Origin of the sequence: Lentilactobacillus sunkii DSM 19904 (assembly GCF_001435575.1) — a bacterium.
Classification (GTDB): Bacteria; Bacillota; Bacilli; order Lactobacillales; family Lactobacillaceae; genus Lentilactobacillus; species Lentilactobacillus sunkii.
In genome coordinates this window covers 57,672-115,342 of sequence record NZ_AZEA01000002.1, presented here as the reverse complement: position 1 = coordinate 115,342, position 57,671 = coordinate 57,672, and the positions used below count along the sequence as shown (strand labels likewise).

Here is a 57,671-nt window from a genome sequence, read left to right as displayed (position 1 = left end):
GGGATCAATTACGTTGCCAAAGCATTGGCGGAAGGATTGAAATTACCCGTCTGGCTGGGATCTTTGGGAACATTTCTCGCCAGCATGTTGGCAGGACCAGTTGCCGGAGCTATCAGTGGTTTCATCAATAACGTCATTTATGGCTTGACCTTATCACCAATTTCCACTGTCTACGCGATTACAAGTATTGGAATAGGTATCGCAGTCGGAATTCTTCACGCAAGAGGCTGGTTCTCATCAGCTAAGAAAGTATTTGTTTCAGCAATTATTATCGCCATTGTTTCAGCAGTTATTTCAACACCGCTCAACGTTATTTTCTGGGGTGGTCAGACCGGGATTGCCTGGGGAGATTCACTCTTTGCCGTCATGGTCGCAAATCATTTGCCTGTCTGGTTGGCTTCATTTACTGATGAATTTGTATTGGATATTTTGGACAAAGTCTGTGTCGCTTACTTGGCGTTCTTCATTTACCGTCAATTACCGCAACGGATGGTCCGATTTTTTAGGGATGATAAATAATGACTGATCAAAGCATGCTCTCGGACGAGTCCGCGGGCAAATCAAAATGGTATAACGCAGTTGATCCAATTACCAAGCTGCTGTTCATCTTGGATATGGCATTGCTGAGCTTTGCTGGCACCAATTTGATAATGGAAGCCGGACTGATTACGGCGGCATTTTTGTTGCTGGTATTTTCAAAAATCAGTTCGACAACCGTCAAGGCGCTCGGCTTCAGCCTGTTCTTGATTTTCACCATGTTGGTTATTCAAGGGTTGTTCTACAGTAAAAATCAGACAGTTCTGTTCTCCGTCCTTGGGATCAATTTCTACAAGGAAGGTCTGATGTACGCCACGACGCTTGGTTCACGGGTTTTGGTGATTATCTTAGCCAGTGGCTTCTTTATGGTGACCACAACGATCTCGGAGAATGCCAAATATTTGGAACAGTCTGGTCTTTCGTATAAGACGGTGTATGTTTTGATGTCAGTATGTTATATCCTGCCAGAAATCATGGGCAACATGCGTAAAATTCAGCAGGCTCAACGGGTGAGGGGCGTTAATCCACAACGGACAATTCTCCAAAAATTAAAATCGGTATTGCCGGTATTAATTCCGTTGGTTATCAAGACGCTCGACCAATCGATGACGCGCTCAATTTCTCTGCAGCTGCGGGGATTTGACAATCCTAAACGAAAAGCGCTGAAAGCTGATACGCATTACCGGTTGGCTGGTATGTGGCACATAGGTTTGACGATGATCGCGGTTGTTTTAATCGGGTGGAAATTATGGACGAAGATAAACGGATTGTTTTAGAGAATCTCAATGTCCGATATTCCGGCATGGAGACGTCTCAACTTAAAAATATTAATATCAACACGCCAATTGGCCAGATCATTGGCATTGTTGGCAACAGCCATTCAGGCAAATCAACGTTGTGCCGAGTCCTGGCGGGAATCATTCCCAAAATTATTTCGGCAACAATCAGCGGCACATACACCATTGCCGGCCGATCACCAATGGACGATTGGACTGCCTTTAATACGTCAACTGGCGTGGTGCTTCAAAATCCAGCTGGTCAACTGAGTGGCCTAGCCGATACAGTTGCCGACGAGCTGGCGTTTGATCTGATTAATCAAGGGACCTCAGCTGACGTTATCAGCAAGCGGGTGGCAAATGTTGCTGCTCAAATGGGATTAACCGACCAACTGCGACAAAAGCCTGAAAGCTTGTCTGGCGGCCAAATGCAGCGGCTGGCCATTGCAACGGCCATCATTACGCAGCCTCAAATTTTGATCATGGATGATCCCACCAGTGAAATGGACCCGGTTGGCCGCCAGCAGTTCTTTCATTGGCTAACGACCGTCAAAGATACCACTGTGTTCATTGTCAGCAGTGAGATTGACGATTTGTGCGAGGTTGCGGATTCAATTTGGATCATGAGTGAAGGTGAACTGGTGTCTCAAGGAAGCCCCCAGGATGTCTTTAATCACTTGTCACCTGAGTGGCAGATACCTACACCAACGGTCTATCAGATGGCCGAAAAGATGAATTGGCGGTTAACAGGAGATGTCTTTCCCGTTGCTGCCGAGGAATTGAAGGAGGCTTTTGATGCCACAAATTGAGCTTCATAACTTACAGTTTGCCTATCCGGAAAAATCGTTTAATTTAAACGTTGAACAACACTTGTTTTCGGACTCGATGACCGCTATCGTTGGCCAGAATGGTGCTGGGAAGTCGACAATCTTTAAACTGTTGACTGGACTTTTGAAGCAGGATGCCGGTAGGATCACGATTGACGGTGTTGTCTTGAATGATTTCAAACCCAGTGAACGGTTGAAAAAGATTGGCATTACCTTTCAAAATCCTGATGATCAGTTGTTCAATGCGACGGTCAAACGAGAAGTCGAATGGAGTCTCTCTCAGGTCAATTCAGATAAGGATCAGAATGCGGCACGTGCCGTCGAAGTTCTTAAAAAGGTTGGGTTGGCGGATAAATCTGATGAGAATCCATATGACTTGTCCCTATCGGAACGAAAGTTGTTGACGATTGCGACCGTCTTGGCAGTCGATCCGGAAATTTACTTGTTCGATGAGCCAATGATGTCATTAGATTGGCCAAGTAAACGGATGGTCACGGATATTTTCCGTGAGCTGTCAGCGACTGGCCATCAAGTGATCACCATTACCCATGATATGGATTGGGTGGCTGAAGAATTCCACTCAGTGACAGTAATGGAACACGGTGAGATCAAATTCAGCGGAACACCAAGGGACTTGTTTGGTGACCGGGAACTACTCCAGCGAGTGGGACTATTGCCACCGAAAATAATGGAATTAGCCGAGATGTTGGGTGATTCCAAGACATATTTATCGCCACAAGATTACCAAAATCAAAATATAGTTCAGTGAAAAGCTGTCAGAACTGGCGGCTTTTTTATCTGGGAGCGAAAAATCCTATTTCCGATAGGATTATTTAGCGGTACACTTAAAAGCATGACTAAACGTTGAAAAGAGATGGTGTCATGCTCACAGAATTTTTGATTGTGTGTCCGTTGGTGTTTCTGGCCGGGTTTGTGGATGCGATTGGCGGTGGTGGCGGGTTGATTTCCCTGCCGGCATATTTGATGGCGGGAATCCCACCCCATTTCGCAGTTGGAACAAACAAACTGTCCTCAGCCATGGGGACGACCATTGCGACTTTGGAGTTTGCTCGGAGTGGATATATTCGGATTAAATTAGCATTTTTTAGCGTTATTGCAGCAATTATCGGCTCGTCTCTGGGGGCCAACTTGGCATTACATATTTCAGAGTATTATTTTCGAATTATCTTGTTGGTCGTACTGCCGCTGACTGCATTGTACTTATTGTTGAATCGGCATGCTTTGAACCCCAAGATGGCGGAATCAAATCAGTTAAGTGCTTCGCAGGTTATTGCCACTTTACTGATTTCCGTGTCTCTTGGTGTCTGGGATGGTTTTTATGGCCCCGGAACCGGGACTTTTCTGATTTTGACATTGGTTGGGATTGCCCATCTGCCACTGAATTTGGCCGCCGGCAACACAAAAGTGATCAACCTGACCACCAACGTGACCGCTTTGGTTGTCTTTTTGATGAATGACAAAGTGATGATTCTATTGGGCTTGACCGCCGGCATCTTCAGTATTATTGGCAATTTCCTGGGTGCATCGTATTATAAGAAGTTTGGCAGTGCAATTGCCCGGCCGATCATTATTGTCGTGTTGGTGATCTTCTTTGCCAAAACGGTTTGGGAATTTCTGGATTGATTTGGATTTGTCATTAAAATTGCGGTATCATTAGATTACCTTGGCAGGGGCACAGAACCACTTATGCTCAAAAGGCCGACAGCTGCGTTTTGCAGTTGTCGGCCTTTTACTTTTGTATTAATCGTCATCATCCATAATAACGGTGTCGTTCAGCTCTTTAGCCTGATAGAAATCAGGGAAGACGTGAGCCGTCTTGATTCCCCAATAATAAAAGACGAGGGAAGCCAGTGAAATCACAACAAAGTCCCATGGGTAATGAATCCAGTTGATACCGTTGAACTGCTCGCTACCCAGGTATGACATGGCGGAAATGAAGATTAGGTACACAATCATCCACATACTTGAGTAGAACGCCTTTCTGGTATTCACAAATTCTGCTTTATATTCGTAATAGAAATAAAATGGTAGTCCGATCAAGATCACGAGGATGACCTCGATCGTTGTTGGCCACATTGCCCAATAAATCGCCAGTGAGGCCAGTACAAAGGATAGGGGTGCCATCCAACCAAGATTCTTTAATCGTACAGGACGCTTGAAATTAGGCGCCATTTTGCGAAAGGCAACTGCTGTGACTGGCCCAGTTAAGTAGGCAATCAAGGTTGAGGTGGAAATAACAGTTGCCAAGGTTGACCATGACCGGAATATGGAGACCATCAGCATGCTCAATACCAAGTTGACGATCATGGCAACCCGTGGAATCCCATACTTTTGGTTGATTTTACCAATAAAGCTGGGGATGTGTTGATTGCTTTCCATGGCGTAAAGGGCCCGTCCGGTTGAAGCGGCGAAGGAAACCCCGGTTCCAACAGGTGAGACAAAAGCGTCCATGTATAACAGAACAGAAAGCCAGCGAATCCCGAGCATGATTGCCAAATCAGCAAAAGGTGAATTGAAATCAAAACCGCTCCAACCGGTTGATGCCAGGGTTGAAGGCTTCATTGCAGTGATGTAGGTACTCTGAAGGAGAATGTAGATAACACCACTAATCAGCAGGGAAATAAAAATTCCCCGACCAATATTTTTTCGTGACTTCTTAATTTCACTCCCCATGTTGATAACGGTCTGGAATGCGTTAAAAGAGAAAATAATTCCGGCAGCCGAAGTGGCAGCGAAAATAGGTGCAGATCCATATGGCATAAACTCATGAATCGAGTGGCCATAGTTTTGTGGGTAGAATCCGGAAATTGTCAGCATGATAATCGTCAATGCTGGAACGCCGATTTTTAAAATTGAAATAAGACTCGTAAAGCTGGTTAGCAGTTTGACTGACCAGAAGTTTAACAGTGTGAACACTAAGATGAACAGAAACACGACCATCAAACCCGAGGTGGTGATGGTACCACCCTTTAAAAACGAGTGGGTCCAATTGGCCCAAGACCACGGCCAGGAACTCATGTATTGAACGGCTGCGACAGCTTCAATTGGGATCAGTGTGATCAGTGAAATCCAGTTGGCCCAAGAAGCAATAAAGCCTAGTAACGGTCCGTGGGAGTATTGCGCATAGCGGCTCATCCCACCAGCTTCAGGGAACATCGCACCGATTTCGACATAATCATAAGCAATTGCAGCAATCACAATACCACCAATAACCCAGGAAATAATTGCTGCAGGGCCGGCAATCTTAGTTGCTTCCCAAGAACCAAAAAGCCACCCGGAACCAATTAATGATCCCAGTGTCAGCATGACGAGTTGAAAAAGTCCAATCTTTGTTGTGTTTTTTGAATCCATGTATACCTCCTGTTAGCAATGACAACTAGTTTAACAAAGATATAAATGATTGCAAATTAATGAAAGCCTGATTTAGCTTCGTATATGTATCGTAACAGGGGGTTGGGGGAATTTGATTGATTTTGAATATGGACTTGGGGGAAAGAAAAAAGACATCCACAGGGGATGTCTGGTGTAATTGTTTAGATTGTTAATTTTATCTGGGTTTATTATCCCCAGTGATAAGGGTTGCTAGTTGATGGTGAAACAGGTGTAGCGGTCGAGGCGTTGCTATCCCATTGAGATGATTTGCCAACAGCGGGGGCCGTTGAAGAAGCGGGAGTTGAAGGAATCACAGGTGTAGAAGGTGTTGGATTGCCGGTGGGAGTAACAACACTTTTTGCTGCTTGAGAGCCGTCCCAACGATAAGGATTGCCACTAGTAGATACAGTTTCTTTAGATCCCGTGGCACCACCCCAATTATATGGATTAGCACCTGTAAATGGTGTGCTAGGATCCGTAACGCCAGCTTGGGGGCTAACAGTAGCAGGAGCACTAGTAGGGGCAACTGGGCTTTGATTAGTAGCTTTAGGAGTTGTATTAGTAGCTGTATTAGTCACAGGAGAATTTGTTGATTTTTTTGATGCATCAGTGTCAGTTGGATTTTGGAATTGAACTTCAGAACGTTGTACATATCCATAAACTGTTCCCTTTGGAGTTTCAGCCTTGATTAGAAGCGTTTTTCGGTTGCTATGTGGAGTATTCAAAGCAACAGTTACTTTTGTACCTTTTGGAAGTCCGTCTGATAAACGTTGGTTAACAATTTTTTTACCAAAATACTTTTGATGGTATACGTAAGTATGATCTTTCAATGTACCTTCTGCGTAAGTGCTAAACGGATTGTTATGATCGACTGGCAATTTGAAACCGTTGTTAGTAGTTACTGTTCCGTTGTCAGTTGAACTAGAAGAGTTAGTAACAGTGCCAGCTGAACCTTGAACCGCTGTACCTTGTGCAGTTGAACCATTAGTACTTGATTGACTACTCTTGTTTGCGTTAGCAGTTGAGCCTTGTTGAGTTGATGGAGTGGTAGTCTTTGGTACTTGTGGAGCAGGTGTAGTACGAGTTGGTTCCGTTACAGTTTTGGTTGATGTAGCCTTAACCAACTTAATGCTCTTCTTGTTGATCCAACCAGTAACCTTGCCAGCTTTGACGAAGTAATAAATAGTGCCGTTCTTAACTTTCATGTGACGAATGGTTGTTAAGACAAGACCCTTTTTGTGTGAAATTCGGTACATAATCTTGGCATTTTTAGCAGTTTTAAATGGTTTGTTCCAAATAATACCCTTACCGTTTTTCAACGTGACTTTCTTATGTGCCATTGGTTTGTTCCAAAGAACCTTGTTGTAGTGACTGTGGTGACTTGCAGAAGCGTTCAAGCTTGCTCCTCCAAGCACACCAAAGGAAATGAGTGATGCAAGTGCGATACGTGAAATTTTCATAAAATATGTCCCTCCAAAAAATATGTTTGCAATTTTTATGCAACAAAGTAGAGTTTATGGAACAATTATTATAATTTGGGGTGAAAACGATTATAATTAGATTAAAAAGGGATAATATTATTATAATTAAATACCGCATATAGAAAAATCTTACCAAAAATCATTCCTTCATGGTAAAATAAAAAAGCAGGACGAATCCTACTTTCTACTTGGATGATTTCGTATCATCATTGTCTTCAGTTATCTTATTCGACATCCGCTCAACTTGATTGACAATCGTAATGAATGAACTGACTTTCTTATTGTATTCCGAGTCAATACTTGCCAGATGTTCCTGGTAATCATTTCTCAACTTCTTCAACCGATCAAAGTCTGCGTTCAACTGATTCAAACGATTCCGCAGCATTGTCAAATTAGCAACAGATGGTGCCAGGTAGTCCGGATTATCACCCTTCGAATTCAGATAGTCTACATAGTCAAACGTATTTAAATCCAAATCCGGTTCGGAAATGACCGTTGTTCCACCATCAAGTAAAGCTTTGTTACCACTTAAGTTTGTCAGAACAAGCGATTTCCCCGTATCCATGTTCACAACTTTAACGTAGCCATACGAACTTTCATTCACGTCAGGACTCACTGTATACCCAAGATTGAATATTAGATGAAGGGCATCATTTTGAGGTGTCGTAAATTGATTTTTCATGAAATTCTGTTGATAGATTTTCAATACTTTCTTAATTGCTGCATTTGGTCTTAATTTTCGCGGCATATCATCACACTCCCGTCTTCACTCTATATTATACTTTGAAGTTCAATAAAAAGGGGATTAAATGAACATTTTGTCCAAAAAATCTCCCTTTTTCATCGAATATATTGTTATTCTTCAATCATCGTTGCGTTAATTCCTTTTCCAGCCAAGACCCTAGTCGCATTATAGGGACCAAGGCCCTTTCGGAAGGTAATATATACTTTTTTGTCCTTTGGAACTTCATCAATCCGATCACGCAATTCTGATAACGGAATACTCAAAGTTGGCTTAATCGATCCGGTGGCAGGCTTACCCGCTTCACGAATATCCAGGAACACTGCGGCCTTTAAATCTTCTGCTGGGATCTTGTCGACTTTGATGGTTGCCGACTTGTTGGTTAATTGATTGATTGCCACATACCCAGCAATGTTCAGGACATCCCGAGTTGATGAGTATGGCGGTGAATAAGGAATCTCCAGGGATGGCAGGTCAAATGCGGTCAGGTTTCCGGTAATTGCGACGGACAGCTCCGCAATTCGCTTATCAATTCCGTTACGCCCCACTGCCTGGCCACCGAGAATTTTCCCGGTCTTATCTTCGTAGATTAGTTTGAAATTAACCCGGTCGGCATTTGGATAAAAGTATGCCCGATCAAATGGGGTGATAAAGACGGTTCGATAATTGGTGATCCCCATCTGCTGAAGGATTTGTTCTGTGAATCCAACAAAGCTGGCTGTCAGGTCGAAGAATTTCGATACCCCGGCACTGATAAAGCCTTTGTATTCAAGCGGACTGCCATTTAAAATATCGGCTAATAAATGTCCTTGCCGATTTGCTGCACTCGAAAGCAGGCTTGGGATTGGCTTGCCGGTGATGAGGCTGGTTGTTTCAATGACATCGCCAATTGCGTAAATATCCGGGAGATTTGTCTCCAACTGTTTGCCAACAATAATATGGTGATCATCAGACAGTTTGATTCCGGCTGCTTCAGCAATTTCGCTGTTTGGCTTAACGCCGGTTCCCAGAAACAGCATGTCAGTCTTATGAACTGAACCATCATCCAAGATCAAAGTATGACCGTTGTCCTGAATTTCTTTGACGCTTTCGTTGAGGATAATGTGAACGCCCTGTTTTTTGAGCTCTTCAGCAACAATATCGGTTATCTCCGGGTCAAATGGTGAGGCAACGTGGCCCGACTGTTCGACAATTGTGACGTCCATATTGTTATCGACAAAGGCTTCCGAAACTTCAATCCCAATGGAACCGGCACCCAATACGGTTACGTGTTTTGGATGCTTTTCTTCCATAAAGGTCTTGATTTTGTCAGCATCTGTAACGGCTCTTAAGACAAATGCGTTGTCAGCATCGTGAATCCCCGGAATTTCAGGAACTGTTGGACTTGCGCCGGTTGCAATGATCAATTTATCATAGCTTTCAGTGTAGGTGTCGTCAGTTTGTAAATTGTGGACATCAACAGTTTTAGTTTCTGGATTAATTTTAGTGACTTCATTGAAGAGCCGGACATCAATATTATTTTTCTGTTTTAAGATTTCTGGTGTTCGTTCAATAACGGCGGAACGATCTTTAATCAATCCCCCAAGATAATAGGGCAGTGCACAGCTTGCGACTGAGATGGCTGCACCACGTTCAAAGATGATAATCTCTGCATCTTCGTTAATCCGTCGTAGTCGGGTTGCAAAGGAAGGACCGCCGGCAATACCACCAATAACAAGTACTTTCATAGTCGAATCTCCTCTCAAAATACAGCGCTTACATATACTGATTTAATCATACCTTGTTGAGAGACCACGTCAATCAAAGGGGCTTCTGTATAACGAGATTAAGCTGAACAAAAAGGATTCCGGATTTGAAATGAAATCCCATAGCAAACAATATGCTATGATTGAAGCAACAATGATAGGGGGAATTCTCGATGCAAGCTAAATGGTTAAAAATTATTTTTTGTGCTTTAGTGTTTGGCACATTGGGTGCATCGCCAAACGTAAGTGCATCAAACAAACTTCAAAAAGAAACCACAACAACAGTTAATTTTCTTAGTAAAGTCAATGCAACCACGTTTTATCGTGTCAACAAACCTACAAAGATTAAAGTAAGGTTCAGTGGTAAGAGTGGGGAGCAACAAGTTGTTCGACGCATTACCCTGAAAAAAGGAACGGTCATTACTCAAGGTAATTCGTTTGATGACACTCGAAGAAATACATCACCTGATCTGAGTTATCAAGCTAAACGAAAAGCCTACACCAAAGGGGCATATGGTCCTGGATATCTACCCACCAATTTTTGGAATGTTAATCCAAAATACATGACCCGAATTAAGCGACCGGCATACTTGTTACCAAATCAGGGCAATTGTTTATTGTCTGGCGGTCTTAAAGCATTTGGTAATAGTGATTACCATAGTAATCAAGTCAAAATCACTTCAGATGGGTACGTTGAGTTTTATCGGTATCATCCTGTTTCGTTTACGGAAGGGAAGAAAACAGTTACCCTGAACTATCAGCAAAAGCCAACCGCATATGCAAAAATTACCAAGACGATTAAATCCACCAACAAAACATATTTATACTTCAAACACAATTTGAAAGGTGTTAATGACAAGCACGTGCATAAAACGGGGAATGCCCGTTATCGATTAGCGCTAAACAATCTTCATACGCCGTATTCCAAATATGATTCGGAGATTGGATATCGACTATACGCTAGTTTGTATACGCTTGGCGGTTCATCATACTATGCAATTTCAGCCACAAACTGATCAGGTTTGACAGGAAAAAAGGAGATTCAAATGAAAAAGCAATTAATCACATTACTCACACTTGGGTTGTTTGCCGGAATCCTAGGATTTGGTGGTATTGAAGCTCAGGCGGAAACAAAGACGTCACCGGTTGGATCTGATTTCTTCAAAGATAATCCCGGCTTATTCTCCAACCACTATTATCGATTAAACAAAAAGACGAAAGTCAATCTTTTATATCGAGCTAAAACGGATTCGCGAGTGATTATTAAATCCACTTATTTACCCAAGGGAACAGTCATTGCCGCTGAGGGCTTTTACAAAAAGCAGGCTTTTGCTCAAGGTTATGCGACGGCCGATATTAGTTATCATCTTAAAAGAAAAACAGTCAGTTCGAAAATATTTGGGAGCGGTGATCTTCATTTTAAGTTTAAATTACCCACTTCCAGATTGACGAGGATTAAGCGGCCAACTTATGCGCTGCCTTATGGAAGCGGGGTTCTGCAATCTGGTGGTTTAACGTCAATCCATGCATTACCCACATTCAACAGTGATGCACTGAAAATCACCTCTGACGGATGGTTGGAGTACTACCGCTATAATTTACAACAATATCCCGATACGGATACCGGCTTGCCCGGCAACCACACAACGACAGTTTATTATGCGACAAAGCCTAACAGTGCGGTAAAGATTAATCGCTCTTTGAAAAAAGGAGCCAATGTTTATCTTTATACAAGTAAAAGGCTGGCCGGGGTTACGCAGAAGAAGGTCCGACATTCTGGAGCGTACAAGTATCGATTAACTGTCCATAATAATCACAAACCGGTTTATTATGAAGATAGTGCCTATGGTGATGATCAAGCTGCCTCGAGTATTTATACGGTTGGCGGAAAACAGTATTATACGGTCATTGCCCAAGGTGTTAATTAACAGCTACTCGGCAATTGAATTGCTAATCTTATGAAAGAAACCTTCAAAGTTATTTTTACTTTGAAGGTTTCTTTCGTTTTAAACAAAAAAAGCATCCATCTCTGAATGCTCGAATTAATTAGTCTTTAGGAAATGGGACATATGGTTTGTTTTCAGTATTGGTACGGATAACCATCACGTCACACTTAGCGTTTCGGTTAACAAATGATGAAACCGATCCTTCAAGAACCCGTTGGAGACGGCTCATCCCGGTTGCACCAATAATGATCAAATCGGATTTGTGGTCTCGTGGGAATTCCATTGAAATAACGGTCTTCGGATTACCAAAACGAATATGGATTGAAATATCTTCAAGTCCAGATTCCTTCTTAATCTTATCAACCAGTTTGTTGAGGTAGTCAGTGGTATCTTCAACGAGATTGTTGATCACATCTCCATCCACCATTCCACCATAATTGTAACCGTATTGTTGCGTGCTCAAAACATGAAGAACATCAAGATGAGCATCGTTATTTTTTGCAAATTGTGCACCTTTAGCTAATGCATCCTCTGATTGATTGGATCCATCCACTGGTACTAAGATGGTTTTATAATTGGATTCCATGAAGAAACCTCCCACAAATTAATTTAAGTTCATTATATCACTAATTATTCCACGAAATAACGCTTAAAAACTGAAAATCAAAAATCACTTTCAGAAAAATTAGGGCTTACTTGGAATAACGAACTCTGCAGTTGCAAGAATGTGTCCACGCATTGCATCTTGGAGTTCATTTAACCAGAAACCATCTTTCAATGGTAATTTGGTGTCCAGTGCAAAAATGGACAGGTGATAATTATGAACTTTATCAGGTGGATTTGGCCCATTGTAGTGCCAGGCCGTTGTTTGATCATTGTTGCCGATCAAGCCACCGGCAGTACTATTTCGGCCTTGAATCATTGGAATCTTCAGTTGCTGACTGTTGTTTTCAGGAATTTCAGTGATATCTGGTGCGATATTTGCTGCAGTCCAGTGAATCCATGGAAAGCCGCTGACTGGAACGGCATCCCAGTCTAACAGGGTTAATGCCAAAGATTTGGCATCTTTTGGAACATCGTTTAATTTAATAGGAAATGAAACAATTGGCTCACCGCCAAGCATGTCGGCTTTTCCAGCATACTTGCTGTATTTATCTGCTAAAAGTCCTTTTTTCAATGGTACTTGAACGTCCATACTCATCCCTCCTCGTCTCAATGATATGTCTTTTTGCCTGATAATTATATTAATATGAATTTGATTACTTAACAAAGCGCAAAACGTAGTAGCCCTGGCCGTTTGATGTAATCGTATAATTGACGTAACCGGCCTTTAACCATTGCTGCTTGGTCGCATTCGCCCAATTCTTTGCATCTTGAATTGAAGCAAATGTGTGGGTACTTGAAAATTGGTCTGGCGTTTTTTGCGGCTTGGCTGGTTTATCGCTCTTCACGCCGTTGAGCAGATTTTGCTCTTGGGATCGAACAGTTTCATTCTGTTCTTGGTTGATCTGTTGCTGGAACTGTTGGCGTTCCTTAGGATTCAATCCGCTTTCTTGAGCGTCTTTCAATTTGTTACTGAAAGCATTCACCCGATGTTTTTCAACTTCACTGGTTAGCGCACCTTTTTTGGAACTGCCGGCAAATTTGCTTTCGGACTTCTTGATGGTTTTGCTGATCGAACTGGTGGTGTTATTGGATTTATGGTTATTGGAACTCATCACCCAGTTAACCGAAAGGGCCAGGGCAATTCCAATGATCAAAATCAGCAGCGCAAGCCACCAGCCGCTGTATTGTTTCCGGTGTTGCTGGCGCCTGGTTTCTGTGGAATTGAAGTCATACTTCTTGTATTGTGGTTCATCGTCATGCCTATTCAAATTAATACCTCATTTAGATTCTTTTATTGCATGTTGATCTAGTTGAATATATTATAACAGATAGCAGAAAACTTGTATTTCTAATCACTATAAGGATGGCAGATATGGACAAAATTGAAGTCAAACAGTTTTCCGAGGTGACAACCAAGGAGCTTTTTCAAATATATAAATTACGGGTGGCAGTTTTTGTGGTTGAACAAAGGTGCTATTACCAGGAGGTCGATGATGACGATTTGACCGCTTACCACCTGATGATTACTAATGCTCATCATGACCTGACCGCATATGCACGGATTATTCCCGAGGAAAATGCAACGGTTGCCCGGATTGGCCGAGTGGTCGTTGATCCTGCTAATCGGGGTGATGGTCGTGGGCGAAAGCTGGTTCAAGAAGCCCTTGATCAAATTCCTAAATTAATGCCGCAAACAACCAAGATAGTGTTGGCTGGGCAGGAATACTTGAACGGATTTTACAAATCATTTGGCTTCAAGAACGTCAGCGATGTCTATCTGGAAGACGGTATTCCCCATATTGATATGGAGATGCCCATTAAAGAATAGATTGACAACCTATCGCGGTATATTATAATTATGACAATGAATGAATCTTTAACTCCGGTCCCGTGAGGCTGGTAAGAGGACGATATTAAACGAGCGGTGCTCGAATTGGTGTCTACCTCACTTGACGGGGTAGACATTTTTTTGCCTTTTGGAGTTCAAAGATTTAAATACTATTGAGGTGGCAAATATTTATGGCAGACAAGAATGAATTTCACGATGATCGCGCGATTCTGGATATCCACGATATGCCCAAGTTTTTCCCTTGGGTCGGATTATCATTGCAACACATGTTTTCAATGTTTGGTTCAACCGTTATCGTCCCATTGCTGGTTGGATTAAGCCCAAGTATTGCGCTGTTTGCATCCGGTGTTGGTACTTTGCTTCATATTATGATTACCCAGCGTAAGATTCCGGCTTACATGGGTTCAAGTTTTGCATTTATTACACCAATGCTGGCATTGATGAAAACGACCGGTTATCCCGGAATTGCCCAAGGGGTTATCGGTGTTGGTATTGTATACATGATCGTTGCCGCAATTATCTGGGCAATCGGTTCGGATTGGGTGGATCATATTTTACCGCCTATCGTGGTTGGACCAATCGTCATGGTGATTGGTTTGTCACTGGCAGGAAGTGCCGCTCAAGATGCCATGATGAAGAACGGCAAGTATAGCCTGCTTTACTTTTCGATTGCTTTGGCAACATTATTCCTAGCTATTATTTTTAACATGTTATTTAAAGGCTTTATCGGATTGATTCCAATTTTACTGGCGATTGTCTGCGGTTATATCATTTCCGTATTCTGTGGAATTGTTGACTTAAACGCCATTGCCAGTGCACCATGGTTCAAGATTCCGGCATTTGATATTCCCGGAATTGATTACAAGTTCCACATCGATTGGGCGGCCATTGCTGCCATTACGCCAATTGCCTTCGTTACCATGACTGAGCACATGGGCCATATTATGGTCCTTGATGAATTGACCGGCCGTGACTTTTTCAAGGATCCCGGCTTGAACCGGACCTTGGCTGGTGATGGTGCCGCCTCACTGTTTGCCGGGTTAGTGGGTGCGCCTGCCATGACCAGTTACGGTGAAAATATCGGCGTTATGGCAATTACCAAGATTCACAGTGTCTACGTTCTGATGGGTGCTGCGATGTTTGCAATTCTGTTCGCCTTTGTTAATAAATTAAACGTCTTAATCATGCAGATGCCATTACCGGTTATTGGCGGAATCAGTTTCCTGCTTTTTGGAACCATTGCGACAGCCGGTATTCAAGTTATGGTTGAAAACAAAGTTGATATGGGACTGAAGCGCAACCTGATGATTGCTTCAACCGTTATGGTCATTGGTGTTGGGAATGCTTATCTGCAACTGGGTCAGTTCCAGTTTACCGGATTGGCTTTTGCCACAATCATCGGTATCGTATTGAACCTGGTATTGCCACAAAAGGCTGCCAGTGAACGTGAACATGAGAAGAAGTTGGCTGATAAGGAAGCTGAAGCAGAAAAGCAACGCTTACTTCACCAACGTCGTTCTCGTAAATAAAACGTCTTTTTAATCAACTACTCCCAAATATCGGAAAGGAGCGTCATATGGAACAAGCAAATCAAGCACAAATTGAATATCGACATGCGAATACCGCTGAGGAGTTTGCGGCTGCCAAAAAGATTTTTCTTGAATATTCCAAATCACTTGGATTTGATTTGAGTTTCCAGGATTTTTCTGATGAGCTCAATGATTTAGCCACCCGATATAATCAGCCCAAGGGTGACCTGATCCTGGCATATGTGGATTCACACTTGGCAGGGGCGGTTGCGGTTCATGAATTTGAACCTGGAATCGCAGAAATGAAACGTCTGTACGTCCGGGATGATTTCCGCAAGCTGGGAATTGGTCAGGAATTGGTTGCTAGAATCGTCGCAAGTGCGAAAGATCTTGGGTACAATGCAATCCGTTTGGATACGTTGAAATCGATGAAAGGGGCCTTGAAGATATATCACGCTGCAGGGTTCAAAGCCATCGATCCATACCGCTTTAATCCTTTGGACGGAGCAGAATATTTAGAATTAAAATTCAACTAATTTATAGATAATGAAGAGCTTGAAGGCAAAACAACGGTTTTGCTTCCAAGCTCTTTTTGATTGGAACGATTAATTAACTTTGTAGATAAATACTGCTTCTCTTGGCCACCGGCTGCTTTAACAACGCCAGTAACATTGGAATGACAACCGCAATCATAACTTTGACTACGACGTCTTCAATCCCAGCTTGTTCGGCCATGTCCAACAGGGCACCATGGAGATACATGATAATCATGGTGTGCTTTCCAATCGTCGATAGAAGAAGGCCAATCGGCAACTGACTGGTGAGGTACGAGATCCCCATGACTGTAAATGACAGAATCAATGGGATGGTCGCAATCATCAATACCTTAGGCTCAGAAGATTGGATCAGATGAGATTTCATGGAGAATTCGAAATCAAATTGATTATTCAAATATAGTCCAATCAATCCCAACGACAAGCCAATTAATAATGTAATCGGAATGGGTTTTTGAATCCATTTCCAATTTGTGTGGAAGAACAAGTAGCCAACGTAAGTGAAGAAAGCGGCAATTAAGACGATGTCCAGGTTCCACGGCATGGTCTGATAATTGTACAAGTTCATCCAGTCGATCTTGTCATAGCAGGTGGATAGAAATAGTCCAAGCCCCACAACCGCAAATTGGATCCAGCGTGACTTAACGGTTGAAATTAACAGCGTTACGGCTGTGATTGAAAGCAGGTAGACATTAACAAACCAGAACGTTGATGTGTAGAGGTTTAACGTGCGTCCACCGACCAACAATCTTGATAAATGATTAATCAGGTAATTCCAATCTTTGTTATACAAAATACTGTACAGCAGGATCAAACCGATTCCAGCGATGAAATAAATCAGCAGATCTCGATATATTCGTTTATTAAAGAACTTTTTCCAGTGTGCAAGTTTCGTTGCATCGATTGGCTTTAAGAAAAAGCCACCAACAATGAAGAAGAGGGGCATATGCCACCAGTAAATAATATTTGTTGTATTGCCGCTCGCCATTGCGTGTCCGAATACCACAGCAATGATGCCATAAGCTTTGGCAATATCGATCCATTCAATTCTCTTTTTCAGCATAATTTTTGTCCGATCACCGTCCTTAGTTATATTGTAATAGTTTATTTTTACATTATTCACCTTAAATGAGCCTTAAAGCAAAATTGAAGTCTGGAAATTTCCAATCAATATAAATAAGAGCAAAGGCATTTGCCTGAGCTCTTCAGTGTTGGGAAATTATGATTGAACACTGTTGATGAAATGTTGGAAAATCCGATTTTTAGTAATTTTGCCAACGACTTTGGTGGGATCACTTTTATCAACCACCGGCAGTGAATCCACCTTTCGGTCTAATAGAAGCTGACCGGATTCAAGGACCGACATGTCGGGAGTGACCGTGAAAATATTGGGCATCCGAGTCATGACGGTACTTGCTAATGTTAACGATGCATTGGTGTTATTCAAAGTGGCCCGCAGCAAGTCTTTTCGGGAGATCAATCCGACCAGTTCATGGTGATCGCCAATGACATAAAGCGAACCAACATCTTCGATAAACAATGTGTTGACGGCTTCAGTCAATGTTGCGTCTTCCCGAATTTCGGTCGGCTTCTGCAAAATGCCCTCGATGGGCTCGGCATATAGCTCCTGGTAGCTGATTCGCTCTTCAGGAGAATCATTGTAGGCATAACCCACTTTTGGCTTTGCCTCGAGAGTCCCAAAGGCGGTCAGCAGTCTAAGGTCAGCTCGAATCGTCGGCATGCTCAGACCGAGCTTGTCAGCAATCTGGGTACTGGTAATTGGGGCGTTTTTCTTCACGATATCAACGATTTGATTTTGACGTTTGGTTAGTTTCAAAAATTTCTCTCCAGACATATTAAATAGTTGGTCCGTACCACTTGATTTGATTTTAACATATTGGATTCTATATGTATCCAAAAAAACGTATTATTTCACAAAAAATCCGAGATATAAAATTTCTTTTGAATGGTTCCAATCCTTTGAACCGCAATTTATTTGGCGTTTTATATAAAACGTTCTTTTAAATTTTATTTGCATTATTAAAACGTATCATATATGATAAATCCACCAAATAAAATGATAACCAGCTTGGAAAGGACGTCATGATATGAAATATATTTATCGTTTTGAAGAAGGTAACAAGGATATGCGTCGTTTGTTAGGCGGCAAAGGTGCTAATTTGGCCCAAATGACCGCTCTTGGGTTCCCGGTACCAAGTGGCTTTACGATTAGCACTGAGGCTTGTCAGGCATTCTACGACAACCAGAATCAATTGAACGACGAAACCTTGGCCCAAATTGATGAAGCACTTGAACAGCTGAGTGCGAAAGTCGGTAAATCCTTTGGCAGTTCGAACAATCCATTATTGGTATCGGTTCGTTCGGGAGCGGCAATTTCCATGCCCGGGATGATGGATACCATTTTGAATATCGGCCTGAATGATCAGACCGTTCAGGTGTTGGCTAAGATGACCGACAACGAACGATTTGCCTATGACAGTTACCGGCGATTGCTGGCGATGTTTGGCAACGTCGTCTATGAAATCCCGGAAGAAACCTTCGACCAAGTCTTGGAAGACATCAAAACGATGAATCATTATGACTCTGATCTCGACTTAACGGTGAAAGATTTGCATACAATTGTTGGCAAGTTCAAGGAGCTGTACATAGCTCAAAGCGGCAAAGAGTTTCCACAAGATCCCAAAGTTCAGCTGCTTGCCGCAGTCAACGCAGTGTTTGAATCCTGGAACAATCATCGCGCTCAGGTGTATCGCCGTGAGAATCATATCGCCAGTAATTTGGGGACTGCCGTTAATGTGCAGATGATGGTCTTTGGAAATGCCGGCGAAGATTCAGGCACCGGCGTTGCATTTACCCGTAATCCGGCCACTGGTGAGAACAAACTCTTCGGCGAGTACCTTCTGAATGCCCAGGGGGAAGATGTGGTGGCCGGAATCAGAACGCCACAGCCAATCAGTACCTTGGCTGAGACCATGCCCGATCTATATAACGAATTTGTGGCAACTGCTAAGAAACTTGAGATCCACTACCGGGATATGCAGGATCTGGAATTTACTATCGAACACGGCACTTTGTACATGCTCCAGGCCCGAAATGGGAAACGGACGCCAACTGCAGCTGTAAAGATTGCCGTGGATTTAGTGGAAGAAGGACTACTTTCCAGAACTGAAGCACTTTTACGCATTAATCCGGATTCAGTTGGCGCAATTCTTTATCCCGAGTTTGACGAAGACCAGTTAAAACAGAGCCAACCCGCAGCAAGTGGACTACCGGCTTCACCAGGGGCTGCGTCCGGACAGATATATTTCACTGCCGAATCCGCTAAAGCCGCCCATGACGACAAGCATGAGCAAGTGATTCTGGTCCGTCAGGATACCTCACCAGAAGATATTGAAGGGATGGTTATCAGTGAAGCCATTGTCACTTCACGTGGCGGCATGACTTCCCATGCTGCGGTAGTTGCCAGAGGGATGGGCACACCGGCAGCCGTTGGGGTTAACGACCTTCAGGTGGACTACAAGAATGGCGTTGCATCAATCAAAGGCAATCAGCTCCAAGAAGGCGACTGGATTTTTGTGGATGGTACCAATGGGAATCTTTATTTGGGAAAAATTCAGACCAATGATTCCAAGGTGAATGATGATTTATCGACAATCTTAAAATGGTCCAAGCAGGAAGGCGATCTTGGTGTCTATGCCAACGCGGATACACCAGCCGATTTTACCCAGGCGTTGAAATTTGGCGCCGATGGAATCGGGTTAACCCGAACAGAGCACATGTTCTTTAAGCCGGAACGACTGCTGGAAATGAGACGTTTAATCATCGCCGAAGACGTCGAACAGCGAAAAGCACCATTGGAACAGCTTCAAACAATGCAACAGGGGGATTTTTACGAATTATATCGGCTTTCAGAGGGACGCTCAGTGACGATTCGACTGCTCGATCCGCCACTTCACGAATTTTTACCTCATGACAGTGAAGAAATTGCAAAAGTTTCCGATCAACTTGGGATTGATCCTGATTATTTGACCCGAAGAGTTGATTCCCTCAAAGAAATCAACCCGATGTTGGGCCACCGTGGTGATCGATTGGCAGTCACATTCCCAGATATTTACGAAATGCAGGTTCGGGCCATTATCGGCGCAGCCTTAACCCTTCATGACCAAGGATTGGAAATTGAACCCCACATCATGATTCCACTAACCGGTTCAAAAGCGGAGATGCAGTGGGTTCGAGATATCGTTGTCAACCAAGTGGAGCGTTTGTTTGATCAGAAGGGTGCGAAGCTCGACTACACGGTTGGCACCATGATGGAAATCCCGCGGGCTTGTCTGACCGCTGATAAAGTAGCCGAAGTATCAGACTTCTTCAGCTTTGGCACCAATGATCTCACTCAGTTGACCTATGGATTTTCAAGAGATGATATTGGTTCATTCATGCCGGAATATATTCAAAAAGGTCTCCTAAAAGCGGATCCATTCCAGACCGTTGACGTTGATGGGGTTGGTGAGTTAATGAGGATGGCGGTGGAAAAAGGCCGCTTCACTAAACCAAGATTGCCGATCGGTGTTTGTGGCGAAATTGGTGGCGATCCAAAATCAATTGAATTCTTTGAATCAATCAACGTTTCATATGTATCTTGCTCGCCATACCGGGTACCGGTGGCCAGATTAGCAGCCGCTCAGGCAAGAATCAAAATGAGTAAGAAGAAAGATGTTTTAGTTCATGTAACGACGCGATAGACAAAAAGAAGCTGGCGCAAACTTAATGTTTGACCAGCTTCTTCGTGATTATTCAATTAGTCGTGTGGGAAAAATTGGTTTGGCCCATGCCCGCGAGGATCTCCGTGAGGTCCGCCGAATGGAGGCCTGCCGTGGCCGTGATGACCATGAGGGCCACCGAATCCATGGTGATGGAATCGGCCCCATTCAGGCTCGTCGTCACGATCTGGAAGCTTAGCTTTCAAGCCGTCATTCAACTTGTCCAGAAGACCATCAAGTTGGGTCAATTCTTCATCGGATAGCCCGTCAAAGATTTCATCCAGCATCGTGTCGGTTGAATCGTCGTCAGCAATTGTCTTTTTACCTTCATCGGTAATCGAAACATTCGTGACCCGCTTGTCATTCTCATCGGGGGTCCGGGTGATCAATCCACGTTCCTCCAACTTGGACAGCAATTCAGTCATTGATGAAGGACGGATGTCCATGATTTCAGCCAGTTGACTTTGAATCAGCGTACCTTCCTTTGAAAGGATGATGAGCACCCGATTTTGGCCGCGAAGGTGATAAGGACGTTCCTGGTGGCGGGCAAATCGTTGAGTTCCATGGAGGAAGCCAAAGAACTTGCCGAGCACCTTTCTCTTATTTGTGTCTGTCATAGTAATTCTCCTCTGATTGTTTTGATTAGGTACCTAACAATATGAAGTATACACGGTATTTTTAATTAGACAAGTAAAAAGCTTTGGTACCTAACTATCTTCAATTAATCATACATCGAGTTGCTTTGTGGGCATGAATTATTGATTGAAAATGTAAATGATTGATATTCAGGAGAGATATTTTTACACTTGAATTAATGGAAAAATGTCAATTAAAGGAGGTAAATGTGAAAAAAGGCAAGTAAAATTGTTTGCATTTGACATGAAAGGGCTTACAATTAGTAACCGTTCCATAAATTATTCCCTGGGGAGGGATATATCTTGAGAGCACGACATTTAAGTACGTTCTTTATTTTCTTCTTTGGTGCATTGGGTGGCCTCTTATTTGGATTTGATACTGGTATTATTTCAGGTGCCTCACCATTGATTGAAAGTAATTTTAATTTAGGAACCGAGCAGACCGGCTTTATTGTTTCGTCTGTTTTGATTGGTTCATCAGTCGGTGCCTTATCGATTGGTTCGTTGTCTGATAAATTTGGCCGAAAGCGTTTGTTGGTTTTGGCATCCATTCTTTTCTTAATTGGTTCTGGATTGTCAATGTTTGCCCAAGGCTTTCTTTCAATGATTATCGCCCGAATTATCTTAGGCTTCGCTGTTGGATCTGCGTCAGCGTTGACACCTGCCTATCTGGCAGAGTTGGCTGATGCGCCTCACCGTGGTTCACTTGGAACCATGTTTCAGCTGATGATCACGTTGGGAATCCTGTTGGCATATGTTTCAAACTTAGGATTCCTGCACCACAACCTCTTAGGCTTACGTGACTGGCGTTGGATGCTTGGGTCAGCTTTGATCCCAGCATTGATGCTGTTCATTGGGTCAATGATCTTACCGGAATCACCACGTTACCTGGTTGAAAAGGGTAATATCGATGAGGCTCGGGATGTTCTGCATGAACTCCGTGCCAAGACTGACGAGGATCCTGATAAAGAATTGGCTGATATTCAAATGGTTGCCAATCAGCCAAAGGGCGGTTTGAAGGAACTGTTTACCTTTGCCCGTCCGGCGGTCATCGTTGCCATTTTATTGATGCTGCTTCAGCAATTAGTTGGTATCAACTCAGTCATTTACTTCCTTCCACAAGTCTTCATCAAAGGATTTGGATTCCCTGAAAGCAACGCGATCTGGATTTCTGTTGGGATTGGGATTGTCAACTTCCTTTGCACGATCTTGGCATACAATATCATGGACCGATTCAACCGTAAGACAATTTTACTCTTCGGCTCAATCGTCATGGCACTTTCAATTGGAATTCTGTCCGTTTTGAACTTCACCTTAAAGGTTCAAGACGCCGCTGTTCCAACCATGATTCTGATTGGTGTTTATATCTTCGGATTCGCCGTTTCATGGGGCCCAATTTGCTGGTTGATGATCGGTGAAATCTTCCCATTGAACGTCCGTGGCGTTGGTACTTCAATTGGATCAGCTGCCAACTGGATTGGAAACTTCATTGTTTCACAATTCTTCTTGGAATTACTCCATGTGTTCAATAACAACGTTGGTGGACCATTTGCCGTCTTTACATTCTTCGCCATCGTTTCGATCTTCTTCGTCATCTACATGGTTCCAGAAACCCGTGGCAAGACGCTTGAACAGATTGAAATGGACATGCGGAAGAATGCTGCTTTGAAGGCTGCTGCGAAGGCAGAAGGTCAAAAATAAAATATTCAACCGTTATCAAGATTTCCAAAGACGTCGTAACTGCATTTGGCAGTGAGTGGCGTCTTTTTTCTTGAAACAAATCCGTGCCATCCACAATTTGCGTTCTTAAATATTGTTAAAGATATTGATAATCAATATTAATTTATTGTTTATCAATAAATCGAGTGGTACTATTGGTTCAACATTTGAGGAGGTCGTTGAATATGAAAGGAAAAATTTTATTTTTAAAATCCATTATTCTGTTGGCTGTTATTGTCTTTGTCACGCTTGGAGTGGTGATGATTTTTCAACTATTCCAAGGTGGGCACGTGTCTGACGTTCCTTATCAGATTTGGATTATGTTTGTCACCATCTGGCTTGAAATCGGATTTGGCTGTTATGTCGCTATTTTACTGAATCGGTTGCTCAACTTAATCCGGCAAAACACGGCATTTTCGACAGCTACTCTGGCAGTTGTTGAGCGGATTAAAAACCAGGTTTTGATCATGTCAGTTATCAGTTTGGGAATTGCACCAACGATCTTTGCCATGGGCGGCCAAGGATGGGAATGGTTTGCCCTGGTTATCACCGGCTGCTTTGTTGTCATTCCATTCGGAATTTATGCTGTGATCTCCATTCTCGCCGAGTGTTTAAAGAATGCTATCGATATCAAAACTGAAAACAACTTAACTGTCTAAGGAGGGCAATCATGCCAATTAAAATTAATTTGGACAGATTACTCTTGGACCGTAAAATGAGCTTGACCGAGCTGTCTCAATCAGTTGGGATCACCATGGCCAACTTATCAATCTTGAAGACCGGCAAGGCCAAGGCAATTCGCTTCTCAACACTTGAAGAATTGTGTGAAGTGTTGGGGTGCCAACCCGGCGATATTCTTGAATATACGCCACCGACTACTAATCCAGACAATCGTCAGTAATCACAACATTTATGTAAAAAAAGTCCCGAGAAAAGATTTCTCAGGACTTTTTGTGGTTTTAACTTTAATCGACACAAAGCCGCTTAATGGCTTCGGCGTAAATATCCATTGCTTTGTACATACTCTTAAGTTCCCAATTTTCATTGACTTGATGCATGAAATCAGGGGTTCCCGGCAGCATGGCACCATAAGCGACACAATTATGCATTGTTCGAGCAAATGTGGCACCACCGGAAATTTGCGGCTGAGTATCATCACCGGTTAAGTCCTTATACGTTGACATTAAAGTCTTAACGAGATCGCTGTCGGTTGGGACATACAGTGGGGCAACGTAGTCAAATGCCTCGTAGTGTAGTCCATATGGTTCAGCAGCTTTCTTAAGCTTTTCAATCAATTCATCGTGATCGACGGTAACTGGAATCCGCATATCGACCTGCATTCTGGTCTCTTTTTTATCAATCTTGAGACTGGAAATGTTCATGGTCAAGTGACCGGATGCTTCGTCTTCGACATCACCCAACAAATTGGTAGCCGTGGCATCTTCCTTGAATTTCTTACCGAAGAAGTCGAGTACCTTGTTAGGGAAAACGTCATCCAAGGCAATTGCCAATCGCAAAACAGCGTTGGTTCCCTGAGGGGCGTTCATGGCATGGACAGCCTTGCCGACAACGGTGATACCGTCACTGCCATGATCGTCATATTTGAAACCATGCTTATCAAGAGCGGCTTTCACCTCATCCAACTTTGGCCCATTGTAAGGGGCCTTGGCAGGAACGGCGTTAAAGGCATTCTTCAAATCAATTGAGAGGTGATCCATTCCTGGTCCGACGAGATAGGATTGTTCCAAGCCTTTTTCAGCATAAATCAATGGGAATTCCGCATCAGGAGCAATCCCGAAGTCAATCGGTGATTCCTTTTGATTATATACGGCAATCCCACGCCAAAGGGTTTCTTCATCGGTTCCGAAGATGAATCGAATGCGGCAATTGAATTTATATCCACGGTCAACGAGGGCTTTAACGGCAAACATCGCTGCCATTGATGGTCCCTTATCATCTTGAGTGCCCCGGCCGTAGATGTAACCGTCCTTGATGGTTGCGGTAAACGGATCGGAATCCCAATCGTTTGGATCACCGGCTGGCACAACGTCCATGTGACCGATGACACCAAAGTTTTTATCGCCAGAGCCGATTTCAGCGTAACCATAGTGACCTTCAGGATCTTTAAAGGTCTTGAAGCCATTTTCTTCAGCGATCTTCAAAACTTCTGTCAAAGCATCATCGATTCCTTGACCAAATGGGGTGGTTTTGGAAACCGTTGCTTGATCATAAGCGGAAGGCTTGCTGACTAAGCGTTTTAAGCCTTCAACGGCTTGGCTTTGTTCTTTTTCAGTGACTAATTTTTTTGACATGTGTGTTGGTGCCTCCTAAGTTGTGGAATTTGTGGTTTTTAGGTTTTATTTTACCTTGCGGAAACGTGTGCCGACACAACTGAGGCTAACTTCTAAGTGCACTTTAATTAAACCTCCAAACCCAGGAGCTTCAATCAAAGTACCCTTAGAAACCGCCTCACCCGTTGCTCGTTACACTCTAGATCACCGCCACTACCCCTAAGAATATAGCGGTAGCCAGGAACAGGTAAACCATCAGTTTGAACATGAATTTCCACCAAGTGGTGATGTTAACGTGGGCAATTGTTAAGGCTCCCATGACAACACCTGAAGTTGGTGTGATTAAGTTAACCCATCCGGATGCGCTTTGATATGCAGTTACAACCAGGCTTGGGTCAACGCCGGCAAATTTACCCATTGGTCCGATGATTCCCATTGTTGCGGCAGCAAGGCCGGAAGTTGATGGAATCAGGAAGGACATTGGGATATAGAAGACATAGGCCAAAATAATGAAGACAACTGAACCGAGGTTGGACAAGCCCATTTCGCCCCAGTGCAGAACAGTTGCGGTAATGTTCCCGTCGTTCATGACAACTTGAATCCCACGAGCAACGGCAACAACGATGGCAACGCCCATGAAGTCGCTCATTCCGGCTAAGAATGATTCAATAAATGTCGACTCCTTCATATGGAAGACAAACATGACAATGATTGCCATTAAGAAGAAGAGGGTGGTAATTTCGGTGAAGTACCATGAACCAAACGGCACCAGGTTTGAACCAATCAAACTGCCCAGGAATGGGACATTTTGAACTGATTTAGTGAAGCTGGTAAAGAAGGTCCAGTTCTTGTTGATTTGATCCCAAGGAATTAATCCCATGATCATGATGACGAAGGTCAACCCGAACATGTAGAGAACGGCTTTTTGACGGCCGGTCATCTTAGTGCCGGGTTGGTCTTCATGATTCAAGGCAAACCGCTTGAGGTCTTCCTCACGTTGTTCAAATACATAAGATTTCGAAGGATCCTTCTCAATCTTGGCTGCGTAACGGTAAACGAACAGAATACTGATGGCAACCACGATCACAAATAACACGGCACGGGAAATAATTCCGTCACCAGGTGAAATGTGGAGTGTTTGTGAAGCAACACCGGTCGCAAACGGGTTAACCGTTGATGCTAAACATCCAACCTGAGAACCAACCAGCACGATTGCGACGGCCACAAGCGAATCGAAGCCGACCCCGATCATCACTGGAATTAACAGTGGGTAAAAGGCAATGGTTTCTTCGGCCATCCCATAAGTAGACCCACCAAGTGCAAACAAAATCATCAGCAGGGGAATCAAAACTTTTTCCTTGCCTTTGTATTTTGAGACAACAGTGGCAATTCCATCATCAAGAGCCTTCGTTTGGTTGACGACTCCCAAGAATCCACCAATAACTAAGATGAATAGAGAAACGGAGATGGCACCTTCAGTCGTGTCGTTTCCAACCATTCCGTAAATTGGGGCAGAGAAGACGTCCCAGATTCCTTGTGGATTAGAAGCAACCGCCTTATAAGTATGCGCGATGATATTGCCGGCCTTATCAGTGCTGTACTGACCAGCGGGGATGATCCAAGTTAAAATTGCTACAAATATAATAATCAGAAATAAGATCGTGTACGCCGAAGGCATCTTAAATCTACGTTTCTTTGGAGTTGATTGTTGATTTTGCATAATGCTCACTTCCTTTTCTTTTACTGATTAGATTTTACAAAATACCTATAAAGATTCTGTGAAGAAAAATCGAATTATTTACATAAGTTGAAAATATATAAAATAATCACAATAGGAATCAAAATAGACATCCCGCACGTCTTTATTATAAATAAGAAGCTATAGAATTTGAAAAGAAAGCGCTTTTAATTTTCTCATAATTCAGGTATAACCGAAAAGTCGAATAAAAAAGAGTGAACCCAAAGCGTTAAGCATTGGACGCACCCTTGCATAGTTATAAATGAAGTTAATTGTGTACTATTCTTCAATATCATTGAAGAAACTCAATAATTCTTCTTTGGTGAGATTATCTTTTTCATCGCCAGAAATATCGTAACTAATCTTTCCGTTATCTAAGACGACTAACCGATTTCCATACTTTAATGCGTCATCCAAATGGTGGGTGATCATCAAGCAGGTCAGGTGATTACGGGTAATTTGATTGTTGGTGGCAGTCATCAGTTCTTGGGACGTCTGTGGATCAAGAGCGGCAGTATGTTCATCCAACAGGAGAATATCCGGCCGCTTGATGGTCGCCATTAAGAAACTCAATGCCTGACGCTGGCCACCGGAAAGCTTACCAGTCGCGGTATTCAACCGATGCTCCAAACCGTTGTTCATGGTTGAAGTGATCTCGTGGAATTTATCCATATGTGTCTTTAGGTGACGTGGACCAAAGCCACGGTGCTGGCCCCGTTTTTCGGAAAGCAGCAGGTTTTCAGCCACCGTCATTCGAGGTGCTGTGCCCATCTTGGGATCTTGGAAGACTCGGCTGAGGAAGCGGGTTCGGCGTTCAACCGACATGTTGGTAATATCGCGGCCGTTTAAGAGGATTTGACCTTCAGTAACGGGGATGTTGCCGCCAATGACGTTGAACAAAGTTGATTTACCAGCGCCGTTTGACCCAAGAATTGTGATGAAATCACCGGGAAAGACTGATAAATTAACGTGATCCATAATGTTAATCTGCTCAGGCGTTCCTTGGTTAACTGTGACAACAATGTCTTTTAATTCAAAGATTGGCTCAGTCATGCTTGCTCATCCCCTTTACTAAAGTGTGGCGGATTCGGAAGCGTTTCTCCAACACCGGGAACATCATGAACAGTGCCAGGACAATGGCTGAGATCAGGTTCAAATCGTTGGCATTGAAGCCTAACTTGAGCACTAACAAGATCACGAATCGATAGAGGATACTACCAATCGTAACAGCGATCAGCCGTTGATTCATGGTTAAGTCGCCAAAGACCACTTCACCAATGATGATGGAGGCTAAGGCAACAACGATGACCCCAATTCCCATGTTGACGTCGGCAAAGCCGTTATTTTGGGCAACCAATGCCCCACCCAAACCGATCAGGCCATTGGAAACTCCAAGGCCCATGATTTGCATGGCATCGGTACTAATCCCCAATGAACGGGCCATGTTGGGATTATCACCAGTGGCGATAAAGGCTTGCCCAAGGTTGGTCTGTAGGAAGTAGATGATTAACGCAGTCACGATGGCGACCACGATGATTCCCAGAACGACGCTGTCAAAGTAGGGCGGCAGTGATTCCAGAAAGTGGGTTTTCAACATTGTCGGTTTATCAAATAATGAAAGGTTGGCCCGTCCCATGATTCTTAAGTTGACTGAGTAAGCAGCGGTCATGACCAGGATTCCAGCCAGCAGGACCGGAATCCTTCCCTTGGTGTACAGAAGTCCAGTGACCAGGCCAGCCAACATGCCGGCCACAAACGCGATCAGGGTTGCAACCAGTGGGGATGCACCTGAATAAATAGCGGCGACACAGGCTGCTGCGCCCATTGGAAAGGTTCCTTCAACGGTCATATCGGGGAAATCAAGGATTCTAAAGGTGAGAAACAGGCCGATACCGACGATTCCCCAGGTTAATCCTTGGCCGATGGCTGATACGATAATGCTCATTTGATCAATTCTCCTTTTTGACGAGCTTCTTTCAATAGGTTAGTAGGGACTTTGATGCCCAACTTGTCAGCTTGCTTTTCGTTGATGATTAACTTTCCATGACGGAAGAACTTGATTGGCGTTGATGATGGCTTCTTCTTACCCTTCAAGATCTGGGCACTCATCTTACCGGTTGCAACACCCAGTTGATATTGGTCGATGCCGTAAGTGGCAACGCCGCCCTGCTTAACCATGGTATCAACGGCAGGGAAGACTGGAACTTTGGCGTTGTTGGCTGCTCCAACCAGTGTCTGCATGGCACCGGCGATGGTGTTATCGGTTGGTACATAGATAGCATCAACTGAACGAACAGCTTGTTCGGCAACTTGGGTCAAATCATTGGTGTTGGCAATGGAGTAGGCCTTCAAACGAACGTTTTCCTGTTTGCACAATTTAACGAACATCTTGTATTGGGCAACCGCAGAATCATCGCTGGAAGTGTAGATAATTCCTAAAGTCTTCATTTTAGGCATGAACTGTTTAATTAAATTAAGCTGTTCCTTAAGCGGCGCTTGATCGGAAACACCAGTGATGTTGCCGCCGGGCTTATTATTGTTCTTAACTAATCCGGCACCTTTTGGATCAGTAATGGCACCCAGAATCACTGGTTTTTTAGTAATCGTGTTGGCCAACGCCTGAGCAGATGGGGTGGCAATTCCGATTGAAAGGTCGGCATCTTCATTTGCAAACTTAGTGCTCATGGTCTTCAAATTACTCTGATCATTTTGGGCATTTTGGAAATCAATCTTGATATTCTTGCCCGGTTTGTAGCCCTCTTCTTCAAGACCGTGGATGATTCCCTTATGGATGGCATCCAAAGCTGGATGTGACATCAATTGGAGAATTCCCACGGTTGGCTTGGCCTGTGGCTTTTGTTTCTGGCTGCTTTGGAAAAATGCAAAGCCCAAAACTGCCACAAGAATGACGATAACGCCTGAAATCAAATATTTTTTCTTCATAATAGCTGTCTCCCTCAATATAAATAATTTAAAAATACCCATCATTAACACGAACAAAAAACGAGTATTCCGGTCAGACCGAAATACTCGTGATTAGTCGGCCTGCCGGAATCATCTGTACAGACCGTTCGTTTTCCGAAAGATTGCCGGTACAGATGCGTTCATGATCGCATGCTTAAGATCAAGTCGCATCTGCATCGATGTGACTTGTTACCGGCTTTGCCAACTGCGATTAACAAGTGAACTCATAGCAATCTTTCCTTTCGTGATAGAATACTATAATTTTAAATGATTACTTATCTTTCGTCAACATGTGAGGTTAATTAATATGACGAAAATGAATGCGTTATTTAACACGGGCGTAACCTTAATATGGTAATCTGATATTGAAAGAGGGGGCATTTGATGAAAAAACTTTTTAAACTGATTGGCGTGATGGTGGCGCTTGTCGGATTGGCCGTTATTGCCAATCCGCAACCGGCACAAGCTGCCAGTGGAAACTACCGCGTCAAAACACTAAAAACCTACATTCAAAAAAGCAATTCGGGTTCAGACGTTGCTTTTCACGCAAATCCCAAGTCCAAGGCAACTTTGTGGATCAGCAAACAAAACGAAAACGCAACAACAATTAAATCATCTGAGTTTCGTAAGAACGGAATTAAACTTTCCAAGTATAAGACGACAACCTGGTTTGTTCAAAAAAGAGTACGAATTTATCATCAATCGAAGAGTGCCACTTACTATTATGTGGCCAACCGTTATGGTAGCTTTTCAGGGTATGTCCGCACCAACGCGTTAAAGCGCGGATTCAGTCCTTATGGTTACCAGATTACCAGTATTAAATGGTATGGGAAATTTACGTCCTTTCATGTTAAGGATGCATATAAGAACAAAAATGTGTACATGTGGAATTACACCCATACTAAGAAAGTGGCCAATCTAAAGCATTATCCTGGAGCAAATTATGTTAAGACTGCCGATATTGTGATGCGCCACAATGGCAAGAATACCAAATACGTTTATCTGGATGGTTCTCCGCATGGGACGGATAAAAGTATTCACGGATATGTTCCCGCAGTGGCAATTGCCACAGGGCTGAATCCCGATCATACCGGTATGAATTTTGTTTCCATAAAGGATTTTGTGAATAACACTGACTTTAACAAGTACATTCAAACTGGTAAAAACCAAAAGTTGGCTAGAGAGATTGTTAAACTATTCCCGAATTCTCAACCGGATTTGGGACTATCGAAAATTGCCGTATATAATTACGATCATTTTGACGAGAGCTTTGACGCAGAATGGGATCCAATCAGCACAAAAGGATATTCTGACATCAAAACATTTCCAACCATTCAAAAGTGGTTATATGCCAACCGAAATGCTTCCAACGCAACCAAGATCGCCGGAATTAAGAAGTTGTTGAATAAGGAAGGATATACTGCCAGCAAGCGTGACGCCCTATCCGGATACAAGCTTGGTATTCAAATCGTCAATAATATTTCCTTCAACTATCCAGAACATGATATGTTTGGGCGGAAAGTTAGCTACACGTTTATTTTGGGAAAAGTTGATAACAGTTAGATAGTGAGATTGAAACAGGGGGTATTTGATGAAAAAAAAGATTAAACTGATTGGCGTGATGCTGGCGTTTGTCGGATTGGATATGATTGCCAATCCACAACCCGCCCAAGCTGCCCATAACGGCTATCGGGTTAAGGTTTTGAAAAATTATTATAAAGATTCATCAGAAAATACGTACCATGCTAATTTGAAATCAAAGGCCGCTATTTGGTCGGGCAAACGATATCCAAGCGATACTCAAAGAGACTTTCAAAAACGACTTTATAAAGTTTCGAAGTTAAAAGGGGTCACGCTGTTCGTTCAAAAGAAAGCTCGGGTTACTCATAAGAACACCAAAGCCATTTATTACTATGTTGCTGATCGAGCCGCCGGCCACCAGGGATGGGTTCGTCCCAGCGCATTGATCAAGGGAGTCAGCCCATACGGTTACCAAATCATCAAAGAGAAGTGGGGGAACCAGATGGCGACATTCCACGCCAAGAATTCCAAGCAAAATGTGTATATTTGGAATTGGCGTCACACCAAGAAACGGGCTAATTTGAAGAACTATCCAGCTTCCAATATGCGTCGAAAAGCAACTGTTACTCTTCGTCATAACAAGAAGCAAAGTACCTATTACTTTGTCACAATGTTTCCGGATGGCAACACGCCAATTCGTAAGAGCGTATCCGGCTATGTTGCTGCCTCTCAAGTTGAAGCTGGACACAATATGAATTATTCGCAGATTGAATACACCAGTATTGATCAGTTTACTGATAGTGCAGACTACAGCAACTACATTCAAAATGGTAAGAAGCAGAAACTTGCACGAGAGATTGTTAAGCTATTTCCGAACAGCCCCGTTGATTTAGGTTTATCACGAATCGCCGCATATGATTATGATTCTTTTAACAATACGTCAGATGGCGATCCGAATCCAATCAGTAAAACGGGTTACACGGATATCAAAGTATTCTCATCAATTCAAAAATGGCTGTATGCCCATGAGACTGCATCTAATGCCACTAAGTTAACTGAAATCAAGCAGTTGCTCGATAAAGAAGGCTACACCGCAAGTAAGCGGGCTTCGTTGTCCGGTTATAAGCTTGGTATTCAGATTGTGAATAACATTAAAGGATACGATGGCGAAAGTGATGATGCCAACCACTGGAACGGCTATGTATTGGTCCTTGGCCGTCCAGATAATAACTAAATCGTTTCCGAAAGAAAAGACAACTCGGCTGAGTTGTCCTTTTTGATTTGATTTCAATTATGCAGAATTCTTGTTCCGCCACAGCATTGGAATTGCCAGTGAAATTGTGGTGAGGGCAATAATGATGAGTGTTAGGACAGGGATGAGAAATGAAACGATCAAAGCTGCCAACATTCCGCCATATAATGGCAGACGAAATCTGAGTGAATGGGTTAAATCTTTTTTGATTTCCGGATTGTCTTTTCGGATCTGTCGATTCAGCATTTGGTAAGTAATCGACCACAACAGCAGGATAACCGAATAGGTAATTTCCGGCAAGGTGCTGTTGGGAAATTCACCGATCCAGGCCGTTGTAAATGGCGTCAGAGTCATGAAGAAGATCCAGACACCGTTTAACGCGTAGGCATTGTTGGAAATCATTTTTGCCTTGGCAAATATTCTGTGATGTGAATACCAGACCATATAAATTAATGTAAAACTGACCATATATGATAGGAATGCCGACCATAGATGGGTGAGTCCAGATAGTGAAACGTTGTTGGGTACCCGGATCTCCAGAACCATGATGGTGGCAGCAATGGCTATGATTTCATCAGTGAAAGACTCCAATCGCGATTTATTCATGATGACCACCTCACGTTCAGTATAACATTGTTGGCATGTGGGCTTGAGGTGGGTGCTTTGCAATTTGTTTAATTGAATTCAGACCTTTCAAACAATAAAACGAGCTCGCAGATCACCCCTCGGTGAATCCAAGAACTCGTTATTTGTGTTATCCAATTAATTTCTTCGCCAACGCATATCCCATCTTCTGGGCGGTTTGCGGTGTTGGATGAATCTCATGATCTTGCAGCGTTACATCTTTATTTTGATTGTTAATGATATTTGGAGCGAACTGCTTGAAGTTGATCACTCTGGCACCCATTGATTTGTACAGCTTGGCTTCTGCGACTCTCAAATCATGGTAGGTGTAACCGTACATGTCGCCCATGTTTTCACGGTTCATGCCGTTTGCATCATATCGGGAAATCGGCAGAATCCCATAAATTTTGGCATGAGGGTTTAACTTTTTAATTACCCGAACGTTGTACCGGAGATGGCGCATCACGTTCTTCAAACTGCCGGATCCGGAATAGTTGGTGTAGTCGTTGGTCCCAATATGGATGAAAATCATGTTCATGTGCTTGATCGCATTTCGGTGAGCCTTAACCGCGGCATGTAAATCTTGGGGAACCAAGGTTGTTCCGATGTAGGCGTACCGGTTGCCGACAATTCGTCCGCTTGGGCAGGCAAAATTATACACTTTGGTGTTTGTTCCTAGGTATTTTGCTGTCCAGTCGGGATAAGAGCTGTTGAAGTAAAAGTGATAACCATCCCAACCGGCTGGAATTGAATCACCAAAGACACCAATCTTTTTACCGGTAAATTTGTTCCCAGCCTGCTTTAACTTGATATTATAGGATTTGGATGTAATATTCTTAACCTGAGATCGCAGGACCCAAAAAGTATACTTTTGGTTGGCGCTGCTTACTCGGTAGACAATTTTGACCTTACCACCATAAATTAACTTCGCAGTTTGACTTCTATACCAGGCAGCTTTGGCGAATTTCCTGCTGCTTACTGATTTGGCCAAATGCACATCAGTATAAAGCTTGGCGTTCTTCTTCAAAGCGAATGCGTGTGGCAATGCTTGCGTCGTGTAAGCGACTTGAACACCAGCTTTGTCAGCGGTTGGATGGCTATAAATGCCAAATGAAATTGATGCGACAACAACGGCTGCGACAAACAGCTTAATGTGTCGATAAAAGAAATTATTCATTAAAATTTCAGTCCCCCAGAACACTGATACTAATTATTTTTCACTATATCATAAGGTTCGATAAGACCCAATATTTTCAAACTCTATAATATAATATCCAGTCTTGATTTGCCAATTATACGACGAACATCCGTCGACATTCAAGTGAAACCAAAGTAATAAAAGAGTCTTTTCATTAAATTGCACGCATTGGCCTCAATTTTTACAGAAAGCGCTTTATAAAAATGATAGAAGGGGTATGATAAGTGAAAAGAGTTATGAATATGATTACATAAAGGTCCAAAATTAGGGAGGTTATGAACATGAAAGCTTTATCCTTACACGGCGATTATGCAATGATGATTTTGTTAGGGGAAAAGACAGTCGAGTATCGATCTTGGTCAACGGATTATCGAGGGAAACTGTTGATTTGTTCTTCGGCAATGAAGATTCGAGGCACAATGCCGGGGTACGCAACTTGTGTGATTGATTTGGTAGACATCAAGAATCCGGCACCCAGACAGTATGAATGGCAGCTTGGAAAGATATATGATATCGAACCATTTCCAGTTAAAGGCAAGCTTCATCTGTATGAAGTGCCTGACGATAAGATTGTCTATCACCCAGAAGTGGATGACGATCACCATCCAACCCAGGAAATGTTTGATGATTACATGAAGAAATATATCGATCCCCATATTTACTAGAAACTAAAAAGTCTTTGAAGTGACCTATGCAGTCAACTTCAAAGACTTTATTTATCTATCACTATTCAGCCAGTGCTTTTGCTAAAGCGTAGCCCAACTTTTGAGCAGTTTCAGCGGTTGGATGGATTTCGTGATCTTCTAATGTCACATTTTTGTTCTGATCGGTAATGATATTCGGGGCAATCTTCTGGAAATTGATGACCTTCACACCACGGGCCCGATACAGCTTCTGTTCCTCGTATCGCAATTGACCATACGTATAACCGTACATATCCCGCATGTTCTGGCGATTTCTGCCGTTTGCGTCATATCTTGAAATTGGCAGGATACCGTAAATTTGAGCATTCGGGTTCAGCTTTTGAACGGTTGCCAAGTTATGGCGTAGATGGCTGATGACGTTGGTCAACGAGCCTGATCCGGAATAGTTGGTGTAGTCATTGGTCCCAATTTGGATGAAGATGATGTTCATTTTCTTGATTTGATTTTTCTTATCGGCAATAACCGCTGATAAGTCTTGTGGTACATGGGTGGTACCTAAATATGCCCAGCGGTTGCCAACGATTCTTGCACTTGGGCAGGCAAAATTGTATACCGACGTTCCGGTGCCCAGATATTTGGCAACCCAGTCAGGGAATGAACTATGGGCATAGAAATGAAAGCCATCCCAACCGGCAGGAATCGAGTCGCCCAAAACGCCAATTTTTTGGCCAAGAAAGTGACTTTTGGCAGCTTTTAATTTAACGTTATAAGATTTTGAAGAGATTCCCATCAGTTGTGATTTGGCGACCCAAAAAGTATGGGTCTGCTCAGTATTGGTCACTCTGAATATTTTACGAGTTTTCCCGTTTAATGTTAGATCAGCTTCTTCGGTTCGATACCAGGTGCTCTTTAGATAAGGCTTGGCACTGACCGCTTTGGTTAGATGGACGTCGGTGTAAAGCTTGGCATTCTTTTTCAATCCATAAGCATGTGGTAACACTTGGGTCGTGTAATCCACCTGCACCCTGGATGTATCCGCAGTAGTGTGGCTTGCCGGTTGATTTTTAACCGTAAAGCCAAATAGAGTGGCACCTAGTGTTGCCAAAGCAATGGCCCCATAGGTGACATATTTGTAAAATCTTGTCATGTTATTTCTCCCCAGAAATATTGATGTGGTACTTTGATGAAAGCGCGCTTGAAAGCCGCGTGAAACCAGATTTGATACTAACTCTGATATTATACGACAAATTGTTATAAAAGTTTATAAGTTTATCCAATAACCGTATAAAAAAATCCAATAACCCTAGAGAATCAAGACAGGCGTAGTGATCCGGCAAAATGAAAAGATTTTCTAATGGTATTTTCTTTCATCGCAACTTATCATAGTAGTTGAGGTGATTGTATGAATTTTAAACAAGTTGTGTTTGATAAAGAAAAAGGCATCAAATTGGATATTTATGATGCTGACAGTGACGTTGCCTTACCCGGGATTGTTATTCTGCCCGGCGGAAGTTATAAGACATTTAAAGAACGGGATGCAGCTCGAGTAGCGTTGACTTTTCTAACCAAGAGTTATCAAGCTTTCGTGGTTGAATACCCGGTTAATGAAAAGAAAGATTATCAAGAAGCCAAGCAGAGTATTGAGATGGCTTTTGATTACATTACCAAGAACGCCAAGGACCTGAACGTGGACACCAATAAATTGGGTGTTATCGGCTTTTCAGCCGGCGGTCAACTGGCTGCAGCTTATTCCAATGAGAAGGATACCAAGGCAAAGTTCGCAGTATTAGGCTACCCAGTTCTCACTCAGGCATTGGACGAAAAGATTGGTATTCACAGTGAAGATGTTACTAAGCAGGTTACTAAGAACACACCGCCAACCTTCATCTTCGGTGCCCGTGGCGATCAATTGGCACCTTATGTTGACCATATTTATCCATACACTGATGCGTTGTATCAGAATGGTGTTAATTTTGAAGTTCATCTGTTCAGTACTGGTGGCCACGGTTTCAGCCTTGCCAACAAATTTGTTGGAATCGTCAACAACGACCGTACCGATGATCATTTTGCCAAGTGGTTCCCACTATGTGTTGAGTGGCTTCAGACATTATAATAGATTTTTAAGCTTAAATGGATATTAAACGAGCACCAAACTCAGGATTGACTGGGTTTGGTGCTCGTTTTTGATTAGATGATTAGTCATCGTAACTATTTTCAATTAAGAAGCGTCTTGATAGCTCAACCAAAATTGGCGTCATTGGCGTTGATAGTTCATTCCAGTTGCGATCGACAAATGGTTTGAATTTATTGAGGGCACCCTTGTCCAGCTTCTTGGTGTCGGTTAAGAGGTGCCGCAATTCCAATGCGAACTCTTGAAGGGTAACCTTCTCGGATTGGCTTTTAAGTGTGCTGCGAATGGCGGTGAGCTGTGTCAGGTAGCCATCGAATTGAGTTGTTTCTAATTGGGCTTCTTCTTTTGGAAAGTCGACGGTATCGCTGTTACTCTGTTGATGCTTGAGCTCCTTAAGATAGGCGGTTCCCTTGTCGGTCAGCCACTTATCCGCGTGATTATCGAACAATTTAACGCCGTCTACAAAATCAATATCAAAGGTGGCTGTCAACACCTGTTCATGCTTTTGATCCATTTTGGCCAATTCATTCAAGATTTGGGGCGCACGATAGTTGTTGTTTTTACCATAATCGATTAACTTTTGCACTGTTTTCAGATTGACATGGTTAGGCTGCGTCTCCAAAAAGCTTAAAATGAATTCTCTCATCCGATCTTCAAACTCCATAAATAATCGCCATCCTATTCTTATATGTGTTAGCTATGAAAAAGCTTCATCTGAATATCTTGATCATAATTACCGAATCCGTGGCCGAAAATGGTGCAGCCGCCTTTGTGCTTGGCGTTGTCTTTGATCGCGAAACGAACGGTAAAAGTCGGCTGTTTCCAGTCGATGTCATCGATGGAAACGTCGGTGAACGGCTGGCCATCAAGATAGCTGCCGTGGTCGGTAATCCGAACAACTTTTAATTGGCCGTATTGGTTAACGTTATCAGGTACCCAGGCCGGCGTGTACTTCCCACGAATATCGGAAAAGTCACCAGGGCTGGTCCATGTACCAACTTCAACATTATTAATATAAAAGGTGATGTCTGAAGGCCAAACGTTGTTGGAAAATGGAAATTCAGAACCGAGTTCCATAGAAAGATCGAGCATTTCCAGCTTGTCTTTGTCCTCCAGATAATTTGGAAACTGATACTCGACGAAGCCATCAGTCCACCAAATCATGCCGGCCTTAATTCGATCGGGGCTCATGAAATACTTTGGGTTGTCGACTTTACCAATGTAGTCGTTTTTGCCGGCGAGACCACAAGATGGGGTCACCGAGTAATCGGTAAACTGGCCCACTGGAACCTGCGTCTGATATTCCGCAAATGCGGGGTAGATCGTCGTCGAAAAGTGGACGTTAATGTTATCGACTTTCAGATAAGAAATTTTACTGTGGCCTTGTCGTTCAAAACCGATAATCCCGGCATCGGCAAGCTTGTTTAAATGCATCAAGATGATTGTACTACTTAGTTTCAATTTACTGGATAATTCTTGGACGCTCATTCTCTGTGATGACAATGTCTGGATGATTTTAATTCTCACGGGACTGGCGAGCGCCTTATAGACCTCTAATGAGTCGTTGGAAATATCTAAGTCCACCTTTGTGACCTCCTGCTCAAAGTTTACGTTTTAATTAATCGGGTATTTATTAAGTCTGCTTGTCTTTAATAGTCTCAATCAACATAAATATTAATCTTAAAATTGAAACCGTTTACGAAACACCTTTATCTTAGCAAAACTGTGATTCTAAGTCAAAAACAATCAAAACATTTACATAATTGCTTGTCGAAAGCAACAACTGGAAATATTATAAGTATGTGCACAGGTGATCGAAAGGTCACTTAACAAATTATAGAAAAGAGGATTTTATATTGACAGTCTATACAAATCCGCTGATTGTTCAGCGGGCCGATCCATATATTTATAAACATACAGATGGCTATTATTACTTTACTGCCTCTGTTCCGGCATACAACTTAATTGAAATCCGCCGTGCCAAAACTTTGGAGGGCCTTGCGCATGCTGCACCACGGACAATTTGGCGCAAACATGAAAGCGGTCCCATGAGCCAATTAATTTGGGCACCGGAAATTCACTACATTGATGACAAATGGTTCATCTATTTTGCGGCTGCTGAAACAACGGCTTTCGATAAGAATGGTATGTTCCAACACAGAATGTTCTGTATCGAATGTGACAATCCTGATCCAATGCGGAGTGAAGATGACTGGACTGAGCATGGCCAGGTTGAAACTGGCATGGACAGTTTCTCATTGGATGCAACCTGCTTTGAAGCCAACGACAAGCTTTACTATGTTTGGGCACAAAAGGATCCCGAGATTAAAGGCAATTCAAACATTTATATTGCTGAAATGAAAAATCCTTGGACTCTTAAGACAAAGCCCGTTATGTTAACGCAGCCTGAGTTTGACTGGGAAACAAAGATCTTTTGGGTAAATGAAGGGCCTGCCGTTATTCATCGAAACGGTCGTTTCTTCCTTACTTACTCTGCTAGTGCAACAGATGAAAATTATTGCATGGGGATGCTAAGTATTCCCGACGACCAAGATCTTTTGGATGCAAGCAATTGGACTAAATCCAAGAAGCCGGTCTTCCAAAGCGACATGGCCACTCACCAATATGGTCCTGGCCATAATTCATTTACAGTCGGCGAAGATGGTAAAACCGATATTCTTGTTTATCATTGCCGTGATTATACCGACATTAAAGGCGATCCGTTATACGATCCCAACCGTCATACAAAGGTTCAGGCGTTTAACTGGAATGATGATGGAACCCCTAACTTTGGTAAGCCGGTTCCTTATAACTATGATTAACAAATAATTCAGGAGGCATTTAAATATGCAAAATAGTGCAGAAGCACCACAAAAAAAGCAAAATAAGCACTTTTGGGGATTCCCATTTTCACACTTTAGTTACTTCTTCATTTGGGCAACCGTTTATGGGTATTTGACCCTTTGGATGGAACAAGTTGGCCATTTGAATGGAACTGAATCGGGTCTTGTATTTTCAATGATGGCTGGAATTTCGCTGCTTTTCCAACCTGTGTTTGGTGTTTTATCGGATAAATTACTATTCAAGAAAAATTTAATTCTTACGATCTCTGTTGTTGCAATTTTTATTGGACCATACTTCCAGTGGTTATTCGTTCCATTGATGCATATTAATGCTGGGTTGGTTGCTATTGTTACTGGTACCTTCTTAAGTTTCATCTTAAATGGTGGTGTCAGTGTTATTGAACAATATGTACAGCGTGCCAGCTTAGCTAACGGTTTTGAATATAGTCACTCACGTCTAGGTGGTTCAGCCGCTGGAATTGTTGCATCATTAGTTGCCGGACGTTTGTTCCTATGGAAACCAGATTCAATTTTCTGGGCATGTACTGCTGCCGCAATTGTCTTGACATTCTTACTTCTCTTTAGTGATAAGGTCAATTTGGAAAATGCTGCTGCAGCCGGAGACACTTCTAACTCACTCGATTGGAAGACAGTTACGTCTGTTTTCAAGATCAAGAACTTATGGATCCTTGCTATCTTTTATATGGGTGCTTCAGCAATCTTTGATGTTTTTGACCAACAATTCATTATTTTCTTCAAAACATTTTTTGATACAGCAGCACAAGGTACTTTGGTATACAGCTACATGACTTCAGGTCAAACGGTTATTGAATTTATTTTAATGTTCCCAATGCCATGGATTATTAACAAAATAGGTGCACGAAATGGGCTTATCATTTATGGATTCTTAACATGTATTCGTATTCTAGGATCAGCATTATCACCGACATGGGGATGGGTTGTATTCTTTAGATTAATTGCTGGACTGGAAATGCCATTGCTTCTTACTTCGATCATGAAATACATTGCAGGGGCATTTGACATTCGTTTATATGCTACTGTATATGCTTTAGCTTCCAACTTTGCAAAGCAAATTTCGGTGTTCATATTCTCATCTGTTGCTGGTAAGTTGTATGACGTTATCGGTTACCAACACACTTATGTTTTGATGGGTATCATGGTATTTGCCATTACCTTATTTGCTGCGTTCACTTTGAAGAAGGAAGATCCAGTCCAAGCTGGTGAAATTGAGGCTGATAAAGGCAAAGAATCTGAAATTGAGAGTTCTAAAGAGTGATGTAACAATTCTTTGAAATGGAGGGATGAGTTATCAAATCAACATTATTCATTGACCGCAATCAAACAATTTCTAAGATTGACCCCAGAATGTGGGGATCCTTCACAGAGCAATTAGGACGATCCGTTTACGAAGGAATCTACCAACCAGACCATCCAACTGCCGATGAAGACGGATTTCGAAAAGATGTGATTGAAGCTGTAAAGAAATTGAATGTTCCATTAATCAGATATCCAGGTGGTAACTTTGTGTCAGGCTATAACTGGGAGGATGGTATTGGTCCAAAGGATCAGCGCCCGACTAAACTTGACCTGGCATGGAGAAGTAAAGAAACCAATCAATTTGGCCTTCATGAATTCATGAAGTGGTGTCAAAAAGTTGGTGCAAAGCCTGATATGGCCGTTAATCTTGGGACTCGTGGTATTGATGAAGCTCGCAATTTAATCGAATATTGTAATTATCCCAAAGGAACGTACTGGAGTGACATGCGTCGACAAAATGGTGCTGAAAAACCATTTAACATTAAGGTATGGTCCCTCGGTAATGAAATGGATGGCGACTGGCAAATTGGGCATAAGACCGCTTACGAATATGGTCGCTTAGCTCACGAAACCGCCAAAGTTATGCGTCTTGTTGATCCTGATATCGAATTAGTAGCGAGTGGAAGCTCGTTGAGAACGATGCCTACTTTTGGTACTTGGGAGGAAACACTTTTAGATCATGTTTATGATGATGTAGATTATCTTTCCCTCCATCAGTATTATGACAATTATGATGATAATCTGGCTGAATTTTTAGGAAAGTCTGTCGATTTTGATGGCTTCATAAGTGATGTTGTCGCTGTTTGTGATGCAGTCAAGGCCCGTCGGCACAGCAATAAACGGATTAATTTATCAATGGATGAATGGAATGTTTGGTACCATTCAAAGGCTGATGATGACAAACAGGCACCATGGCAGGAAGCACCCCACCTACTTGAGGATCATTATAACTTTGAGGATGCATTACTTGTAGGCAGTCTCGCAATTACCCTCATGAAACATGCTGACCGTGTAAAGATTGGGTGTTTGGCTCAGCTGATTAATGTCATTGCACCAATTATGACGAATACCACTGGCGAACCATCAGTTTGGTATCAATCAATCTTTTATCCATTCATGCAAGTTTCAAATTTTGCTCAAGGAATTGCGTTGAAATCCCAACAAGATGTTCCTGCGTATAAGGCAAAAGACTATGATGTACCTTACACTGATTCAATGGCAACTTTTAATCCTGATAAGGATGAATTAACAATTTTCGTGGAAAACAAGTCCAAGGAAAAAGTTGAATTTGAATCCACGTTAGCAAACTTTGATGTGACAGGTATTGTTGAAGCAACACAGTTTTGTGGATATGATATCAAAAAAACAAATGAAGATCAGTCAATGAAGTTACAGACGCTATCAAGTATAACGGTTTCTGACAACAAAGTATCTGCCAACTTAGAGCCACTTTCGTGGAATGTTATTCGTTTGAACGCAAAAGATTAATGTTTCGTGGTTATTGAAACCATTTGTAAGTCACAATGCTTCAAGTGTTTCACCCCATAAAAAATCACACTCAATTCGAGTGTGATTTTTGTGTCTAATAAACTTTTTCCCCAGCCATCCAAGTTTCCTCAACCCGAACGTCTTTGATTTCATCGTGTGGAACCGAGAAAATATCGCGATCCAAAATGACAAAATCACCTGCATATCCCGGTGTCAGCTTGCCATTCTGTTGGAAACCACCAATCTTGGCCGGCCAGCTGGTATACGCGAGAACCGCTTCTGGAACGCTGATGGCCTCTTCTGCATTGACCACGTCACCGTTAACTGCAGTTCGAGTCACGGCGGCATAGATGTTGACAAATGGACTGTCAGGTTCTGCCCATGGCGTACATGGGGCATCCGAACTCAAGGCAAATTCGGCTTTGGAATCCATCATTGATTTTACTCGGTAGGCTTCCTTGAACTGTTGTGGTGATAAATAATTTCGATACGATTCATCTTCTGCGAAGAGGAAAATCGGTTGGGTCACCAACGCATACTGCATGGTTGCCGTATTGATTTGATTGAGCATTTCATCACTTAAAATAGAAGCATGTTCAATTCGAATGGATGGGCGGTCTGCCAGCCATGGTTCCATCCTATCGGTGACATCTAAGATTAACTGAATAGCAGCGTCACCCATGGCGTGAATGGCAACTTGCAGATCATGCGCTTTTGCGTAGGCAACGGTTTGTTTGAGTTTGGTGGCATCAGTTAGGCATACACCATTCTTACCGCTGGGGTAGGGTTGGCTGTTATAGGCGGTTTCACCGGAAATGCTGCCGTCCATGAAGACTTTGATGCCCGCAATTCTTAGTTGATTGTCCTTGGTTGGCTTGAGCTTAGTGTTTCCAGCCACTTCATCATAAACGTAGTAAATCGATGACTTGGGTTTGAAGCCGGCTTTAACCGAATCCTGATAGAGCTTTAGTGAATCGTATGGTCGAATTCGACCCATCATTTCACCGATAGCGACAATTCCATTTTTCAGATAGTGCTCGGAGCTGTTCACCATATTATCCACGTCGCCTTGATAGCTTTGAGCAGATTTGGCTTTGATCAGTAACTGGGTGGCTGCCACCTCCTTCATATAACCGTTAGGGCGTCCATCTGGGAAATGGCCGATAAAGCCGCCAACCGGATCGGGCGTTGTGGGGGTGATGCCAGCCAGTTCTAATGCTTTTGAGTTACCAATTGATGAGTGACAATCTGATCGGTAGACAAAAATCGGCTGAGTGGTGGAAATTTCATCCAGATCATCGACTGTTGGGGTGCGGTGCTCGGCTAACTTGGTCTCATCAAAGCCCCAGCCTTCAATCCAGGTATCAGCACCTTTGCCCAACGCTGGCGAATGCCGCAGGGCAGTCTTCATATCTTCAATGCTATTGACGTTTGGCGGGGTACAAGCAACCCCGTGCAAAGCATCGGCAATGTACTTTGGATGGGTATGCACGTCAATTAAGCCTGGTAAGACCGTTTTACCGTTGAGGTTGATGGCATCCGGATCACTGATTTCATTTGAATCCCCAATCCAAGTTACTTTGCCGTGTTCAATTTTCATTGCTGAAACGAAGTTGGTTGTCCCAGTTCCCATGAATATCTTTCCGTTAATAAATGTTGGCATCATAATTCTCCTCGAAGGTCATTTTAAATCTATTATTCATTATAAATGGTGGCGATTGCAAGCCTTATCTTTGTGGAAAATCGTGTGGCAAAAAGCTATCATTAAATTATCAGCTTTTATTGAAGGAGTAAATCGATGGAATCTTTAGAGTCGCATACCTTAAATGCATTTTCGAAAAATATTGAATTGACTGATCACCAAAAATCCGTCCTTAAGCAAATTGATGACTTTACCCGCACCCATCTGAAAGAAGATGGACACGCTGTGTTTGTCTTGATGGGGGATGCCGGCACCGGTAAGAGTCTGATCCTCAACCAACTTTTTACTGAGTTGGCTCAAGAAGTGGATGATTCTTACTTTCTGGTCAACCATCCAGAGCTTCTGAAAGTATACCGCGAGCTTGCCGGCCAAACACCCAACATGCTGAAGAAATATTATCAGCGACCGACCAGCTTCATCAATCAAATGCACAAGCAGGACAAACACGTGAATTTGACGGTGGTCGATGAGGCTCATTTGTTATTAAGCAAGCCAGATCACTACAATAATTATTATGGTGACAACCAATTGAAAGATATCATTCAGCTGAGTAGAGTCACGATTGTCGTCTTCGATCCTCACCAGGTACTGCGGACGAAGAGTTTTTGGAACAAGGCCCGATTGGAAAAGTTGATCGAACCCTACCCGCATGATTTGGTCCACCTAAAGCAGCAGTTTAGAATGCAGGCCAGTCCCAAGTTGATGGATTGGCTGGACCATTTCATTGATGGGGATGTGATAGGCCACGTGCCTTCAGATATCGGGGATTACGACTTTCAGATTTTCCCGGATGCTGAGAAGATGTTTCAAACGATTACTAAAAAGAATGATAAATACGGCTTATCACGGATGACATCTACCAGCGGCTATCCTTCGACGTTGGATGGCGGCAAGCACCTGGTTAACGAGGGCAACTTTCATTTGCCTTGGGACCAATATAATTTCACCAGCACCCCTTGGGCCGAACAGCCGCAAACCATCAATGAAGTCGGCAGTATTTATACTGTTCAGGGATTTGATTTGAACTACATCGGTATCATCATTGGACCGCCATTTTATTTAACTGCTGATAACCGCTTGGGCGTCGATCCCAGCAAGGTGACCGATGTGGAAATCTTCAAGCATCGCGCGGACATGAGCCCCGAAGACTATGAAGCAAGTAAGGTTGAGCTGCTCCGGAACTCTTTGAATGTTTTGCTGCGGCGGGGAATCAAAGGGATGTATCTGCATGCTCATGATCCTAAGCTTGAAAGTTATCTGGAACGGATGGCTCGAAAATAGTCGTGATTCAAAGTAATTGACGGCTTTTCACTATCTGGTTATCCTTTGGTTAAACGCATGATTATCAGACGGGGGATTGAAAATGAAGAAGGATACAATTATTACGACAATTGTCGTGGTGGCAGTTGTCGGCCTGCTTGGTGGCTTTTGGCTTGATTATAATTATGGGAATACTTATTATTACGGCCAGGTTAGCGGCCACGTTGAAAGAATGGAAAAGGCCCCGGCCGGTTATCCAAAGCGATATTATTATATCGTGAACGGATGGGACAAAGACGGCAATCATAAACGGATGGAAGTCGGTTCCATCAATGGTCACAGGTTTGTCAAAAATCGGTTTATTAGAATTGGCTGGTCACGAGTCAAGAAGGTTAATCAATATGAGCAGATTACCTATAACCAGATTCCAAAAGCTGCCAGAGATAAAATTGTGAATTCAAAATAATCCCATAAAACAAAGGACAACTGAAAATTCAGCTGTCCTTTATTCTATGGAATCAAATTATTCATCATGTGTAAGGCAATACTGTATCGAATATCTCGGAAATGCATGTACGCAAACGACAGGCAACATCCCAGAATTGAATACATGATCCACGTGGCATCAAAGCTCAGTTCATGGGCAAAGCCGAAGATCGCGCCGCTGACTAAAACGGCCAAAATATTATTCAGCCGATTATCTTTATTGAAGAAGTAGTTCATAAAGATTCCCCGGAAAATGAGTTCCTCAAAGATTGGGGCTAAAAACCCGGCGAAAAAGATGTTTAAGACGGGATTTTTCATTTGAGCGGCGTTAACTGCTTGCTGATTGCTCGGCAGAGTCAGAATGTGTTTGGAAATCAGCCACTGCCAGAAGATTTGGACAGCTGTCATCAGGACAAAGATCCAAATCAATTGGGCAATTCGTTGGGCGGTTGGCTTCTTTCTGCCAATCTTTCGGGGGTTGTTAGCGTCAAGCTGCTTGCCATACCGCCAGCCGATCAAAGCTAGACCACCGGCAATCAAAACTAGTGAAAAGCCAAGCAGGTGGCGGGCATCTAATGGCTTCTTGACGTAATCACTGGCAATTTCAAAGACGGATTCCACAATTAGATACACAGCCAAAAACCCGATAAATTTCAGAACCTGCAGCGATTTAGTTGAGAGATACCTGGTTATATCCATTATCTAAACTCATTAACCTCGATGCGGTTCTTATCAGGATCGAGAATCGTAATCGAGTTAACGTTTCTCCTTACTTCGGTTTTCTGGGTTGGTTCATCGACAATATCGACGAAGTAATTGATGAGGTGGGCCTTAATATCGACCATTTTATCTTTGGCGATTAGGCCAAAAGAAATCGGATTATCAACGGTTTCTTCCTGTCTAAAATCCAAAAACATTTTGTTAAGGTCGGCACCCTTGTCACCATTTGGCAAGTCGACGATTTTTAAATCAAAAACCTCGTGGTAAAAGCGCAGGCTGGCTTCTAAATCTGAGACTGGAATCGTAATGTACTCAATTTCTCTAATATTCATTATTTTTCATCCTTTAAAAAGTGATGTTTACATTATATACCTTCAAAATTTCTTCGCACGATTAGTTTGACTACTATAGGAAACAAGAGTAACGTAACAAAATGTATGTAGTATTCGAATTAATTAAGGAGTGAACTTTTTTGCCATTACTATCCGTATCAAATCTTTCAATGAGTTTCGCCGAGAAAGATCTGTATAAAGATGCTGAATTTACGCTTGAAAAAGGCGAGCACATGGGCGTGGTCGGTCAAAACGGAGTTGGAAAATCAACTCTGATTAAGATCATCACCGGAAGCGAACTGCCGCTTTCTGGAGATATAAAGTGGCAGAAAAACATCAAGATTGGTTATTTGGACCAATATGCCGACGTTGAGGAAGACTTGACCCTCATCGACTTTTTGAGAACTGCTTTTGCCGATCTCTACAAAACCAGCGATCAATTGAATGCACTGTATAACAAGTATGCCGAGACCGCTGACGATAAATTGTTGGAGCGGGCTGGGAAGCTTCAAGATATTTTGGATTCAAGCGATTTCTACAATATTGATACCAGAATCGAACAAACCATTACAGGATTAGGCTTGGATAACATTGGCCGAGATCATCTGGTTGGTAAGATGTCTGGTGGGCAGCGTTCTAAGATTATCTTGGCTAAGATGCTGCTGGCTGATCCAGACGTGATTTTACTTGATGAGCCTACCAACTATTTGGATACTGCCCAGATCGACTGGCTGATTGATTACCTTAATGGGTTCTCCGGTTCAGCCCTGGTTGTATCTCATGATTATGACTTCCTGGAAAAGATCACCAACTGTATTATTAACGTTGCCTTTGGTAAGATTACCAAATATCGCGGCAGCTTCAAGCAGGCGATGAGACAGCGGGCTGAACGAGAAGAGTTCCAGCAGCGTGAATATGATAAGCAGCAGGTTGAAATTGAAAAAGCTGAGCGTTTTATTCGTAAAAACAAGGCCGGTTCAAAGTCGACGATGGCCAAATCACGGGAGAAGAAGCTCTCCCATATGGATAAGATTGATCCGCCTTCAACCAATATCAAGGCAAGCTTCAACTTTCCATATGAAGAAACCGGTTCTCACGAAGCTTTGACTGTTGACCACTTATCGGTTGGATATAACAAGCCTTTGCTTAAGCCGGTGACCTTCACCATTTCAATGGGTGAAAAGTTTGGCTTTGCCGGATTTAACGGGGTTGGTAAATCAACTTTGATTAAATCGATTTTGGGTCAATTACCTGCCAAGGGTGGAAGCGCCAAGTTTTCACCGTCGTCACACATCAGTTACTTCAGCCAGGAACTTGAATGGGATAATAACCGCATGACGCCCATGCAGATTATTTCCGATAAGTTCCCCAAGCTGAACCAACGAACCATTCGGACCAAGTTGGCAAAGTGTGGCCTGGACGCTGCCAATGCGATTAAGCCGATTGGTGAGCTTTCCGGTGGGGAGCAGACCAAGGTTAAGCTGGCAATGATGGAATTCACACCAACCAATTTTCTGATCATGGATGAGCCCACCAACCATTTGGATGAGGAAACCAAGGAAGCTCTGAAACGAGCCCTTGACCGTTTCCCCGGTAACCTGATTATTGTTAGCCATGAGTCGAGCTTTTATGACGGATTGGTTGATAAGGTATTGAACGTTGAGCAGCTGAGCTTGAAAGAAAAGCCGGTTATTCGAGAAGAATCACAAAAATAATATAAATCACGATACCACACATTTTGACCTGTGTGGCATTTTATTACCAAAAATTATCCTTGATTTACCGGGTTAACCTGTTGTAAAATTATTAAGCATCATCAGCTCAAGGCGTGTCATGTTTTCCCCTAAATGTTGCACTGCGCCTTGAGTTTTTTTTAATTGGCGGATGTAAGCGGATACAGCTGCAGGCTGCCATTTTCTTGTTCGAAAGCTTTCGTCGATCACAGTTTTACCGGGTTCAAGTCACTGAAATCAAAGCATTCGTGTTAATATGAAAGTAACTATTGGTAAGTGCAGGCGTAACCAAAACAAACAGTGCCGTTGATGTGAGGGGAGAATTATGCTTTCAATTGTTTATTTGGTACTGATGAGTTTATTAGCTGGAATTTTAACGGGGATCGTGGGGATGGCGTCCTTGACGTTGTACCCGGTCCTGCTGTCCGTGGGGATTGCACCAATTACTGCGAATGCGACGATTACGGTTGCCCAAGTTGGCGGCGGATTAGGAACTGTCACTTCATCATTACGTGAGCTGCATGGGCATTGGAAACAGGCTTTTCAAATTGCTGTGTTGAATACCCTCGGTGGTGTGTTTGGGGCGATCATTCTAATCCACAGTTCAAATGCCGGATTTAAGAAAATCGTGCCGGTCTTTATTATGGCGGCCGGAATCATGATTTTATCGCCAAAGCGCAGAGGTCGTCAGGCTGTTAATACTCGGTTGGCCACTTTTGTTAGTTGGCTGAGTACGTTCCTGGTTGGAATGTATGCCGGTTATTTTGGGGCAGCGTCAGGTCTGTTGATGATTGCGGTCCTATCCAAAATTGTTCATGAAAATTATGCAATTTATAATTCAATGCGAAATTTTGCGTCGTTTTGCAACAACATCGTGGCTGCCATCATGTTCATATGCACGATTCCGATTGCCTGGGAAGTGATTATTCCATTGCTCCTGGGCTTATTCACGGGTGGATACATTGGGCCGATCATTGTCCGGTATATCCCTTCAAACGTGATTAAGCTGGCAGTTGGCGTGTTTGCTGTCATCTTGGCGTTTGTGTTGGGCTACCAGGCTTATCTTTAAACGAGTTTAAAATCAAATTAAATGGGTGGCTCATAAGTTTATCGCTTATGGGCCACCCATTTTGAGTGCATTACAATATTTAGTTAACGAAAAGCTTAAGCAATTTCAGCACTTGGCGTAATCTTGGCTCTGTTCAACAAGACGGAACTTGTGACAACTGACAATGAACTTAAGGCCATTGCCAAGCCAGCCAATTCGGGGCTTAGTGCCAAGCCGATAAAGTAGAATAATCCGGCTGCGACTGGAATACCCAAGACGTTGTATACAAATGCCCAGAACAAATTCAGTTTGATCCGGTTGAACGTCTTCTTACTTAATTCCAATGCTTTGTAGACATCACGAAGATCATTCTTAACCAAGACAATTCCACCGGATTCAATGGCGATATCAGTTCCCGATCCCATGGCGATTCCCACATCAGCGGTGCTTAATGCTGGGGCGTCGTTAATACCGTCACCAACAAAGGCAACTTTTCCGGACTGCTGGAATTTCTTAACTTGATCAGCTTTGTCTCCTGGTAAAACGTCCGCGACAACTTGGTCAATGCCAACTTGATCGGCAATGGCTTGAGATACAGCCTGATTATCACCGGTCAGCATAACGGTCTTCAAACCTTTGGATTTAAGGGCTGAAATGGCGTCTTCAGAGGTTGGTTTTGGTGCATCCTGAATGGCAATTAAGCCGATAATCTGATCACCTTGCCCAACAAATACAACGGTTTTAGCTTGGTGTTGAAGGGTGGTCATTTTTGCTTTAAGAGAATCACTGACTTTCATGTCGGTGAGTAATTTATCATTACCGACAAACGCACTCTCGCCGTCGACATCAGCTTGAACCCCTTTTCCTTCAATTGCCTTGAAGTTTTGTGATGGGGTCATTTCCAATCCGGCTTCTTTGGCCTTTTTGAGAATTGCGGTTGCCAAAGGATGTTCGGATGACTGTTCCAAACTTGCGGCGATGCTTAATACTTTATCTGAATTACCAATTACATCAGTTACTTGAGGCTTACCAACGGTGATTGTTCCTGTTTTATCGAAAATAACAGTTTTGACGTCATTAACGGCTTCCAGAACTTCACCATTTTTGATGAGGATTCCCATTCGAGCACTGCGGCCGGTTCCAACCATTAATGCAGTTGGGGTTGCCAGACCAAGGGCACATGGGCAGGCGATCACAACAACTGATACGGCAAAGATTAATGAACTGGCGACGCTGGCACCGATGAAGACGTACCAAATCAAGAAAGTTAAAATGGCAATGATCAAAACAAGGGGAACGAAGATTTCAGAAACCTTATCAGTTAATCCCTGAATTGGTGCATGACTGTTCTGAGCTTTTTTAACCAGCTCAACAATTTGGGCCAGCATGGTATTTTTACCAACTTTGCCAGCTTTAAATGTGAACGCCCCAGATCCGTTGACGGTCGCGCCAACAACGGAATCACCGATCTTCTTTTCAACCGGCATACTTTCACCGGTAATCATCGATTCATCAATCGTTGATGAACCGGTAACAATCTGGCCATCCACGGCAATCTTTTCGCCGGGACGAACTTTAATGATGTCACCAACCACAATCTCAGATACCGGCACTTTGACAGCTTTGCCGTCACGGATAACTTCGGCATCTTTGGCCTGTAAGTTGACTAATTTTTCCACGGCGTTTGACGCATTATTGCGCATCCGTTCTTCGAATACTTGGCCAAGCAGGACAAAGGTTGTTACAAATGCGGCACTCTCGAAGAACACTGGTTGATTTGTCGCCATTGCGTAGATGCTGTAAACATAGGCGGTTGTTGTTCCGATGGCAACCAAAGTATCCATATTGGAGTGGTGCTTTTTAAATGATGACCAGGCGCTTTGAATAAACGGTCCGGCTGCGACCACCATGACAACGGTCGTTAGGGTAAACATGGTCCATTCACCACCCGGCATCATCCAGCCGAAGGGCTTAAGAATCATTTCAACCAACATCGGCAGAGAGAATATTAAAGAGATCCAAAATCTTTTTGTAATGCTCATTATTCCACCTCGACTTTTCCTTTGAACATGTCCATGCCACAGCTGAAGCCAAATTCACCTGATTTGTCAGTTGGTACCTGAACGGTTTTGGTGACGTTGATGGGGAGCTTTTCTGAGAAGCCTAATTCATTGGAATGGACAACGTCTAAACATCCTTGATCGTTTGTCCGCTTGAAGTTAATTTCGGCAGGGATACCTTTCTTCAACTTAATGACTGATGGTTCGTATCCGCCTGCAACTGTTACATTAACTGTCTGTTTGTTTTCACTCATAATTAATTCCTCCATTTATTTAATGACTAATTTACCGTGGAACATATCCATGCCGCATTGCCAGGCATATTCCCCAGCTTTGTCGGTATCGATTTGGATTGACTCTTTTTCGTTTTGGGGAAGTTCTTGATTAATCCCAAAATCTGAAAATATAACCCGATCCAAACATGATGATGAATCCGTACGGGTAAAGTTGAGGATTGCGGGAACACCTTTTTTCAAGATAACAACTTCTGGTGAATACCCACCTTTGACCTCAACGTCGACAACTTGTTGATCATCGGCAACTGCGGCACTTTCTTCAGCAACTTGATGCTTAGCGAAGAACCACCAACCAATAAAGCCGATAATTCCAAGGCCAATCACTAAGACAATTAATTTCAAAACGCCATCTCCATTTCTTCTTTAAGTCTACATCCGTAAACTTTAACTGTTTCTATCTTATCGCTGAAGTTTACATCTGTCAACTTAAAAATCAAAAAAATAGGATTAAGGCCTCCAAAAACTGATTTGATAGCAGTTTCCGGTTGGCTTAATCCTATTATGAGATGGGTTTTATGCGGCTTGATGGCGGGCTTTCAAGTCTGCTTCAATCTTGGGCTGCATTTTATCGAACTTGTAGAAGTACATCAGGATTAACCCGATACCAAAGCCGATGAATGGGACCCAAACGAAGTTCATTTCAATTGCGTTCAATGCTTGAGGAGTTTGAGCATGGTTGGCAACATAGCCGTTCATACTCAGCAGGAACCCGGTGACAACACCACCCATTCCCATTCCGAGGTTGGAAGCAATTCCGGAGAATGAAGTAACAAGTCCTTCAGCTCGGACCCCGTTCTTCCACTCACCGTAATCAACGGTGTCGGCTAACATAACGGGGAGCAGGCCGGCAAAGAAGCCATTTCCAAAGTAGCCGAGGATCGTAGCACCGGCCAAGATTGGTACGTTCATCATTTTGGCACCGACACCCAGGACCAGCTGGCTAATGACACAGAGACCAAGGCCGATGACCATGGTGCCCTTTTTACCGAAGTGGCGCGTCAGGAACGGTGTAAAGACGATGACAACCAGTGACAACGCTTGTAGACCAAGCATGAATGAGGCCAAATCGGCGTTGTGCATGTTGTACTTGAAGAAGTAAACCGTGACTTGGAGTTTGGTTTGCATTCCAATCCAGAAGAAGAAATACATCAAGGAAATGATCATCCAAGGCCAGTTGCCTTTGAGGGCTCGAGCGGATTCTTTGAGAGAAAGTTTCTCTTGATGGGCGGGATGGACACGTTCACGGGTATTTTTAAATGTTAACAGCAGTAAGAATGCGGTCACAATTGAGACCAGGACAGCAGTGATGAAGAATCCCTTCTTATCATTGCCTTGGCCAAGGAAGGATACAGCCGGCAAAACCATGATTGAGATCAGAGTCGCACCAGTTGTGGCCAATACTTGACGCACTGTACTGAATCGGACCCGTTCTTGTGGATAGGCAGTGATGCTGGGCAGCATTGACGTAATGGGAATATTGATTCCCAAATATAAAATATCAATTGCAATGTAGGTCACGTATGCCCAGACCAGCTTTCCCAACGGTCCAAGTGGAACCGAGGAGAATGCCAAGATAAAGAAGATGGCGTAGGGGATGGAGAACCATAAGAAGAACGGTCGGCTCTTTCCCCAACGGGTATGGGTTCTATCAATCATGATTCCCCAAGTTGGACCAGAGACAGCATCAACGATTCTGGCAATAAAGAACAGGGTTCCGATTGCGCCGGCAGCTAAGCCGAAGACATCGGTGTAGTAATACATCAGGTAGGTTCCAACCATTCCGTTGGCAATGTTGCAGGCAAAGTCGGAAGCACCATAGCTGAGTCGTTCTTTGTTGGTAATATTTTCCGTATTTGTAACGGCGTCGGAACCCGCAGGCAATGTTTGTGTCATTTTCATTTTTAATCCTCTTTTCATATTTGTGCAGCTTATTTAACGATTGCTAAATTACTGGTTAACACTTCGTTGGTTTGACCGTCAGAAGTCGTCTCGGTAATTGTGAACTGTTGAGTTTTCAGATTGGCAGAAAGGGTTGCTGCAACTTTACCATCTGCTGATTGTCTGGTAACAACAATTTCATTGTCGCTAGGCTGCTGAACATCAATTGAACCGTTAAGATCAAATGCCTGACTCTTATTTCTGAACTTTAAGAGATCAAAGAGTGCTTTTACAACTGGGCGTTGGGTTTCTTGATCGATTTCATCCATTGAATAGTAATGACGATTGATGTTTCGACCTTCTTTGGTCTTTTCCAATAGGTCCAAATCATTTTTACCGGCTAATAAACCAACGTAGTAGATTTGGGGAATCCCAGGAGCAAATACTTGAATGGCTCTTGCCATCAGATAGGCCTGGTCGTTATCACCAAGTGCAGAGTAGTAAGTTGTGTTGATTTGATAGACGTCTAAATTGTGGTAAGCGGTGCTGGAGTAAACCTTTTTGACGTTGGCGCCGACCTTGTACATTTCTGCTTTGGTGTAGTCAAGCTCGTCATCGGTCAAAATGTCTTTGGCATCCACAACGCCGATGCCATCATGGGTATCCAGGGTGGTGAATTGCTTCATAGGGCTGCTCTTCAACCATTTGGCCAAACGATCGGCCTTACCTGAATATAGACTGTACAGGGTCACGATTGGTAAAGCAAAGTCGTAGCTGAAGTAGTCATGGTCGGTAATCTTTCGAACGATATGATAATTCTCGTGGATTTCAGGCAACAGGGTTGTATCACGAGGTTCCGTGATCCCACTGATCTCTTTGAGCAGATCCCAAATCTCAGGTTCTACGAAGAAATCATTGGTGCCTAATTTTTTAACGGCGTAGGCAAAAGCGTCCAATCGAATAATTGAGGCACCGTGGTCGATTAAAAAGTTCAGGGTATTTTTAATGAACTTCTTGGTCACTTCTTTGGTGACATCCATATCAATCTGATCTTCGCCAAAGGTGTTCCAGACCTCTTCTTTTTGTCCGTCAGCAAATTTGACTGTTTGAACCGGCGCTTTTGGCTTGCGTTTATAAATCAAGTCAATGTCTTCTTGGGTTGGACGACCTTTTGGCCAAAATTCATCCCAGTGAATGAACAGATCGCGGTAGGCTGATTCATTGTGATTTTGCTGGAAGTCTTTAAAGTATTTTGATTGCTTGGAAATATGGTTGACCATGAAGTCAAACATCAGGTAGTAGGATTCAGATAATTTTTTAACATCGTCCCAGTTACCAAATTTTTCGTCAACTTTGGTGTAATCCATTGGGGCAAAGCCGCGGTCACCGGATGATGGGAAGAATGGAAGTAAATGAACACCACCAACGACACCATCAAGGTGGGTTTGTAATACCTTCTGGAGGTCTTTGAGGTTGTTCCCCAAACTGTCGGGGTAAGTGATAAGCATTGCTTTATTCGTTAATTTCATGGGAGGTTGTCCTTTCGTATTTGTATAAATAGGCTGACCATGGCTGAAGCTTCATGGCTCTTGTGTCTTGGAGGTCTGGTTGATTGGTTAAAATTAATTTGAGGTTTTGATACTCGATTGGGACATGATAACCGGCTGGTTCATCACTGAGATTCGTGATGATCATATAGCCGGTACTGCCGGACTCTCGCGTATATACATACGTTTGATGGTCATGTGTATCGATTAGATGATACTTGCCGTTTAGAAGAATCGGGTCTGTCAGTCGAAGCTCGGTCAACTTTTTGTAAAAGTTCATGACCGATTGAGAATTCTGCTTTTCGTCTTGAACGTTAATCATCTTGTGGTTCGGGTTCATTTCAATCCAAGGTTCGTGGTTGCTGAAACCACCCGCTGAAGTCCATTGCATTGGGGTGCGGGCATTATCCCGACTCTTGCTTCGGAGCTTAAATAAAGTTTCTGCTTTGGTAGCTCCCTTAGCCAACTCTTCTTGATAGAAACGTCTGGAATCAAGGTCGCGATATTCATCGATGCTGTCAAAGTCAACGTTGGTCATGCCCAACTCCTGACCTTGATAGATAAATGGGGTCCCCTTCATTAAGAAGTACATCATGGCAAGGGCGGTGGCACTTTGCCGGCGCATGTCCCGGTCATTGCCAAAGTACGAAACGGCCCTTGGTAAATCATGATTTTCAAGGAATAGGGCGTTCCAGCCAATGCCTTCCAAGCCGTTTTGCCAATTGGTTAACGCCTTTCGCAGCATGGCGACATCGACTTTACCCACCGCGAACTTTTCCCAGAAGCTGACGTGGTCGAATTGGAAGATCATATCGAAGTAACCATCTTTGGAATCAACCCATTGCTGTGCTCGGGTGACGGGTACGCCACCGGCTTCACCAACGGTCATCAAATGGTTACGTTTGAAGTCATCGCTGAGTTCGCTCAGGAATTTATCGATGCCGGGAACGTTATTCATGGCAGCCTCTTGGTCAGTCACGTCACTAAAGGACTGATTTTTCTTTAAGTGGGAGATGGCATCCAATCGGAAGCCGTCAACGCCATGTTTAGTCCACCAATCAATAATCTGTGAAACGGCATCATGAACCTTGGGATTTTCCCAGTTGAGGTCAGGCTGCTTGGCAAAAAGATGGTAGTAATATTCATCGGTTGCCGGATTATATTCCCAGGCCGAGCCCCCGAATAGTGATACCCAATTATTGGGCTCCCTGCCATTTTTTGGCTTTTGCCAGATATAGAAATCATGGTAGGGGTTATCGACTGATTTCTGAGCCTCTTTGAACCAGTGATGTTGATCCGAGGTGTGGTTGATGACCAGATCGAAGACGACACGAATGTCATTTTCATGGAATTTTCTGATCATCTCAAATGTGTCATCCAGCGTGCCATATTGTGGGTCAATATCTTGGTAGTCTGATACGTCATAACCGTTATCGATGTTTGGAGAAGCAAAGAAC

General features: G+C 43.1%; 54 protein-coding genes (2 of these 54 cut by a window edge). 25 read left to right on the top strand and 29 right to left on the bottom strand.

Features of this window, described 5'->3' with window-relative positions; translation table 11 throughout:
* From FD17_RS02600 to FD17_RS02580, 5 genes are all read left to right on the top strand, one after another.
* On the top strand, window positions 1-519 hold the 3' portion of the coding sequence (locus FD17_RS02600) for a hypothetical protein (protein WP_057823363.1). Its footprint begins 84 nt before the window's first position; 519 of the gene's 603 nt are visible here — the last part of the coding sequence; its start codon lies beyond the left edge, outside the window; it ends in the stop codon at window positions 517-519.
* Window positions 519-1,313 (top strand): energy-coupling factor transporter transmembrane component T, encoded by a 795-nt coding sequence (locus FD17_RS02595; protein WP_057823361.1) that lies wholly within the window; start codon window positions 519-521, stop codon window positions 1,311-1,313. The genes FD17_RS02600 and FD17_RS02595 overlap by 1 nt, the downstream gene beginning before the upstream one ends.
* The gene (locus tag FD17_RS02590) at window positions 1,286-2,122 is read left to right on the top strand and encodes an ABC transporter ATP-binding protein (RefSeq protein ID WP_057823359.1); all 837 of its coding nucleotides are present in this window, start codon (window positions 1,286-1,288) and stop codon (window positions 2,120-2,122) included. The genes FD17_RS02595 and FD17_RS02590 overlap by 28 nt, the downstream gene beginning before the upstream one ends.
* Window positions 2,109-2,909 (top strand): energy-coupling factor ABC transporter ATP-binding protein, encoded by an 801-nt coding sequence (locus FD17_RS02585; protein WP_057823357.1) that lies wholly within the window; start codon window positions 2,109-2,111, stop codon window positions 2,907-2,909. Before FD17_RS02590 ends, FD17_RS02585 begins: the two co-directional genes overlap by 14 nt.
* A 113-nt stretch (window positions 2,910-3,022) precedes the next feature.
* Complete coding sequence (locus tag FD17_RS02580; protein ID WP_057823355.1) at window positions 3,023-3,784, top strand: sulfite exporter TauE/SafE family protein; 762 nt, start codon at window positions 3,023-3,025, stop codon at window positions 3,782-3,784.
* A gap of 117 nt (window positions 3,785-3,901) precedes the next feature.
* Here FD17_RS02580 and FD17_RS02575 read toward each other — a convergent pair whose 3' ends face one another.
* From FD17_RS02575 to FD17_RS02560, 4 genes are all read right to left on the bottom strand, one after another.
* A complete protein-coding gene (locus FD17_RS02575) occupies window positions 3,902-5,512 on the bottom strand; it encodes an APC family permease (RefSeq protein WP_057823354.1) in 1,611 nt (536 codons plus the stop codon).
* Window positions 5,513-5,721: 209 nt separating this feature from the next.
* Window positions 5,722-6,993 (bottom strand): GW dipeptide domain-containing protein, encoded by a 1,272-nt coding sequence (locus tag FD17_RS02570; RefSeq protein ID WP_057823352.1) that lies wholly within the window; start codon window positions 6,991-6,993, stop codon window positions 5,722-5,724.
* Window positions 6,994-7,198: 205 nt separating this feature from the next.
* Window positions 7,199-7,762, bottom strand: a complete 564-nt coding sequence (locus tag FD17_RS02565) for a hypothetical protein (RefSeq protein ID WP_057823350.1) — start codon at window positions 7,760-7,762, stop codon at window positions 7,199-7,201.
* A gap of 107 nt (window positions 7,763-7,869) precedes the next feature.
* Window positions 7,870-9,483: an FAD-dependent oxidoreductase gene (locus tag FD17_RS02560; protein ID WP_057823349.1), complete on the bottom strand. Its 1,614-nt coding sequence runs from the start codon at window positions 9,481-9,483 to the stop codon at window positions 7,870-7,872.
* 191 nt (window positions 9,484-9,674) lie between these two features.
* Here FD17_RS02560 and FD17_RS02555 point away from each other — a divergent pair, with 191 nt between their 5' ends.
* Both FD17_RS02555 and FD17_RS02550 read left to right on the top strand, forming a co-directional pair.
* Window positions 9,675-10,517 (top strand): hypothetical protein, encoded by an 843-nt coding sequence (locus FD17_RS02555; RefSeq protein WP_057823347.1) that lies wholly within the window; start codon window positions 9,675-9,677, stop codon window positions 10,515-10,517.
* 30 nt (window positions 10,518-10,547) lie between these two features.
* Entirely contained in the window at window positions 10,548-11,429 is an 882-nt protein-coding gene (locus FD17_RS02550; protein ID WP_057823345.1) for a hypothetical protein, read from the top strand.
* 118 nt (window positions 11,430-11,547) lie between these two features.
* Here FD17_RS02550 and FD17_RS02545 read toward each other — a convergent pair whose 3' ends face one another.
* The 3 genes from FD17_RS02545 to FD17_RS02535 form a co-directional block, all read right to left on the bottom strand.
* The gene (locus tag FD17_RS02545; RefSeq protein ID WP_057823343.1) at window positions 11,548-12,033 is read right to left on the bottom strand and encodes a universal stress protein; all 486 of its coding nucleotides are present in this window, start codon (window positions 12,031-12,033) and stop codon (window positions 11,548-11,550) included.
* Window positions 12,034-12,132: 99 nt separating this feature from the next.
* Window positions 12,133-12,642, bottom strand: coding sequence for a YbhB/YbcL family Raf kinase inhibitor-like protein (locus FD17_RS02540; RefSeq protein WP_057823341.1), 510 nt, complete (start codon window positions 12,640-12,642; stop codon window positions 12,133-12,135).
* A 64-nt stretch (window positions 12,643-12,706) separates the two neighbouring features.
* Window positions 12,707-13,321 (bottom strand): hypothetical protein, encoded by a 615-nt coding sequence (locus FD17_RS02535; protein WP_057823339.1) that lies wholly within the window; start codon window positions 13,319-13,321, stop codon window positions 12,707-12,709.
* A 104-nt stretch (window positions 13,322-13,425) separates the two neighbouring features.
* On the opposite strand from FD17_RS02535, the gene FD17_RS02530 reads away from it, so the two are divergent.
* The 3 genes from FD17_RS02530 (at window position 13,426) to FD17_RS02520 (ending at window position 15,967) form a co-directional block, all read left to right on the top strand.
* Window positions 13,426-13,881: a GNAT family N-acetyltransferase gene (locus FD17_RS02530; protein ID WP_057823337.1), complete on the top strand. Its 456-nt coding sequence runs from the start codon at window positions 13,426-13,428 to the stop codon at window positions 13,879-13,881.
* A 191-nt stretch (window positions 13,882-14,072) separates the two neighbouring features.
* A complete protein-coding gene (locus FD17_RS02525; protein ID WP_057823335.1) occupies window positions 14,073-15,431 on the top strand; it encodes a uracil-xanthine permease family protein in 1,359 nt (452 codons plus the stop codon).
* Between the two features lie 47 nt (window positions 15,432-15,478).
* Window positions 15,479-15,967, top strand: coding sequence for a GNAT family N-acetyltransferase (locus FD17_RS02520; RefSeq protein WP_057823333.1), 489 nt, complete (start codon window positions 15,479-15,481; stop codon window positions 15,965-15,967).
* A gap of 73 nt (window positions 15,968-16,040) precedes the next feature.
* Here FD17_RS02520 and FD17_RS02515 read toward each other — a convergent pair whose 3' ends face one another.
* Both FD17_RS02515 and FD17_RS02510 read right to left on the bottom strand, forming a co-directional pair.
* Complete coding sequence (locus FD17_RS02515) at window positions 16,041-17,048, bottom strand: acyltransferase family protein (protein ID WP_057823331.1); 1,008 nt, start codon at window positions 17,046-17,048, stop codon at window positions 16,041-16,043.
* A 156-nt stretch (window positions 17,049-17,204) separates the two neighbouring features.
* On the bottom strand, window positions 17,205-17,822 hold the full coding sequence (locus FD17_RS02510) for a helix-turn-helix transcriptional regulator (RefSeq protein WP_156653601.1): 618 nt from the start codon (window positions 17,820-17,822) through the stop codon (window positions 17,205-17,207).
* A 271-nt stretch (window positions 17,823-18,093) separates the two neighbouring features.
* Between FD17_RS02510 and ppdK the strand changes: the two genes are divergently transcribed.
* Complete coding sequence (ppdK, locus tag FD17_RS02505; RefSeq protein ID WP_057823327.1) at window positions 18,094-20,748, top strand: pyruvate, phosphate dikinase; 2,655 nt, start codon at window positions 18,094-18,096, stop codon at window positions 20,746-20,748.
* A gap of 56 nt (window positions 20,749-20,804) precedes the next feature.
* On the opposite strand, the gene FD17_RS02500 is transcribed toward ppdK, so the two are convergent.
* Window positions 20,805-21,383 (bottom strand): MarR family winged helix-turn-helix transcriptional regulator, encoded by a 579-nt coding sequence (locus FD17_RS02500; protein ID WP_057823326.1) that lies wholly within the window; start codon window positions 21,381-21,383, stop codon window positions 20,805-20,807.
* 321 nt (window positions 21,384-21,704) lie between these two features.
* Between FD17_RS02500 and FD17_RS02495 the strand changes: the two genes are divergently transcribed.
* The 3 genes from FD17_RS02495 to FD17_RS02485 all read left to right on the top strand — a co-directional run bounded on the left by FD17_RS02495 (window position 21,705) and on the right by FD17_RS02485 (window position 24,021).
* Complete coding sequence (locus FD17_RS02495) at window positions 21,705-23,102, top strand: sugar porter family MFS transporter (RefSeq protein ID WP_057823323.1); 1,398 nt, start codon at window positions 21,705-21,707, stop codon at window positions 23,100-23,102.
* Window positions 23,103-23,305: 203 nt separating this feature from the next.
* Window positions 23,306-23,779: a DUF2975 domain-containing protein gene (locus FD17_RS02490; RefSeq protein WP_057823321.1), complete on the top strand. Its 474-nt coding sequence runs from the start codon at window positions 23,306-23,308 to the stop codon at window positions 23,777-23,779.
* Window positions 23,780-23,790: 11 nt separating this feature from the next.
* Complete coding sequence (locus FD17_RS02485) at window positions 23,791-24,021, top strand: helix-turn-helix domain-containing protein (protein ID WP_057823319.1); 231 nt, start codon at window positions 23,791-23,793, stop codon at window positions 24,019-24,021.
* A 64-nt stretch (window positions 24,022-24,085) separates the two neighbouring features.
* Here the strand turns inward: FD17_RS02485 and FD17_RS02480 are convergent, their stop codons facing one another.
* From FD17_RS02480 to trpX, 5 genes are all read right to left on the bottom strand, one after another.
* Window positions 24,086-25,432: a M20 family metallopeptidase gene (locus tag FD17_RS02480; protein WP_057823313.1), complete on the bottom strand. Its 1,347-nt coding sequence runs from the start codon at window positions 25,430-25,432 to the stop codon at window positions 24,086-24,088.
* Window positions 25,433-25,610: 178 nt separating this feature from the next.
* Window positions 25,611-27,131 (bottom strand): YfcC family protein, encoded by a 1,521-nt coding sequence (locus tag FD17_RS02475; protein ID WP_057823310.1) that lies wholly within the window; start codon window positions 27,129-27,131, stop codon window positions 25,611-25,613.
* A 297-nt stretch (window positions 27,132-27,428) separates the two neighbouring features.
* Window positions 27,429-28,202 (bottom strand): ABC transporter ATP-binding protein, encoded by a 774-nt coding sequence (locus FD17_RS02470; RefSeq protein WP_057823308.1) that lies wholly within the window; start codon window positions 28,200-28,202, stop codon window positions 27,429-27,431.
* Window positions 28,195-29,094 (bottom strand): ABC transporter permease, encoded by a 900-nt coding sequence (locus FD17_RS02465; RefSeq protein ID WP_057823306.1) that lies wholly within the window; start codon window positions 29,092-29,094, stop codon window positions 28,195-28,197. Before FD17_RS02465 ends, FD17_RS02470 begins: the two co-directional genes overlap by 8 nt.
* A complete protein-coding gene (gene trpX, locus FD17_RS02460; protein ID WP_057823304.1) occupies window positions 29,091-30,092 on the bottom strand; it encodes a tryptophan ABC transporter substrate-binding protein in 1,002 nt (333 codons plus the stop codon). Before trpX ends, FD17_RS02465 begins: the two co-directional genes overlap by 4 nt.
* Before the next feature lie 405 nt (window positions 30,093-30,497).
* Here trpX and FD17_RS02455 point away from each other — a divergent pair, with 405 nt between their 5' ends.
* Both FD17_RS02455 and FD17_RS02450 read left to right on the top strand, forming a co-directional pair.
* Window positions 30,498-31,676, top strand: coding sequence for a hypothetical protein (locus FD17_RS02455; protein WP_057823302.1), 1,179 nt, complete (start codon window positions 30,498-30,500; stop codon window positions 31,674-31,676).
* A 28-nt stretch (window positions 31,677-31,704) separates the two neighbouring features.
* Complete coding sequence (locus FD17_RS02450; RefSeq protein WP_057823301.1) at window positions 31,705-32,868, top strand: hypothetical protein; 1,164 nt, start codon at window positions 31,705-31,707, stop codon at window positions 32,866-32,868.
* A 57-nt stretch (window positions 32,869-32,925) separates the two neighbouring features.
* On the opposite strand, the gene FD17_RS02445 is transcribed toward FD17_RS02450, so the two are convergent.
* Together FD17_RS02445 and FD17_RS02440 are read right to left on the bottom strand one after the other, a co-directional pair.
* Complete coding sequence (locus FD17_RS02445) at window positions 32,926-33,492, bottom strand: TMEM175 family protein (RefSeq protein WP_057823299.1); 567 nt, start codon at window positions 33,490-33,492, stop codon at window positions 32,926-32,928.
* 148 nt (window positions 33,493-33,640) lie between these two features.
* A complete protein-coding gene (locus FD17_RS02440) occupies window positions 33,641-34,687 on the bottom strand; it encodes an SGNH/GDSL hydrolase family protein (RefSeq protein WP_057823298.1) in 1,047 nt (348 codons plus the stop codon).
* A gap of 302 nt (window positions 34,688-34,989) precedes the next feature.
* On the opposite strand from FD17_RS02440, the gene FD17_RS02435 reads away from it, so the two are divergent.
* Complete coding sequence (locus FD17_RS02435) at window positions 34,990-35,373, top strand: ASCH domain-containing protein (protein WP_057823297.1); 384 nt, start codon at window positions 34,990-34,992, stop codon at window positions 35,371-35,373.
* A 61-nt stretch (window positions 35,374-35,434) separates the two neighbouring features.
* Here the strand turns inward: FD17_RS02435 and FD17_RS02430 are convergent, their stop codons facing one another.
* On the bottom strand, window positions 35,435-36,499 hold the full coding sequence (locus FD17_RS02430; protein WP_057823296.1) for an SGNH/GDSL hydrolase family protein: 1,065 nt from the start codon (window positions 36,497-36,499) through the stop codon (window positions 35,435-35,437).
* Between the two features lie 255 nt (window positions 36,500-36,754).
* On the opposite strand from FD17_RS02430, the gene FD17_RS02425 reads away from it, so the two are divergent.
* Window positions 36,755-37,465, top strand: a complete 711-nt coding sequence (locus FD17_RS02425) for an alpha/beta hydrolase (RefSeq protein WP_057823295.1) — start codon at window positions 36,755-36,757, stop codon at window positions 37,463-37,465.
* Window positions 37,466-37,547: 82 nt separating this feature from the next.
* Here the strand turns inward: FD17_RS02425 and FD17_RS02420 are convergent, their stop codons facing one another.
* A complete protein-coding gene (locus FD17_RS02420) occupies window positions 37,548-38,147 on the bottom strand; it encodes a hypothetical protein (protein WP_235803156.1) in 600 nt (199 codons plus the stop codon).
* A 29-nt stretch (window positions 38,148-38,176) separates the two neighbouring features.
* On the bottom strand, window positions 38,177-39,067 hold the full coding sequence (locus FD17_RS02415) for an ArsR/SmtB family transcription factor (protein ID WP_057823293.1): 891 nt from the start codon (window positions 39,065-39,067) through the stop codon (window positions 38,177-38,179).
* Window positions 39,068-39,339: 272 nt separating this feature from the next.
* Here FD17_RS02415 and FD17_RS02410 point away from each other — a divergent pair, with 272 nt between their 5' ends.
* Genes FD17_RS02410 through arfA form a run of 3 tightly spaced genes read left to right on the top strand, consistent with a single transcriptional unit; the run spans window position 39,340 to window position 43,152 of the window.
* Entirely contained in the window at window positions 39,340-40,305 is a 966-nt protein-coding gene (locus tag FD17_RS02410) for a glycoside hydrolase family 43 protein (protein WP_057823292.1), read from the top strand.
* Between the two features lie 25 nt (window positions 40,306-40,330).
* Entirely contained in the window at window positions 40,331-41,623 is a 1,293-nt protein-coding gene (locus FD17_RS02405) for an oligosaccharide MFS transporter (RefSeq protein ID WP_057823291.1), read from the top strand.
* Window positions 41,624-41,655: 32 nt separating this feature from the next.
* On the top strand, window positions 41,656-43,152 hold the full coding sequence (gene arfA / locus FD17_RS02400) for an arabinosylfuranosidase ArfA (protein ID WP_057823290.1): 1,497 nt from the start codon (window positions 41,656-41,658) through the stop codon (window positions 43,150-43,152).
* A gap of 94 nt (window positions 43,153-43,246) precedes the next feature.
* On the opposite strand, the gene FD17_RS02395 is transcribed toward arfA, so the two are convergent.
* Entirely contained in the window at window positions 43,247-44,815 is a 1,569-nt protein-coding gene (locus FD17_RS02395; protein WP_057823289.1) for an amidohydrolase, read from the bottom strand.
* Window positions 44,816-44,950: 135 nt separating this feature from the next.
* Between FD17_RS02395 and FD17_RS02390 the strand changes: the two genes are divergently transcribed.
* Window positions 44,951-46,135, top strand: coding sequence for a DUF2075 domain-containing protein (locus FD17_RS02390; protein WP_057823288.1), 1,185 nt, complete (start codon window positions 44,951-44,953; stop codon window positions 46,133-46,135).
* A gap of 82 nt (window positions 46,136-46,217) precedes the next feature.
* Entirely contained in the window at window positions 46,218-46,580 is a 363-nt protein-coding gene (locus FD17_RS02385; protein ID WP_057823287.1) for a YxeA family protein, read from the top strand.
* A gap of 44 nt (window positions 46,581-46,624) precedes the next feature.
* On the opposite strand, the gene FD17_RS02380 is transcribed toward FD17_RS02385, so the two are convergent.
* Together FD17_RS02380 and FD17_RS02375 are read right to left on the bottom strand one after the other, a co-directional pair.
* The gene (locus FD17_RS02380; RefSeq protein ID WP_057823286.1) at window positions 46,625-47,299 is read right to left on the bottom strand and encodes a CPBP family intramembrane glutamic endopeptidase; all 675 of its coding nucleotides are present in this window, start codon (window positions 47,297-47,299) and stop codon (window positions 46,625-46,627) included.
* Window positions 47,299-47,652: a VOC family protein gene (locus tag FD17_RS02375; protein WP_057823285.1), complete on the bottom strand. Its 354-nt coding sequence runs from the start codon at window positions 47,650-47,652 to the stop codon at window positions 47,299-47,301. Before FD17_RS02375 ends, FD17_RS02380 begins: the two co-directional genes overlap by 1 nt.
* A gap of 170 nt (window positions 47,653-47,822) precedes the next feature.
* Here FD17_RS02375 and FD17_RS02370 point away from each other — a divergent pair, with 170 nt between their 5' ends.
* Complete coding sequence (locus FD17_RS02370) at window positions 47,823-49,367, top strand: ABC-F family ATP-binding cassette domain-containing protein (RefSeq protein WP_057823568.1); 1,545 nt, start codon at window positions 47,823-47,825, stop codon at window positions 49,365-49,367.
* Window positions 49,368-49,710: 343 nt separating this feature from the next.
* The gene (locus FD17_RS02365; protein ID WP_057823284.1) at window positions 49,711-50,454 is read left to right on the top strand and encodes a sulfite exporter TauE/SafE family protein; all 744 of its coding nucleotides are present in this window, start codon (window positions 49,711-49,713) and stop codon (window positions 50,452-50,454) included.
* A 95-nt stretch (window positions 50,455-50,549) separates the two neighbouring features.
* Here the strand turns inward: FD17_RS02365 and FD17_RS02360 are convergent, their stop codons facing one another.
* From FD17_RS02360 to FD17_RS02335, 6 genes are all read right to left on the bottom strand, one after another.
* On the bottom strand, window positions 50,550-52,475 hold the full coding sequence (locus FD17_RS02360; RefSeq protein WP_057823283.1) for a copper-translocating P-type ATPase: 1,926 nt from the start codon (window positions 52,473-52,475) through the stop codon (window positions 50,550-50,552).
* The gene (locus tag FD17_RS02355; RefSeq protein WP_057823282.1) at window positions 52,475-52,747 is read right to left on the bottom strand and encodes a cupredoxin domain-containing protein; all 273 of its coding nucleotides are present in this window, start codon (window positions 52,745-52,747) and stop codon (window positions 52,475-52,477) included. The genes FD17_RS02360 and FD17_RS02355 overlap by 1 nt, the downstream gene beginning before the upstream one ends.
* 15 nt (window positions 52,748-52,762) lie before the next feature.
* On the bottom strand, window positions 52,763-53,131 hold the full coding sequence (locus FD17_RS02350) for a cupredoxin domain-containing protein (protein WP_057823281.1): 369 nt from the start codon (window positions 53,129-53,131) through the stop codon (window positions 52,763-52,765).
* A 171-nt stretch (window positions 53,132-53,302) separates the two neighbouring features.
* Window positions 53,303-54,688: a glycoside-pentoside-hexuronide (GPH):cation symporter gene (locus tag FD17_RS02345; protein WP_057823280.1), complete on the bottom strand. Its 1,386-nt coding sequence runs from the start codon at window positions 54,686-54,688 to the stop codon at window positions 53,303-53,305.
* A 29-nt stretch (window positions 54,689-54,717) separates the two neighbouring features.
* A complete protein-coding gene (gene gtfA / locus FD17_RS02340; RefSeq protein WP_057823278.1) occupies window positions 54,718-56,196 on the bottom strand; it encodes a sucrose phosphorylase in 1,479 nt (492 codons plus the stop codon).
* On the bottom strand, window positions 56,180-57,671 hold the 3' portion of the coding sequence (locus FD17_RS02335) for a glycoside hydrolase family 13 protein (protein WP_057823276.1). Its footprint extends 170 nt past the window's final position; 1,492 of the gene's 1,662 nt are visible here — the last part of the coding sequence; the start codon falls outside the window, past its right edge; the stop codon is at window positions 56,180-56,182. Before FD17_RS02335 ends, gtfA begins: the two co-directional genes overlap by 17 nt.

Excerpts from the sequence above, each read along its gene's own strand:
- FD17_RS02595 (WP_057823361.1), top strand. The coding sequence starts at position 519 with ATGACTGATCAAAGCATGCTCTCGGACGAGTCCGCGGGCAAATCAAAA.
- FD17_RS02590 (WP_057823359.1), top strand. The coding sequence starts at position 1,286 with ATGGACGAAGATAAACGGATTGTTTTAGAGAATCTCAATGTCCGATAT.
- FD17_RS02585 (WP_057823357.1), top strand. The coding sequence starts at position 2,109 with ATGCCACAAATTGAGCTTCATAACTTACAGTTTGCCTATCCGGAAAAA.
- FD17_RS02580 (WP_057823355.1), top strand. The coding sequence starts at position 3,023 with ATGCTCACAGAATTTTTGATTGTGTGTCCGTTGGTGTTTCTGGCCGGG.
- FD17_RS02575 (WP_057823354.1), bottom strand. The coding sequence starts at position 5,512 with ATGGATTCAAAAAACACAACAAAGATTGGACTTTTTCAACTCGTCATG.
- FD17_RS02570 (WP_057823352.1), bottom strand. The coding sequence starts at position 6,993 with ATGAAAATTTCACGTATCGCACTTGCATCACTCATTTCCTTTGGTGTG.
- FD17_RS02565 (WP_057823350.1), bottom strand. The coding sequence starts at position 7,762 with ATGCCGCGAAAATTAAGACCAAATGCAGCAATTAAGAAAGTATTGAAA.
- FD17_RS02560 (WP_057823349.1), bottom strand. The coding sequence starts at position 9,483 with ATGAAAGTACTTGTTATTGGTGGTATTGCCGGCGGTCCTTCCTTTGCA.
- FD17_RS02555 (WP_057823347.1), top strand. The coding sequence starts at position 9,675 with ATGCAAGCTAAATGGTTAAAAATTATTTTTTGTGCTTTAGTGTTTGGC.
- FD17_RS02550 (WP_057823345.1), top strand. The coding sequence starts at position 10,548 with ATGAAAAAGCAATTAATCACATTACTCACACTTGGGTTGTTTGCCGGA.
- FD17_RS02545 (WP_057823343.1), bottom strand. The coding sequence starts at position 12,033 with ATGGAATCCAATTATAAAACCATCTTAGTACCAGTGGATGGATCCAAT.
- FD17_RS02540 (WP_057823341.1), bottom strand. The coding sequence starts at position 12,642 with ATGGACGTTCAAGTACCATTGAAAAAAGGACTTTTAGCAGATAAATAC.
- FD17_RS02530 (WP_057823337.1), top strand. The coding sequence starts at position 13,426 with ATGGACAAAATTGAAGTCAAACAGTTTTCCGAGGTGACAACCAAGGAG.
- FD17_RS02525 (WP_057823335.1), top strand. The coding sequence starts at position 14,073 with ATGGCAGACAAGAATGAATTTCACGATGATCGCGCGATTCTGGATATC.
- FD17_RS02520 (WP_057823333.1), top strand. The coding sequence starts at position 15,479 with ATGGAACAAGCAAATCAAGCACAAATTGAATATCGACATGCGAATACC.
- FD17_RS02515 (WP_057823331.1), bottom strand. The coding sequence starts at position 17,048 with ATGCTGAAAAAGAGAATTGAATGGATCGATATTGCCAAAGCTTATGGC.
- ppdK (WP_057823327.1), top strand. The coding sequence starts at position 18,094 with ATGAAATATATTTATCGTTTTGAAGAAGGTAACAAGGATATGCGTCGT.
- FD17_RS02500 (WP_057823326.1), bottom strand. The coding sequence starts at position 21,383 with ATGACAGACACAAATAAGAGAAAGGTGCTCGGCAAGTTCTTTGGCTTC.
- FD17_RS02490 (WP_057823321.1), top strand. The coding sequence starts at position 23,306 with ATGAAAGGAAAAATTTTATTTTTAAAATCCATTATTCTGTTGGCTGTT.
- FD17_RS02485 (WP_057823319.1), top strand. The coding sequence starts at position 23,791 with ATGCCAATTAAAATTAATTTGGACAGATTACTCTTGGACCGTAAAATG.
- FD17_RS02480 (WP_057823313.1), bottom strand. The coding sequence starts at position 25,432 with ATGTCAAAAAAATTAGTCACTGAAAAAGAACAAAGCCAAGCCGTTGAA.
- FD17_RS02475 (WP_057823310.1), bottom strand. The coding sequence starts at position 27,131 with ATGCAAAATCAACAATCAACTCCAAAGAAACGTAGATTTAAGATGCCT.
- FD17_RS02470 (WP_057823308.1), bottom strand. The coding sequence starts at position 28,202 with ATGACTGAGCCAATCTTTGAATTAAAAGACATTGTTGTCACAGTTAAC.
- FD17_RS02465 (WP_057823306.1), bottom strand. The coding sequence starts at position 29,094 with ATGAGCATTATCGTATCAGCCATCGGCCAAGGATTAACCTGGGGAATC.
- trpX (WP_057823304.1), bottom strand. The coding sequence starts at position 30,092 with ATGAAGAAAAAATATTTGATTTCAGGCGTTATCGTCATTCTTGTGGCA.
- FD17_RS02455 (WP_057823302.1), top strand. The coding sequence starts at position 30,498 with ATGAAAAAACTTTTTAAACTGATTGGCGTGATGGTGGCGCTTGTCGGA.
- FD17_RS02450 (WP_057823301.1), top strand. The coding sequence starts at position 31,705 with ATGAAAAAAAAGATTAAACTGATTGGCGTGATGCTGGCGTTTGTCGGA.
- FD17_RS02445 (WP_057823299.1), bottom strand. The coding sequence starts at position 33,492 with ATGAATAAATCGCGATTGGAGTCTTTCACTGATGAAATCATAGCCATT.
- FD17_RS02440 (WP_057823298.1), bottom strand. The coding sequence starts at position 34,687 with ATGAATAATTTCTTTTATCGACACATTAAGCTGTTTGTCGCAGCCGTT.
- FD17_RS02435 (WP_057823297.1), top strand. The coding sequence starts at position 34,990 with ATGAAAGCTTTATCCTTACACGGCGATTATGCAATGATGATTTTGTTA.
- FD17_RS02430 (WP_057823296.1), bottom strand. The coding sequence starts at position 36,499 with ATGACAAGATTTTACAAATATGTCACCTATGGGGCCATTGCTTTGGCA.
- FD17_RS02425 (WP_057823295.1), top strand. The coding sequence starts at position 36,755 with ATGAATTTTAAACAAGTTGTGTTTGATAAAGAAAAAGGCATCAAATTG.
- FD17_RS02420 (WP_235803156.1), bottom strand. The coding sequence starts at position 38,147 with ATGGAGTTTGAAGATCGGATGAGAGAATTCATTTTAAGCTTTTTGGAG.
- FD17_RS02405 (WP_057823291.1), top strand. The coding sequence starts at position 40,331 with ATGCAAAATAGTGCAGAAGCACCACAAAAAAAGCAAAATAAGCACTTT.
- FD17_RS02395 (WP_057823289.1), bottom strand. The coding sequence starts at position 44,815 with ATGCCAACATTTATTAACGGAAAGATATTCATGGGAACTGGGACAACC.
- FD17_RS02390 (WP_057823288.1), top strand. The coding sequence starts at position 44,951 with ATGGAATCTTTAGAGTCGCATACCTTAAATGCATTTTCGAAAAATATT.
- FD17_RS02385 (WP_057823287.1), top strand. The coding sequence starts at position 46,218 with ATGAAGAAGGATACAATTATTACGACAATTGTCGTGGTGGCAGTTGTC.
- FD17_RS02380 (WP_057823286.1), bottom strand. The coding sequence starts at position 47,299 with ATGGATATAACCAGGTATCTCTCAACTAAATCGCTGCAGGTTCTGAAA.
- FD17_RS02375 (WP_057823285.1), bottom strand. The coding sequence starts at position 47,652 with ATGAATATTAGAGAAATTGAGTACATTACGATTCCAGTCTCAGATTTA.
- FD17_RS02370 (WP_057823568.1), top strand. The coding sequence starts at position 47,823 with ATGAGTTTCGCCGAGAAAGATCTGTATAAAGATGCTGAATTTACGCTT.
- FD17_RS02365 (WP_057823284.1), top strand. The coding sequence starts at position 49,711 with ATGCTTTCAATTGTTTATTTGGTACTGATGAGTTTATTAGCTGGAATT.
- FD17_RS02360 (WP_057823283.1), bottom strand. The coding sequence starts at position 52,475 with ATGAGCATTACAAAAAGATTTTGGATCTCTTTAATATTCTCTCTGCCG.
- FD17_RS02355 (WP_057823282.1), bottom strand. The coding sequence starts at position 52,747 with ATGAGTGAAAACAAACAGACAGTTAATGTAACAGTTGCAGGCGGATAC.
- FD17_RS02345 (WP_057823280.1), bottom strand. The coding sequence starts at position 54,688 with ATGAAAATGACACAAACATTGCCTGCGGGTTCCGACGCCGTTACAAAT.
- gtfA (WP_057823278.1), bottom strand. The coding sequence starts at position 56,196 with ATGAAATTAACGAATAAAGCAATGCTTATCACTTACCCCGACAGTTTG.